Consider the following 57,671-nt stretch of genomic DNA (forward strand, 5'->3'; position numbering starts at 1 on the left):
CGGTAGGTCGCGTCGCACTGCACGCAGGCCGGCTTGCTGTAGACCGTGATGCTCATGTCCGTCTCTCCCCTTCTCCGCGCCCCCGCGGAGGCGTCGTCCGATCCGTGCGCCGCTCCTGACCGACCCCGTCCGGCGCCCTTGTCAGGGCCCCGACCTGGGGTGACATCGGTGGAACTACGCCGGTGTGCTTTGTTCGAGGGCCTGGGCGCCTCGCGTGCTCCAAACACTACACCTAGTGGTCGATGCGCGCTGGGAACCGACATGTTGTGGTTGACACCCGTGTCATTCGCCTCGCTTCGGGGCCTTGACAGCACCTCTCGGCGTGTCGTCCAGCGTCCCACGAGCCTCTGACAGCGGCCTCGCACGAGGGGTTCTCCACCGCTCGGTGCACCCTCGTGGCCGGGCGCCGGCGAGCGTTCCCCGCGCACCACCGTGCGGCTCGCAGCGGGTGGCCGGACCGACCGTCCACAGGCTGCGGACGGCCACCGTCCACAAGGTGTGGGCAAGGCCGCCGTCGGCGTGTCGCACCCCCGCCAGAGGGGTGCGACCGGCGGGCACAGGAGGCGCACCACACACCTGCTCGACGCCCGGCACGGGGCAGATCGGCCGTCCTGGTCCCCAAAAGTGAGTCGCGCCGCACGGCGTGTCGCACCGGCGGGCGTGTCGCACCCAGCCCGCCCGGCACAGCCCGGTACCCGCCGGGTGGAGACCGGCAAGGACCGGCACCGCCCGGTCGAGAGGCCTGCCAGGACGCGCCGCGACCGATCAGCGGGCCCAGGGACGCCAGCCCGCCGGGTCGAGGCCGCCCGGGACCTCCGTCGACGGGTCGTACGGGGCCCGCGTGAGGTGGAACGTCCCGACGTCCAGGGCGACGGGGGACGCCCCTTCGCCGGAGGGGACGGCCGCCGCGACCGGGCGCAGCCGCTCGCCGAGCCAGTAGCCGCCGTCGACGCCGACCCACGCGCCGGCGGCGTCCGGGTCGGGCTCGAAGGCGGTGCCCCGCCCGACGTCCCCCGCGGCCCGGAGCGCGAGCGTGCCGTCGGCCTGCAGGCTCACGGTGTGCGGCACCGGCCCCCAGTACCAGGTGCCGGTGAGCGCGAGCTCAGGCACGGTGCGCCCAGGACCTTGCCGGGGAGCGGGTGCAGAGGAGGGCGCCCGGCCCAGGAGGTCGCGGAACGCGGACTCGTCGCCGAACCCGGCGGTCGAGCTGCCGCACACGGCGACGACGTCACCGGTGGCGGCGTCTGCGCGCACGGACGCCGTGAACCCCGGCACGGAGCCGCCGTGCCCGACCGTCCGCGCAACGCTGCCGGGGCGTGGCTGCCGCACGGAGAGCCCGAGCGTCCACGCGGACATCGACGCCGCGCCCGGCTCGTCGACAGCCACGCGGGCGATCCGCATGCGGCGGCGCCACTCGGGCGACAGCACCCGTCCGTCGTCGGCCCACCCCCCGGCGCCGACCAGCCACGACGCGAAGAGTGCGAGGTCGCCGGGCGTCGACCAGACCTCCCCCGCCGGCCCCATCGCGCCGTACGCGGCCACGGGCTCCGGCAGGACGGCGTCCGCGTGGGGGTGCACCGCGTAACCGGTCGCGGCCGGCCCGAGCGGGACCCGGCCGGTGCTCGACATGCCCAGCGGCGCCCACACCTCCTCGTGCAGCACGTCGTCCCACGCGCGCCCGTGCGCCTGGGACAGCAGGTGCCCGAGGACCGCATAACCGAGGTTCGAGTAGTGGTGCCGCTCGCCGGGTGCCCACAGCGGCCTCGCCCCCGACGCGACGAGCTCCTCCCACGTGCCCGCGCCGTGGCGCTCCCACCACGGGCCGGGCGGTTCGGCGGGCAGCCCCGCCGTGTGGGTCAGGTGCTGCGCGACGGTGGCCGTGGGCGCCGGGGCGTCCGGCACGTGCCGGCCCACCGGGTCGTCCAGCCCGAGCCGGCCGGACGCGACGAGCCGGAGCACGGCCACCGCCGTCATCGGCTTGGTGATCGACCCGACGCGGAACGCGGTGTCCGTGGTGACGGGCTCGTCGCGACCGTCGGCGCCCAGCCGTGCCGCGCCGACCGCGTCCGCCCACACGGTCTCGCCTCCCCGCGCGACGGCGGCCGACAGCGCGGGCACCCGCCGGTCCCGTCGCACGTGGTGCAGCGTCTCGGCGAGCGCCGCCCCGGTCCCGGCGGGCAGCGAGGCGGTCGGGGCGGACGCGCCCGTCGGGGTGATCGGGGCAGGCGAGGCGATCATGCAGCGCACGCTACCGACCTGCCGGCCCCCGACGTCGAGCAGGGCCCGCTCGGGTCGGTGCTAGCCACGTCGAGCGGTCACTGCTCGACGGCCCCGAGGCGCCCGACGCGCCGAGATCGCGCACCGGCTGGTCCCGTCGCCGGGCGCTCCCCGCCCGACCGTGGGCGTCACCGCCCGGAACCGTGAGGAGAAGCTAGGGTCCGTCCCGAGTCGAAACGCTGTGCCTGTCGAGATGAGACGGGCCGTGGCCGAGCGCGAGGGGCGACACCGGTGAGAGATATCACGATCGAGTCCCCGCTGATGGGGTCCGAGAGCGACCGCTGGGAGACGCTCGACGGCGGGGTGTATCTGGACCTCGCGGACCCCGACACCACCCGCTACCGGGTCGTGCTCTCCTTCGTGTCGGAGCAGGGCGAGGGCCAACACCCCCTGGAGGACGTCCTGGACAGGTACTCCCTCGATGTCCATCGCTTCGTGACTCCCCCGCCCTCGCACAGCGAGCCCGGTGCTCGTGTGGTGCTCGAACTCGGAGGGGACCTCGAGGACGTTCGTCGGGCCGCCGAGCTCGTGGGCAAGCGCGTCCGCAACGAGCCCTACACACACGACGGCAGGGACCTTGTCCGGCTCGTGATCGAGTAGCCGGATGGCTGGCGGTGGAAATTTGCGGCCGGCCCGGTTGCTCGCTGAACCATGTCAGGACCGACCGATTCCGAGGCGGCCGGAAGCGGGATCGGAGCCGGACGATCACGTACGCCGCTGAACGGCTACGTGCTACCGGGCTCGCAGCCGCGTTCCGGCCGGGTACATCTAGGCCGGTTCTCCGGGGATCGAGCCCGGCGGCGGGCCTGGGCTCTTGGGCTCGTCGAGGACGTCGTCCGAGGGGGACGTCCCTCTATGAGGCGGCGGGCCGGGGCTCTTGGGCTCGTCGAGGAGATCGTCCGACGGGGTCGACGGCGCTCCATGAGGCGGCGGGCCGGGGCTCTTGGGCTCGTCGAGAAGATCGTCCGACGGGGTCGACGTCGCTCCATGAGGCGGCGGGCCCGGGCTCTTGGGCTCCTCGAGGACGTCGTCGGAGCGACGTGCGCCCGGACGGGCAGGAGTGCCGGGACTCGTCGGTTCGGTGGGATCGGAGTGCTCTTGGTCGCTCACGACACGTCTCCTTCGGTGGTGGAGTGCGAGCTGCGCGTTCAACTCGATCATCGCCCGGGGGAGCCGTGGGCGCACAAGGTGGGCGCCCTCCTCCAGCCTCAGCGACCGTCGATTCTGAGGACGCCAGGATCGGGTGACGGAGGCTTCAACGCCTCTGTGTGATGCGAGTGCCGGTCCAGCGGGCCGCTTCGCTCGGGCACCGCGATGACACGGCGGACAGCGACTCATTCTGGTGCTGCCGGCAGTCGGATCTGTTCGAGGAACGCCTGTGCTGCCGGCGCAGGGTTGAAGCCGCTCCAGGCGAGATACTCGATGCGGACGGGGCCGTCGGCGACATCGATGGTGCGGAGTCGTCCGTCTGCTGGGACGACGTCGGGGGCCAGGAGCGCGACGGCGAGGTCGTGCCTGACAAGGTCGAGGATGAGTTCGGTGTTCGTGGCTTCGAACGCGACCTCGCGGGACAGGCCCAGTGCCTGGAAGGCGTGGTCGGAGGGCGCGCGGCCGGGGGTGCCGACGGGGAAGTCCACGAAGGTTTCCTGCGTCAGGTCCACCAGCTGCACCCGTCGACGGTGAGCGAGCCGGTGGGTCGCGGAGACGACGGCAACAAGGTTCTGGCGGGCGAGCGTTCGTGTCTGCATGCCTTGGACCGACGTGGACTCGGGGAGCCCGAGGACCGCGACGTCCAGACCGCCGTCGGCGATGGCGGCGATGAACTCGTGGCTGCCTCCGGTGCGCAGCATGATCCGCACCTCGGGGTGGGAACGGTGGAACTCGCCGATCGAGGCGGGAAGGTCGATCGCGGTGACGGTGGGGATCACTCCGATCGTCAAGGTGCCGCGAAGCCGTCCGGTCGACGCCGCGGCGTCGTTGACGGCACGTTCGGCGGCTTCGAGGCATGCCCGTGCCGACGGGAGGAACGCCTCCCCAGCGGGCGTGAGCTCGACCCGACGGCTGGTGCGGGCGAAGAGGACGAGACCTAGCTCCTGCTCGAGTGCCTTGATCTGGTGACTGAGCGCTGACTGCACGACGAAACAGCGCTGTGCGGCGCGGGTGAAGTTGCGTTCCTCGGCCACGGCCAGGACGTACCGCATCTGTTGAAGCTCCACCCGATCAATCATCTCCGATCATCGTTGGCATGAAAACCATGTGTTGGACTCATATCCGGTGGGGGATGACGATGAACCGGTGAGCACCACCACTACCTCGGTCGCACCCGTCCCGCCGCCGACAGCGGCTCCCCCAGGGGTCGGCTGGACACTGATGACGGCGATCGCGCCGGCGGTCTGGGGAACCACCTACATCGTGACCACCCAGCTGCTCCCCGCCGGGCACCCGGTGTTCGCCGCCCTCATACGGTCGTTGCCCGCTGGCCTGATCGCCCTGATGCTCACACGCCGGCTGCCGCACGGATCGTGGTGGTGGAAGAGCGTGATCCTGGGCGTGCTGAACGTCGGGGCGTTCTTCCCCCTGCTGTTCCTCGCCGCGCAGCACCTGCCCGGCGGCGTCGCGGCAACCCTGGGAGCGGGCCAGCCGATAGTGGTCGCCTTCCTGGCCGTCGCGATCCTCCACGAACGACTCTCTACCTGGCGCGTCGCCTGGGGCGTGGTCGGCATTGTCGGCGTCGCCCTCGTCGTCCTCGGCCCCGAAGCGGACCTGGACCCGATCGGCATCCTCGCCGGCCTCGCCGGCGCGGCATCCATGGGCACCGGCGTCGTCCTGACCAAGCGATGGGGGCGCCCCGCGGGCGTGACCCCGATGGGATACGCCGGCTGGCAGCTCACCGCGGCCGGGTTCACCCTGCTGCTCCCCGCCCTGCTGCTCGACGGCGTCCCGACCGGCGTCGACGGCCCCGCCGTCGCCGGCTACCTCTGGCTAGGACTCATCGGTGGCCTGCTCACCTACACGCTCTGGTTCGCCGGCATCCGTCGACTTCCCGTCACGGCGACCGCACTCCTCGGCCTGCTCTCGCCGCTCGTCGCCGCCGTCCTCGGCGCCGTCATCGCCGGTGAGTCCCTCAACGCGATCCAGCTTGCCGGATTCGCCCTCGCCCTCAGCAGCCTGGTCGCAGGCCAGCTCACCGCACCGAAGATGAAGGACCGCCAACGGCCGTGCCACTCGAACACCGAAACCCGATGAAGATCGCCGTCCTCGGAGCCACCGGCATGGCCGGCAGCGCCATCGTCACCGAAGCCCTCACCCGCGGCCACCACGTGGTCGCGCTCGCCCGTCGCATGCCCGACAGACCAGGGCACCCCAGGCTCACCGCATGCACCATCGATGTCGTCCGCACCTGCGAGCTCGCCTCGGCCCTGGCCGCGACCGACGCCGCGGTCCTGACGATCCGCCTCGCCCCGGGCGAGGAGCACCGGCTCGCTCCACTGACCCGCAGGGTCCTCGATACCGCAGAACGCACCGCCACCCGAGTCCTGATCGTCGGCGGCTCGGCCCCGCTGCGCTCCCCGACCGACCCCGACCTGCGACTGATCGAGGATCCTCGCCACGTGCCACCGACCTGGCGAACCATCGCGCAGGCAAGCCTCGACCAGCTTCACGCCTGCCAAGAACACCCTTACACCCGCTGGACCTACCTCAGCCCACCAGCGGTCTTCGAGCCCGGCACCGGCACGGGCCGTTACCGACGAGGCACCACCACCCTGCTCACCGACCGCGACGGACGCTCACGGATCACCGCACCCGACCTCGCTCTCGCCGCACTCGACGAGCTCGAAGACCCGAGCAACGAGCACCACTTCACCGTCGCCGAACCCAGCACGTCGTCCACCGCCGAGGGGGAGGTCCGAGAAACGGTCACGACCGACCGATGCTGAGGCGCGCCACGATCGGGCCGTCACCGTCGATGCGATGTGTCACCACGGAGAGGATCGGACCGTTCGGCCGCCGATGAACGGCTGCTCGATCAACGGCACGATGAACAGGCGCGCCGTGTCCGGTGCGAACGGGCCGACCCATGTCGGCCTGGGGACCCATGTCGCCTCTGACCTGCGGCACCGGTGCGTCTGGACGCACCTGGCCGCTCCCCGCAGGCCCAGGAGGTTGCGCCCGGCATGACGTCGATCTCGGCGTCCATCCCGGCAGCAACCTCCTGGGGCCGCGGGTGAGGGCGGCGTCAGCGCGGGTCGACGGCAGTCACCGGGGGCAGCTCGCCGCTCGCGGTGAGGTGGGCGTACCAGTACGCCGAGTCCTTCCACGTGCGCTCGCCCGTCGGGTAGTCGACGTGCAGGATGCCGAACCGCTTGGAGTAGCCGTAGCCCCACTCGAAGTTGTCCATGAGCGACCACGCGAAGTAGCCACGGACGTCGGCACCGGCGTCGCGCGCCACGCCGAGCGCCTCGACGTGATCGTGCAGGTAGGCCACGCGGCGCTCGTCGTGCACGCGACGCGCGCCGTCCTCGACGACCAGCTCGTCGTCGAACGCCGCTCCGTTCTCCGTGACCGCGAGCGGCAGCCCCGGGTAGGCGCGGTGCAGGTCCAGCAGCAGGTCCGTCAGGCCCGAGGGCTCGATGTTCCAGCCCATCGCGGTGTACGGGCCGGCCTGCTGCACGAACTCGACGTCCGTGACCCCGATCCACGGGCTGTGGCTCGAGGCACCGTGCCCGTCGTTCTCCGCGCGCTCACCCGAGCCGTCGAAGTGGCGGACGGTGACCGTCGAGTAGTAGTTGACCCCCAGCACGTCGAGCGGCTGGCGGATCTGCTCCAGGTCGCCCTCCAGCACGAACGGCCAGTCGGACACGTGCGCGGTGTCCAGCAGCAGGTCGGCCGGGTACGCGCCGTCGAGGATCGGGCCGAGGAACGCGCGGTTGGCCAGCGCCTCGATCTTGCGCACGGCGTCCGCGTCGGTGGGCGACGCGGGGTCGTTCGCCCGGACGGCGTGGAGGTTGAGGGTGATCGACGCCTGCGCGCCGGGCAGCACCTCCCGGATCGCCTGCACCGCGAGCCCGTGGGCGAGGTTGAGGTGGTGCACGGCCGCGAGCGCCGTCTCGGGCTCGGTGCGGCCGGGCGCGTGGACGCCGGAGCCGTACCCCAGGTACGCGGAGCACCACGGCTCGTTGAGCGTGGTCCAGGCCTCGACGCGCTCGCCGAGCTCGGTGGCCATGTGCCGCGCGTACTGCGCGAACGCGTAGGCCGTCTCGCGGTTGCCCCACCCGCCGGCGTCCTCGAGCTCCTGCGGCAGGTCCCAGTGGTACAGGGTGACGAACGGCCGGATGCCGCGCTCGCGCAGGGCGTCGAGCAGGTTCCGGTAGAAGGCGACGCCCTCGGCGTTCAGGGGTCCGCGTCCGCCCGGCTGGACCCGGGACCACGAGATGGAGAGCCGGTACGCGCGGACGCCGAGGCGCGCCAGGTGGTCGACGTCCTCCTCCCAGCGGTGGTAGTGGTCGCAGGCGACGTCGCCGGTGTCGCCGCCCTGGGTCCGGCCGGGCGTGTGGGAGTACGTGTCCCAGATGGACGGGCCGCGGCCGCCCTCTGCGGCGGCCCCCTCGATCTGGTAGGCGGCCGTGGCCGTGCCCCACAGGAAGTCCGCGGGGAAGGTCCTGCGGCCGGTCGCCGCCGGCGATGCCGAGGTGTCGGTGGTGCTGTCGCTCACGACGGCGTTCGTGGTCGTGCTCGCTGGTGTGGACACGATGACTGGTCCTCCGGGTCGGTGTGCGGTCGACGTCGTCCGCACGGGATGGTCACGAGAGCGTGGGAGCGTTCCCACGAATCGATTCGAGTGTAGCGGGAGGACCCGCCCCGCGCAGGCGCAGGGCGGGTCCGGGCCTCACAGGTCCAGGGTCACCACCTCGGCGCCCCGGCCGGACGCCGTCCGGTCCCCGGTCCGGACGGACCAGGCTCCGGGTGCGTCGTCGGTGGACACCGTCACGCGGTCACCGTCGCGACGGACGCGGAAGCGCGCCGGCGCCTGCCCTGGTCCCCCCGTCGGGACGGCGGTCACGGCGTCGTACCCGTCCGGCAGCTCGAACAGGCGTAGCTCGACGCCGTCGGCCCACGCGTAGTCCGGTCGGTCGGACCGGGCACCGACGGGCAGCACCGTGCCCGGGCGCACCAGGACGGGCAGCGAGTCGAACCCGTGCGTCTCGGTGACCCACCGCGGCCCGGTGACCGTCGCCGCGTGCGCGCCGTCGGCACCGTCCACCAGCCGGGTCCACGTGCCCTCGGGCACGTAGTACTCGACCTCGCCGTCGGCCGTGAACACGGGCGCCACGAGCAGCGCGTCGCCGAGCATGTACTGCGTGTCGACCCCGAACGTCCCGCGGTCACCAGGGAACTCCAGCGCCATCGCCCGCATGATCGGGGTGCCCTCGCCGGTCGCCTGCTCGGCGGCGCCGGCCAGGTACGGCATGAGGGACAGCTTGAGCCGCGTGAACCGGCGCGTGACGTCCACGGCCTCCTCGTCGAACGCCCACGGCACCCGGTACGAGTGCGAGCCGTGCAGCCGCGAGTGGCTCGAGAGCAGACCGAACGCGGCCCAGCGCTTGAACACCCCCGCGTCGGGCGTGCCCTCGAAGCCGCCGATGTCGTGGCTCCAGTACCCGAAGCCGGACAGGCCAAGGGAGAGCCCGCCCCGCAACGACTCCGCCATCGAGGCGTACGTGGAGTCGCAGTCGCCACCCCAGTGCACCGGGAGCTGCTGACCGCCGGCCGTGGCCGAGCGGGCGAACAGCACCGCCTCACCCTTGCCGCGCCGCCGCTCCAGCAGCTCGAAGACCGTCTGGTTGTAGAGCTGCGCGTAGTAGTTGTGCATCCGCTGCGGGTCCGAGCCGTCGTGCCACACCACGCCGTCGGCCGGGATGCGCTCGCCGAAGTCGGTCTTGAAGCAGTCCACCCCCTGGTCCAGGAGTCGCTCGAGGTGGCCGACGTACCAGGCCTTCGCCTCCGGGTTCGTGAAGTCCACGAGGCCCATGCCCGCCTGCCACTTGTCCCACTGCCACACGCCGCCGTCGGACGTGCGCAGCAGGTAGCCCTTCTCGACCGCCTCGCCGAACAGCGCGGCCCGCTGGGCGATGTACGGGTTGATCCATGCGCTGACCTGCAGTCCGCGCTCGTGCAGCCGGGCGAGCATGCCCTCCGGGTCGGGGAAGACCCGCGGGTCCCACTCGAAGTCGCACCACTGGTACTCGCGCATCCAGAAGCAGTCGAAGTGGAAGACGCTCAGCGGCAGGCCGCGCTCCGCCATGCCGTCGACAAAGCTCGTCACCGTCGCCTCGTCGTAGTCCGTCGTGAACGACGTCGACAGCCACAGCCCGTAGGACCACGCGGGCACCTCGGCGGGCCGGCCCGTGAGCCCGGAGTAGCGGCGCAGCACGTCCTTCGGCGTCGGGCCCCCCACGAGGTAGTACTCGAGCGCCTGCCCCGCCACCGAGAACTGCACCCGGGTGTTGACCTCCGAGGCGACCTCGAACGACACCCGCTCCGGGTGCGCGACGAAGACGCCGTAGCCCTTGCTCGTGACGTAGAACGGGACGTTCTTGTACGCCTGCTCGCTCGACGTGCCCCCGTCCTCGTTCCAGATGTCGACGGACTGGCCGTTCTTGACGAACGGGCCGAACCGCTCGCCCAGCCCGTAGACGTGCTCGCCCGGGTCGATCGTCAGCTGCTCGTGGACCCAGGACCCGGGCGGCGTGACGCCGTGCGCGGTCGTCATGACGCCCACGGACTTCGGCAGGCTCGAGGTGAGCACGCGCCCGTCCTGCTCGAAGTCCACGTGCCACCGGCCGCCGCGGTGCGCCCGCACCGTGAGCCCGCCCGTCTCCAGCACGCCGGAGGTCTCGTCGACCTTCACCACCGGCCGGTAGCCGTCGGCGGAGGACACCGCGAAGTCCGGGCCGCGCCGGGCCGCGCCGGCGAAGTGCTCCACGCGGACCTTCACGACACCCGGCGCGGGCGAGGAGTAGGTGACCGTGATCATGGGCCGGTTGAGGGTGTCGCCGCGGGTGTGGATCACGGCGGTCGGCGCGTACACCGTCATCGTGCCCGCCGCCTCGTCGACGCGGACGTCGTCGACCTCGACCGCGTACAGGGGGTCGATGCCGGGACGGGTCTGCCAGTAGCCGTCGGTGAACTTCATCAATACCTCGTCAGGGTTGAGGGTGCCGGGAGCGGGCTCGGGCCGGGCGGTGCCGGCCGGTGCGTCACTTCACGGCGCCGGCGGTGACGCCTCGGGTCAGGGTGCGCTGGAAGATCAGGAAGAAGATCAGGGCGGGCAGCAGGGAGACCAGTGCGCCGGCGTTCGTCGTCGGTGCATCCATCATCCGGTCCCCCTGCAGAGACGCCAACGCGATCGGGATCGTCTGGGTGTCGTTGGTGGTCAGCATCACCAGCGGGATGAAGAACTCGTTCCAGGTCCAGATGAAGAAGAAGATCATGAGCACCATGAGCGTCGGCCGCACGATCGGGAAGACGACCTGCCACAGCGTCCGCCACCGGCCCGCGCCGTCCAGCGCCGCCGCCTCGAGCAGCGCGGGCGGGAACGTGCCCAGCACCGAGGCCAGCAGGTAGGTGCCGAAGGCCGACTGGATCGCGGTGAAGATGATGATCACGGACCACTGGGAGTTCGACAGCCCCACCTGGCGCGCCATGTCGAACAGCGGGTAGATCAAGGCCTCCTGCGGCAGCATGTTCGCCAGCAGGAACAGCAGCACCACCCACATGCGGCCCTTGATGCGGCCGACGCCGATCGCGTAGGCGTTGAGCAGGGACAGCAGGCACGCGACGACCGAGACGACCGCGGAGATGAAGAACGAGTTCCACAGCTTCACGGGGAAGTCGACGCGGGTCCAGAAGTTCACCAGCCCGTCGAGGTAGAGCTCGGTCGGGAGGCTCAGCGGCCCGTTCTGCGAGTACTCGGCCGGGGACTTCACCGCGTTGAGCAGCATGATCACCATCGGCGACAGCACCGCGAGGGCCACCAGCACGACGGCGGCGAGCACCAGCCACCGCCCTGGCCCGCGGCGGTGCCGGGCGCCCGCGACGGTGGCCCGCACCGCCCGCCGGGTGGTGGACGGCGGCGTCGCCACCGGGGGGTTCTCGAGGGTCGTGGACATCAGCGACCTGCCTCCTCACGGCGCTCGGCGCGCGACTGCAGCGCCAGGACGACGGCCGCCACCGCGACGATGACGACGGTCAGGACGGTCGCCACGGCAGCGCCGTACCCGACCTGGGACTTGTCGAAGAAGCTGAGGTACGAGTAATAGCTCGGCACCAGCGTCGAGCTCTCCGGGCCGCCCCGCGTCAGGACGTAGATGGGACCGAAGACCTTGAGGGCCGCGACCGTGCAGGTCAGCGTGACGACGAACGTCTCCGGACGGATCTGCGGGATCGTGATGGCCCGGAACCGTCGCCACCAGCCGGCGCCGTCGAGCTCGGCCGCCTCGTAGAGCTCGGGGTCCACGCGCTGCAGCGCCGCCATGAAGATGACCACGGGGTACCCGATCTGCACCCACACCAGCACGAGCATCACGCTCGGCATCGCGAACGCGGGGTCGCCGAGCCAGTTCGGCGGGCTCTGGACGCCCAGCGAACGCAGGATCTCGTTGAGCGCGCCGGTCTGCGCGTTGAGGATCCAGTTCCACAGCACGCCCGCGACCGCGACCGGGAGGATCTGCGGCAGGTAGAACGTGGCGCGCAGGACCGACGCGACGCGGCCCCCGAAGCGCCGGCCGAGATAGTCGAAGAGCACCGCCGCCAGGACGAGCCCGATCACCGTCGGGACGACGACCATCGCCACGATCATCGCGACCGAGTTCTGGAACGACGTCCAGAACGCGGCGTCGTGCCAGAGCTCCGCGTAGTTGTCGAGCCCCACCCAGCGGAGCGGCGCGAGGCCGCCCCGCCAGGAGAAGAGGCTGATGTAGACGTTCGTGACCAGGGGGTACCCGATGACGACGGCGAACAGGACGGCGCCGGGAAGCAGGTAGGGCAGGTACGCGAGCCAGGCCGGTCGTCGGCGGGCGCGGACCGTCGTCGGAGCGCTCATTCGCCGAGCAGGTCCGACCTGCCGTCGACGTAGGCGGACTCCATGCCGTCGAGCACCTCGGCCGGCGACTTCGACTGGTTGATCAGCGACTGCAGCTGGCTCACGAGCACGTCGTAGTAGCCGGGCACGGGCCAGTCCGGGTAGAACGCGAGGCCGTCCGCGTCCAGGATCGCCTGGAAGTTCTCGGTGAGCTCCCGGGTTCGGGGGTCCTCGATGGTCGTCGCGTCACCGGCCACGGGCAGGCCGCCGGTCCGCGCGAGGACGTCCTGCACCTCGGGGCGCAGCGTCGTGTCGATGAACTCCGTCGCGAGCGAGGTCGAGTCGGCGTTGGCCGGGACGACCCAGAGGTTGCCGGACGAGCCCACGTGCAGGTCGTTGCCGGGGAAGTTGAACTGACCCCAGTCCGCCTCCATCTCGGCGGCGACGCGGCCGAACCACCACGATCCGGAGACCATCATCGGGTAGTCGCCCTTCATGAACGACACGCCCATGTCCTCGGCCGTCAGGCCGGCCGAGTCGGACGCGACGTAGCCCGCCTCGACCCACTCGTCGAGCTGTTCGGTCGCGGCCGTCAGCTCCGGTCCGTGGAAGTCCACGTCGCCGTCGAAGAGCTGGTAGGAGTCCACGAGCGCGCGGTCGGAGTGCGCGAGCACGAGCTCGTACCAGAGCTGGCCCATCGGGTACTCCGCGCCCGCCTCGGCGAGGGGCGTGACGCCCTCGTCCTTGAAGGCCTGCATGACTTCTTCGAGCTCGGCGAGCGTGGTCGGGACCTCGAGGCCCTGCTCGGCGAACATCTCCTTGTTGTAGTAGACGCCGACGAACTCGCCGTAGTTGGGCACCCCGTACCAGTCGCCGGACCCCATCAGGCCGTTCTCGTCGTAGGTCGCGGTGGTGGCGAGCGACCCGGCGAGCTTGTCCGACCAGCCGTGCTGCTCCGCGGCGTCGGTCAGGGGCGCCAGCAGGCCCTGTGCCGCGAGCTGGCCCGCGGTCGCGTTGCCCTTGTTGTACTCCATGACGTCCGGCACGTCGTCGCCCGTGAGCACGATCTTGGCGTTCTTCTGGATCTGCTCGAACGTCTGCTTCTCCACCTCGACGGTGACGTCCGGGTGCTCGGCCTCGAAGATCTCGATGGCCTTCGCCCAGGCCTGGCCCATGGCCGAGTCGTCGTTCTCGTAGTGCCAGATGGTCAGGGTCGTGTCGTCGGTGTCACCGCCGGCAGCGGTACCGGCGCCGTCGGCGCCTCCGCCGACACAGCCGGTGAGCGCCAGGGGCAGGACCGCCAGTGCGGCGATCATCGGAGCCTTGCGAATCCGGGCCTTCATGGATCCTCCTCGTCGAGTCCGTACGGTGCGGCGGAGGGGACAGCTCATCAAGACCATCTCATCTCCGTCGAAGCGTTTCGACGTTGATTATGCGTAAGGATGCTGGCGTCGTCAATCAGGTACGGCGAACTGCTCTCGAAGCGCTTCGAAACGCGCGCTCCTGCGGATCAGTCCGCCGGGGCGAGGACCGCCGCATCTCCGGCGGCCACGTGCAGCGCGGTGGTGAGCCGCGCGCCGGTCAGCAGGTCGACGAACGGCGAGGTCAACGGCACCCGGGCGGCGTGGCCGGAGTGGTTGAGCACGAAGAGCGCACCCCCGCGGCGCACCGCCTCCAGACCCGGGTGCCCCGCCAGGTCCGGCAGCACGCCCGTCACGCCGGCCTCCGCGAGCACGTCGTACAGGACGCGGCCGAGCAGGGGCGCCGGCAGGACGGTGCCGACGTACCAGCCGGCCCCCTCCCCCGCGGCCCGCCGCGCGACGGCGGGCGCTCCCGCGAGGTGCCCCGAGGCGTACGTCACGAGGATCTCGGCGCCTTCCCCGCGCACGAGCTCGCCCAGGACGCTCGCCCGCGGGGCACCGCCCGGGGCCCCTGCACCGTCGGGACCGGGCCCGACGCCGCCCCCGTCGAGCGTGCCCCCGGCGCCGTCGAGCGAGAGGGCGTCCCCGAGCGCCAGCGGGACGCCGTCGTCGGGCAACGGCACCCACTCCTCGCCGCTGAGGCCGAGCACACCCGTCAGCAGCACCGGGAAGCGGCCCGTGCGCACGTGCGCGTTCTCGTCGGCGACGCCGCTGAACGGCCCGACGACGACGCTCGCCCCGCGCCGCGCGGCGGCCTCGAGGCCACGGCCCGCCACCTCGGTCAGCACGTACGACTGCGGCACGAGCACGACGTCGTACGCCGTCAGGTCGGCGCCGGGCCGGACGACGTCGACCGCGACACCGGCCTCCCACAGCGGCCGGTACCAGGCCCGGAGCTGATCGAGCACGCGCAGCCGCTCCGTGGGGCGGGCCTGCTCCTCGGCGGCCCACCACGACTCCCAGTCGAAGAGCATGGCGACACGGGCGTGGACCCGGCCGCCGGCGACGGACCCGATCCGGCGCAGGTCGGCGCCCAGCCGCCGGACACCCTCGTGGACGCGGGTGTCGGGGCCGGCGTGCGGCAGCATCGCGGAGTGGAACCGCTCCGCGCCGGCGCGCGACGCACGCCACTGGAAGAAGCACACGCCGTCGGCACCGCGGGCCACGGCCTGCAGCGACTCGAGGCGGGAGCGCTCGGGCGACTTCGGCACGTTGTGGGGTCGCCAGCTCACCGCGCCGGCCGCCTGCTCCATGAGCACCCACGGCCGCCCCGCCCCGAGGGAGCGCATGAGGTCCTGGGTGAGGGCCGTGTCGGCGGGCGCGTGCGGGTCCGTGGGGTCGGGGTACGCGTCGTCTGCCACGACGTCGAGGTCGTCCGCCCAGGACCAGTAGTCCACCAGCGGGAAGAAGCCCATGAAGTTCGTCGTGACCGGCCGCTCGGCGTCCACCTCGCGGATCGCGTCGCGCTGCTCGCGGTACAGCTCGCGGAGCTGGTCGGACGCGTAGCGACGGAAGTCCAGCGCCTGGGTCGGGTTGACGTGGTACGGCATGCGCCGCGGCGTGAGCACCTCCTCGAACGAGCTGTAGTGCTGCGACCAGAACGTCGTGGCCCACGCCGTGTTGAGCCCGTCCACCGTGCCGTAGCGGCGCCGCAGCCAGTCCCGGAACGCCCGCGTGGACTCCTCGCCGTGGCAGACCTGCCCGAACTCGTTCCCGACGTGCCACATGCGCACCGCCGGGTGGCCCGCGTATCGGGCGACGAGGTCGCGGGTGATGGCCAGCGCGTGCTCCCGGTAGACCCGCGACGCGGGGCTGAACTGGTTGCGCGACCCGGGCACGAGCCGGACGCCGTCGGCGTCGACGGGAAGGGTGTCGGGATGACGATGTCCCAGCCACGGGGGCGGCGACGCGGTGGGGGTGGCGAGGTCGACGGCGACGCCGGCCGCGTGGAGCAGGTCCAGGACCTCGTCGAGCCAGGCGAAGTCACGCACGCCCGGCCGCGGCTCGTACCGCGCCCAGCTGAACACGCCGACCGTCACGAGGTTCACGCCGGCCGCGGCCATGAGGCGCGCGTCCTCGCGCCAGACGTCGGGCGTCCACTGCTCCGGGTTGTAGTCGCCCCCGTACAGGAGGCCGAGATCGTCGACCAGTGCCGCGAACAGGTCGCCGCGCACGCCGTCCGTCATGGTCGAGCTCCCCGGCACCGTCGCCTCCAGATCCATGGGCTCACCCCGTCGGAGCCGCACCGCTCGCTCGACCCGGACGTCCGGTTCTGTCGAAGCGCTTCGCCACGGTAGCCTGGCGCGATGCCAGGTGTCCAGAGCCGTCGCCCCTGCGCCGGCACCCGGCCCAGCCTCCGGCAGTCCGCCATTCCTGGCTCATGCGGAGGCCGCGATCTCGCGGTTCTTCAGGCTCGGCGAGCCATGCGTCGCGCCGTCGTCGGGCCCGCCCCGTCCTGCGCGGCCCCTCTCACGGAGCCGGCATCGAAGCGCGTCGAAACACTTTCGAGCGGGGCGGGCCGGTGCCTGCCCGCCTCCGTCGACCGACCTGTGAGGAGCTGAGCCCGTGGCCACGATCGAGGACGTCGCCCGCGCGGCCGGAGTGTCCGCGTCGACCGTGTCGTACGTGCTGTCGGGAAAACGGTCGATCTCCGGCCCCACGCGCAAGCGCGTCGAGCAGGCGATCGCCGAGCTCAACTACCGCCCCCACGCGGGGGCCAGGGCGCTCGCGTCGAGCCGCACCAACGTCATCGGCCTGATGGCGCCGCTTCGCTCCGGGGTCGACGTCGCCGTGATCATGCAGTTCGTCACGGGCGTGGTGACCCGCGCACGCGCCGCGGACCACGACGTGCTGCTGCTCACCCAGGACGACGCCGGCGGCCTGGAGCGCGTGGCGGCAGGGTCGATGGTGGACGCGATCATCGTCATGGACGTCGAGGCGGACGACCCGCGCATCCCCGTGCTGCGCGGCCTGCGCCAGCCCACGGTACTCATCGGCCTGCCCCGCGACCCCGCCGGCCTGAGCTGCGTCGACCTCGACTTCGAGGCCGCCGGACGGCTCGGGGCGTCGCACCTGGCCGACGCCGGCCACCGGGAGGTGGCGCTCGTCGGCCCGCCGCCGGAGGTCATGGCGCGCCACACGAGCTACGCCGACCGCGTGCTGCGCGGCTTCCGCCACACGTGCGCCCACCGGTCCCTGGCCGGGGACGTCGAGCCCTGCGAGGCGACCCCCGAGGGAGCCCGGGCCGCGGTGGACGCCATCCTCGACCGGGCTCCGGGGACGACCGGCTTCATGGTGCACAACGAGCGAGCACTGCCCCACGTCCTGGCCCGGCTCGAGCAGCACGGCCGGTCGGTGCCCGGCGCCGCCTCCGTCGTCGCCCTGTGCCCCACCGACGTGGCGACCGCGCAGGCCGTGCCCCTGACGAGCATCGACATCCCCGGCGAGGTCATCGGCGGGGTCGCCGTCGACATGGTGCTGGCGCGGCTCGGCGGCGAGCAGCCCGCCGAGTCCCGGCTGCTGACCCCGGAGCTCACGCAGCGCGCGAGCACGGGCCCCCGCGCCTCCGCCGCCTAGCCTCTCACCACCCACTCCTCCCCCGCCCCACGCGCGGCGCCGCGTGCCGCAGGCCCACGTCGTGGCACGACGACGCCGTCGTGCGCCGTCGTGCGCCGGCGACGCGGCGGCCGACCGTCCATCGAATCGCATCGATCGCCGCCGCCCCGGGACGGTCGGCGAACTTCGACCGCGGACAAGCATTGCGGAGCCACCGGTCCGGATGGTTCAATTCGAAGCGCTTCGACGCTGCGGCGGTCGCGGAGCGTCCCACGACCCATCACGAAGGAGTGACAGGTGAGCATGACCCAGGGAGCGCCGTTGCTGGAACGCGGCGCCGCCACCCAGGCGGTGGCCGAGCAGCGCCGGCAGAGCAAGCGACGTGACGGCCGGCCCGGGCGCCCGGGGCGCGACGCCGGCCGAGGCCGCGGCAAGGGCTCGTCCAAGACGATGTTCCTGCTCATTGCACCGTTCCTGGTGCTCATGTTCCTGTTCTCGTACCTGCCGCTCGCGGGGTGGGCCACGGCGTTCTTCGACTACAAGCCGGCCCTCGGGCTGGGCGGCAGCGAGTTCGTCGGGTGGCAGTGGTTCAGCATGCTCGTCTCCTCCCCGACGCAGGTGCAGCAGATCGGGCAGGTCATGGCGAACACCCTCGCCATGAGCTTCCTGGGGATCGCGACGTCGCTGCTCCCCGTCTTCTTCGCCATGCTGCTGAACGAGATCCGGGCACCCTGGTTCCGCAACGCCGTCCAGACGCTGACGACGCTCCCGAACTTCATCTCCTGGGTGCTCGTCTACATGATCGCGTTCTCCCTCTTCTCCACCTCCGGCCTGGTCAACTCCGTGCTGCACGACTGGGGCCTGATCACCGTGCCCCTGAAGTTCCTCGACACGGACCAGAACGTGTGGCTCACCATGCTGCTCTGGAGCCTGTGGAAGGGGCTCGGGTGGGGCGCGATCATGTACCTCGCCGCCATCACGTCGATCGACCCGGCGCTCTACGAGTCCGCGCGGATCGACGGGGCGGGCCGCTTCCAGATCATGCGGTACATCACCTTCCCCCAGCTGATGCCCACCTATGTGGTCCTGCTCGTGCTGTCCATCGCCAACATGCTCAACAACGGGATGGAGCAGTTCTACGTGTTCCAGAACGCGTTCAACAAGGAGTACATCCAGGTGCTCGACCTGTACGTCTACAACATCGGCATCACGGGCAACAGCCTGTCGATGGCGACGGCGCTGGGCATGCTCAAGAGCGTCATCTCCGTCCTCCTGCTCATCACGGCCAACGCGATCGCCAAGCGCGCCCGCGGCACGTCGATCATCTGACCGGGGGACGCACCGTGCCGACCACCAGCCTCGCCACGCGGCGCACCCGGGGAGACATCCCCTTCGGTGTCGTGAACTACGCCGGGTTCCTGCTCTTCGCGATCCTGTGCGCCTACCCGTTCTACTACCTGATCATCAACTCGGTCAGCGCCAACGACCTGAGCGCCCTCGGCCGGGTCCGGCTGTGGCCCGAGGGCGCGCACCTGTCGAACTACGGGCAGATCCTCCAGCTCAACGGGCTCTCGGAGGCCGCGGTCGTCTCCGTCGCGCGCACCGTCATCGGCACGGCCTGCACGGTGCTGGCGTCGGCCTTCCTGGGCTTCATGTTCACCCAGGAGCGGATGTGGAAGCGCTCCCTGTGGTACCGGCTCACGATCTTCACCATGTACTTCAGCGCGGGCATCATCCCGCTGTACATCACGATGAAGTCCCTGGGGCTGACGAACTCGTTCTGGGTCTACATCCTCCCGGCGATCGTGCAGCCCTTCAACATCATCCTGGTCAAGACCTACGTGGAGTCCATGCCCCGGTCGCTCCAGGAGGCCGCGGAGATCGACGGCGCCGGCACGATCCGCATCTTCTTCCGCATCATCCTGCCGAACATGACGCCGATCCTCGCCACGATCGCGATCTTCACCGCGGTGGCGCAGTGGAACTCGTTCCAGGACACGCTCCTGTACATCACCGACCAGAAGCTCTACTCGCTGCAGTACCTGCTCTACACGTACACCAACCAGGCGAGCAGCCTGGCGCAGGCGGCGCAGAACGCCCAGGGCAACCTCGGGTCGATCGTCTCGGCGGCCACGAGCCAGACACCGACGTCGATCCGGATGACGGTCGCGGTGATCGTCGTCCTTCCCATCATCTTCATCTACCCGCTGTTCCAGCGGTATTTCGTCAAGGGCATCATGCTCGGCGCGGTCAAGGGCTGACCGCGTTGCCATCACGAACACGAAGGGGTGTCATGAATTTCAGGAGATCGGTCGCCGTCATGGTGGCTCCGCTGCTCGGGGTCTTGACCCTGACAGCCTGCACCACCGCCGCCGGCGAGGACGACAAGACGCCGGTGAGCCTCGACCAGGACTGGTCCGCCGCCGAGCCGATCACGATCGACGTGTACGACGGCCTGGCGAACTACATGGGCATCCAGGGCGGCTGGTTCGGCAAGATCGTCAAGGACAAGTTCAACATGGAGCTCAACGTCCTGGCCCCGAACGTCGCGGGCGGCGGCGACACCCTCTACAACACCCGCGTCGCGGGCGGCGACCTGGGCGACCTGATCGTGGTCGACAAGGGCGAGCAGATGGACGAGCTCATCGAGGGCGGCCTGCTGCTCGACTCGTCCAGGTACTACGACTCGATGAAGAACGTCGCCCCGTACGACGCAGCCGTCGACCACCTCAACGAGGGCAAGGACGGCGTCTACGGGTTCCCCACCTCGGTCTCGTCCCTCAAGCCGACGGAGCCGTCCGAGGGCATCGACCCCACGTTCGGGCCCTACCTGCGATGGGACCTCTACGCCGACGCCGGCTACCCGGAGATCGGCACGCTCGAGGACCTCCTCCCCGTGCTCAAGACCATGCAGGACGCCCACCCGAAGGCCGAGAACGGCCAGCCCGCCTACGCCATCTCGCTCTTCAAGGACTGGGACGGCAACATGATGGTCACGGCGAAGCAGCCGGCCTGCCTCTACGGCTTCGACGAGATGGGCTTCGTCCTGGCGAAGGCCGACGGTTCCGAGTACCAGAGCATCGTGGACTCCGACTCCGAGTACGTCCGCGCGCTGAAGTTCTACTTCGACGCCAACCAGATGGGCCTTGTCGACCCCGAGTCGACCACGCAGAACTACGACACCATGTTCTCGAAGTACCAGAACGGGCAGGTGCTGCTCTCCTGGTGGCCGTGGCTGGGCCAGTCCGCCTACAACACCGACCAGAACATGGCCGACGGCAAGGGCTTCGAGCTGGTACCGATGCAGGATCAGCAGATCTTCTCCTACGGCGCCGAGGTGTACGGCGGCAAGCAGTTCCTCGGCATCGGCTCGGGCGCCGAGGACCCGGCCCGGATCGCGGCGTTCATCGACTGGCTCTACTCGCCGGAGGGCGTGCTGGCCAACTCGTCGCAGACCATGGGCTCGTCCGGCCCGGAGGGCCTCACCTGGGAGACGGGTGACGACGGCGAGCCCGTGCTCACCGAGTTCGGCACGAAGGCGTTCCTCGAGGGTGGCGCCGACGTGCCCGCCGAGTGGGGCGGCGGCGCGTACCAGGACGGCGTGTCGGCGCTCAACGTCAACACCGTGCTGCCCATCGACGAGAACCCGGCCACCGGCTTCCCGTACAGCTACAAGTACTGGCCCTCCTACCAGGAGGCCACGGCCAACCCCCTGACGGAGGACTGGGCCGCGCACATGGGCGACGCGAAGTCCACGATGGAGTACCTGCAGACCAACGACCAGGTGATCGTGGCACCGGGGTCCAGCTACGCCGCCCCCGCCGACACCTCCGAGATCGAGGCGATCCGCAGCCAGGTCAAGGCCAGCATCATCGAGCACTCGTGGAAGATGGTCTTCGCGAAGGACCAGGCCGAGTTCGACGCCCTGCTCGCGAAGATGCAGGAGACCGTCGAGGGCCTGGGCTACGCCACGGTGCTCGAGTTCGACATGGCCAACGCCAAGGCCCAGAACGAGGCCCGCGTCGAGGTCGCCTCGACGTTCCAGTGATCGACGCCCCCGTCACCGGCCCGCCGGCGAGTGACTGACGGCGAGGGGCCCGGGCTGCACTCGCAGCCCGGGCCCTTCGCCGTGCCCTGTGCGGTCCTGGCCGGCCGCACGCCGACCCGGCGCGGTCATTCTCCGGTGTGCATGTTCACCGGCTCGAGCTCGGACGGGTCGGCCTGCCGACGGCGGAAGACCCCGTGCAGCACGAAGGCGCTGACATACGCCCCGAAGGAGAACCCGATCGTCCCCACCAGGACGAGCGTCTGGGGCAGCACGTAGCACAGGCACGCCACGGCCACGGGGACCAGCACCAGCCCCAGGGTGCGCGCCGGCTCCACCAGCGGCAGCAGCAGAGCGTTGTGCAGGGTCCGGCGCACCGAGGCGTCGAACCAGGCCGACAACGCGAACGCGTACAGCAGCGCGGCCAGCAGGTAGCCCGCTCCCAGCAGGGAGAGCACGCCCGCCACGGCGCTGACGACGCTGCTCATTGATAGCCAGAACACCGCGCTGAACACGAGCATCGCCACCGGGACGCCCAGCGCCACGAAGACCGCCGTGCCCCGCCAGGCGTTCCGGCGCAGCCCGCCGAGGAAGCCGCGCACCAGGTCGCCGCGCTCGTGGTCCGCGTACCGCAGGGTCACCTCGTTCAGCGCCGTGGTGGCGGCGCCGATCGTGACCAGAGGAAGGCAGACCACGAGGTACAGCACGTTGAGCACGACGAAGAGGATGAACGTGGTCAGCCCCTGCACGCTGCGGCTGTCGGGGTCGACCCTCATGACGACGGTTCCTCCACCGTGAGCCGGCATCGCACGGGCAGGTCGGCGCTCGACGCACCGGCGGCCACCGTGTACTCCCCCGGCTGCACGCGCAGCGCCCCGTCGAGCATCCCGCCGTCCGGCACACCGTCCCAGACGCCCAGCCTGGCCACGTCGAACGGGATCTCGACCACGGCCTCGTCGCCCGGCGCCAGGACGACCCTGCGGTAGCCCAGCAGCAGCCGTACGGGCGTGGGCAGGGGCGCCGTCGGGCAGCCCAGGGAGTACACCTGCACGAGCTCCTCCGCGCGGCGGTCGCCGGTGTTCCGCACCGTGACGCGCGCCGTGACGACGTGCGTGGACGAGCTCCCCGCCGGGTGCAGCGGCGGATGGTCCCGGCTCTCCCGCGGTGCGGTGACGACGCCGGCGGTCAGGGCGAGCTCGCCGTAACCGACGGTGCCGTAGGTCAGCCCGTGCCCGAACGCGAACGTGGGGACACCGCCCTCGTCGGCGGGCAGGTGGCGGTAGGTGACCTGCTGACGCCGGGTGTCGTAGTCGAACAGGTCACCGGCCTGCTCGGGACGCGCCGGCCAGGTCTGGGCGAGCCTGCCGGTGGGCTCCACCGCGCCGGTGAGCACGTCGGCCAGGCCGTGGCCCAGCTCCTGCCCGGCGTGGCTGCTCCACACCACGGTCGACGCGTCGGCGACGCCCGGGCCCAGCACGTACGGGTAGCTGGAGACGATCGCGAGGACCGCGCGCGGGTTCGCCTCGACGGCGGCACGCCAGACCTCGACGGCGGCGTCCGGGAGCAGCAGGTGGGGGCGGTCCTGCGTCTCGCGCCCGGCGACGTGGGGGTCGTTGCCCACCGCCACGACGACCGTGTCGCAGCGGGCGGCGACCTCCGCGACGCGTGCCGCGCCGGACTCGAGGAGCCGGGGCACGAAGCGGGCGGCCTCGTCGAGCGTCCGGGCCTCGGCGCAGACCACCCCCGTGCCGCGCTGGACGCGGACCCACCGGCCGGACCCGAGGTGCAGCAGCGACCACGAGCCGTCGGCGTGGACGTGCCGGCGGAAGATCTCCTGCGCCTCCCAGCCCCCGACCCGGTCGGCGTCGGCGCGCACCGGCCAGGCGGCCCCGGTGAGCAGACGGCCGGACGCGGCGGAGCGGAGCGTGAGCACGCCGTCGCCCCAGTCGGTGACGTCGAACCGGGCCAGCTTGCCGGCGTCGACACCGTCGGCGACGACCGTCGCGCCGTCCTCGGACACCGTCACGTACGCCCCGTCGCCAGCGACGCGGAGCGCCACCACGTCGGCGCCGGTCGCGACCTCCACCCGCTCGGTCCCCGGCCGCTCCCGCAGGCCGTCGGCGAGGGAGACCGCGTACGGCGGGGTCCCGGAGTACCAGTCGGTCAGGACGGCGTCGGCGAGCGGCCCGACGACGGCGACGGACCCCGGCGCCCCGAACGGAAGCACCCCGGCGTCGTTGCGGAGCACGACGACGCCCCGCGCGGCGGCCTCGCGCGCCAGCTCCCGGTGGGCGGGCAGGTCGATCGTGCCGGTGCCCGCGTACGGGTCGGCGTCGCCGTCCATCTCCCCCGTCCGCAACCGCAGCTCGAGGAGCCGCAGCACCGACCGGTCGACGTCCTCGGCGGTGAGCAGGCCGCGATCGAGCGCCTCCTCGATCCGTTCGATCGTGGGGCGGGCGTCGGCGTCGTCGTCGGTGAACGAGTCGACGCCGGCGCGCACCATGGCGGCGTTGCCGCTCGCCCGGTCGGGGCAGGCCCGCTGCAGCGAGACGAGGAAGGTGGGCGCGGCGGCGTCCGAGACGAGGGCGACCGAGTGCTCGGACCAGGAGCGCAGCTCGTCGAACAGCTCGGCCTGCAGGTGGGCGGGGACCCCGTTCACCTGGTTGTACGCCGGCATCACGGCGCCCGCGACACCCGCCTCGACGGGCTCGCGGAAGGCCGGCAGCTCCTCCTCGTGCAGCGTGTGCGGCGGGATGTCCGAGCTCGTCGAGGAACGGTCGGTCTCGTTGTTGTAGGCGAGGAAGTGCTTGAGCGTCGGCACGGTCTTCCACACGCGGTCGTGGTCCCCGCGCAGCCCACGGCAGTACGCCGTCGCGAGGTGGGCGGTCAGGTGCGGGTCCTCGGAGTACCCCTCCTCGTTCCGGCCCCACGCGGGGTGCCGCAGGGTGTTGACCACCGGCGCCCAGACGTTGAGGCTGACCGACGGGTCCGCCTCGTGCTTGGCGCGGACCTCGGTGGCGACGGCGTCGCCGACGCGCCGGACCAGCTCCGCGTCCCAGGTCGCCGCGAGCCCCACGGGCTGCGGGAACACGGTGGCCCGGCCCAGCCACGCCACGCCGTGCAGCGCCTCGCACCCGGTGTGGAACGGCGCCAGCCCGAGCCGCGTCACCGCGGGCGCGTGCTGGTGGAGCATTGCGACCCGTTCCGACGGCGTCAGCCGGGACAGCAGGTCACGCGCGCGCTCGGCGGTGGGCAGGCGGTGGTCTCGGAAGGGGGGCACGTCCACGGGTACTCCTTCGGCCGCGGCGGTGCGGCACTGGCAGGCTGACGCTCGTTGTCGAAGCGCTTCAACAACGCACGGTAGCGAGCACACGCCCCTCGGAGCAACGCGAGGTCGCGCGGCGAGACGCCGCGCTCAGCCGACCTCGACGCCCGCGCGCACCACCTGCCGGACCCGCAGGTCGGCGTCCGTCACCACGAGGTCGGCCCGGCGCCCCACGACGAGGCCGCCGACGTCGTCCAGGCCGAGCACCTGCGCCGGCACCCAGGACGCCGAGCGCACGGCGTCCGCGAGCGGCACGCCCGCGGCGACGGTGCGACGCACGACGTCGACCAGGTGAGCGGTGCCGCCCGCGATGGCGCCGCCGTCCGGGTGCTCGGCGTCGGTGAGCCGCGCGACGCCCCCGCGCACCGTCACCGCCATCGGGCCCAGCTCGTAGGAGCCGTCGGCCATGCCCGCGGCCGCCATCGCGTCCGTCACGAGGAGCACGTTGTCGGCGCCGACCGTCTCGATGACGGTCCGTACGGTGGCCGGGTCCAGGTGCACGTCGTCTGCCACGAGCTCCACCGCCACGTCGCCGCGCGCCGCGGCGGCCAGGCACGCCGCGACCGGGCCTGGCGCGCGGTGGTGGAGGGGCCGCATGCCGTTGAAGAGGTGCGTGGCCGTCATCCGGCGCGCGGGTGCCCCCGCCGCTGCGGCTGCGGCGAGGTCCGCCGTCACCTGGGCGATCAGCGCCTCCGCCTGCTCGGTGGTGGCGTCGGTGTGGCCGAGCGAGGGCACGACGCCTGCCCCCACCAGGGCGGTAGCGGCGCCGTCCGCGCCGACCACGCCCGCGATCTCCGGGGCGACCGTCATCGTGCGCAAGGAGCCTCGAGCGGCCTCCCCGAGCTCGCGTGCCAGAGCCGCGTCCCCGGGGAGCAGGTCGTCGGGGCTCTGCGCGCCCCGGCGCTCGCGCGAGAGGAACGGCCCTTCGGCGTGGATGCCAGCGATCTCGCCCGCCTCGACGAGGTCCGCGAGCATCGCGGCCCGCGCCAGCAGCGTCTCGCGGTCCGCCGTGACCAGGGAGGCGAGCATCGTGGTGGTCCCGTGGCGACGGTGCTCGCGCACCGCGACCATCGCCTCGGCCGCGTCCCTCGCGTCCGGAAAGCTCGCTCCCCCGCCGCCGTGGTTGTGCAGGTCGACCAGGCCGGGCAGCACCGTGGCGCCTGCCTCGGGGTCGGCGGACGCCTCGACGGCGGCGCGGACGGCCGGGTCGGCGTGCAGCGCGGCGGACACGGGGCCCACCCACAGGATCGTGCCGTCCGAGACGACGACGGCGCCGTCGTCGATCACATCGTGCGGGGTCACGACGCGGCCACGCCAGGCCACCGCGCGCGGGGTGCCGTGAGGGTCCGTGGTACCGGGGGCCGGGAGGGGCTCAGCGCTCATGCCGCCATCCTGCCGCACGGCCGAGCAGTATCGAAACCTTGCTCACAAACTCCGTCTGGGCTCGCCGGTGCGGCGCGCCCGACGACGGTCAGAACAGCCGGGAGTCGACGTCGTCGACGCCGCGCATCGCGTCGTAGTCGAGCACGAGGCACCCGATCCCCCGGTCCGTGGCCAGGACCCTCGCCTGCGGCTTGATCTCCTGGGCCGCGAAGACGCCGCGCACCGGCGTCAGCAACGGGTCACGGTTGAGCAGGTCGAGATAGCGCGTGAGCTGCTCCACGCCGTCGATGTCGCCGCGGCGCTTGATCTCGACGGCGACCGTGCCGCCGGCGCCGTCACGCGCCAGGATGTCGACCGGCCCGATCGCGGTCATGTACTCCCGCCGCACCAGGGTGTGCCCGGCGCCGAGCAGCTCGATCTGCGCCGCGAGGAGCTCCTGCAGGTGCGCCTCGACGCCGTCCTTGATCAGGCCCGGATCCACGCCGAGGTCGTGGGCGGAGTCGTGCGCGACCTCGTGGAGCTCGATCTCCAGGCGGTCGTCGGACTTCTGGTGCTGAACCGTCCACACCTCGGTGACACCGCGCTCGACGGCCTCGGCGTCCGGAGCCCGCACCGCCGTCGCGCACGGCGGGCTCATCCAGTTCAAGGGCTTGTACGAGCCGCCGTCGGAGTGCAGCAGCACGCTGCCGTCCGCCTTGACGACCAGCAGCCGCGTGGCGAGCGGCAGGTGTGCGGTGAGCCGGCCCGTGTACCGGGCCGAGCAGCGGGCGACGACGAGTCGCACGGTCCCCCTCGGGATGAAGTCGGGTGTTCGGTCAGCGCATTCTTGTCGTCAGAGGCTGCCTCAGACGCTGCACCCTCTGTCGTCCGAGGCTGCGGTTCCGCTCGGCGCGAGTGCCTCGTTCCTCGGCCCTCACCCTCCGCCGCCCCCTTCGCCTCAGACGACGAGGTCGCGGCGCCCCGGCGGCGACGACTCGAGCCATGACGCGAGCCCTGCGTACGCGCCGGACGACACGAGGAGCTCGAAGTCGGTGTCGTCGTACCGGCAGCGCACCAGGACCGCGTCGGCCTGGCCTGCCTGGTCGAGCGGCACCCGTCCCGTGAGGATCAGACGCTCCCGCTGCCACACCCGTGCGGGGCGCGGGGCCAGCGACCAGCCGCGCCACCAGTCGATACGACCGACGGCATAGTGCGCGATGCCGACGACCCACGGTGCCCGGGGGTCGTCGGCCGGTCGGGCCTGGCACGGGAACGACCCGACGCGGCGCGAGAGCGTCCGCAGCCTGGAGGCCCCGGCGGCGAGCACCAGTGCCAGCACGACGACGACCGCGACCGCGGCCCAGACGACGTATGACACCAGCGCCTCGCTCAGCGCAGCGCCGGCTCGCGGCCGGTCAGCTCGCTGATCTCGTCCACCACGATCGTGACGAGGTTGCTGTCGACGGAGACGAACCCGCCGGTGACCTCCGCCTCGACGGCCGTCCCCTGCGCCGTCGACACCTTGACGGTGCCCGGTCGCAGCACCGCGAGGAGCGGCGTGTGGCCGGGGAGGATGCCCACCTGGCCGTCGACCGACGGGGCGCTCACCTGGCGCGCCGCACCCGACCAGACCTTGCGGTCGGCCGCGACGAGGTCGACGTTCAGCTCTGCCATCTGATGCTCCTCTTTCGGGTCGTGCTCGAGTTGGTGCTACCACGTCGTCCCGCCGAGGCGGCCGGAGGACCGACCGCTCGGCGGGACGACGTCGCGCCTGGTGGCAAGGACGAAGCCGTCAGGCCCCGTACTCCTTCTGGATGCGAGCCCAGTTCGCCTCGAGCATCTCGAGGCCACCGATGTTGTAGAACGCCTGCTCGGCGATGTGGTCGAACTCGCCCGCGGCGATCTTCTTGAACGCCTCGATGGTCTCGCTCAGCGGGACGGTCGAACCCTCGACGCCCGTGAACTTCTTCGCCATGTAGGTGTTCTGGGAGAGGAACTGCTGGATTCGGCGCGCACGCGCGACGACCGTCTTGTCCTCCTCCGAGAGCTCGTCGACACCGAGGATCGCGATGATGTCCTGCAGCTCCTTGTTGCGCTGCAGGATCGACTTCACCTGCGTCGCCACGTCGTAGTGCTCCTGGCCCACGTACCGCGGGTCGAGGATGCGCGACGTCGACGTGAGCGGGTCGATCGCCGGGTACAGACCCTTGGACGCGATCTCGCGGGAGAGCTCCGTGGTCGCGTCGAGGTGGGCGAACGTCGTCGCCGGCGCCGGGTCGGTGTAGTCGTCCGCGGGCACGTAGATGGCCTGCAGCGACGTGATCGAGTGACCGCGGGTCGAGGTGATGCGCTCCTGCAGGAGGCCCATCTCGTCGGCCAGGTTCGGCTGGTAGCCCACCGCGGACGGCATGCGGCCCAGCAGCGTCGACACCTCGGAGCCCGCCTGGGTGAACCGGAAGATGTTGTCGATGAACAGCAGCACGTCCTGCTTGCGCACGTCGCGGAAGTACTCCGCCATCGTCAGCGCGGACAGGGCGACGCGCAGGCGCGTGCCCGGCGGCTCGTCCATCTGGCCGAAGACCAGGGCCGTCTTGTCGAAGACGCCGGCCTCCTCCATCTCGGCGATGAGGTCGTTGCCCTCACGGGTGCGCTCGCCGACGCCGGCGAACACGGAGACACCGCCGTGGTCCTGGGCGACGCGCTGGATCATCTCCTGGATGAGGACGGTCTTGCCGACGCCCGCACCACCGAAGAGGCCGATCTTGCCACCCTGCACGTAGGGCGTGAGCAGGTCGATCGACTTGATGCCCGTCTCGAACATCTCGGTCTTGGACTCGAGCTGGTCGAACGCCGGCGGCTTGCGGTGGATCGGCCAGCGCTCGGTGATCTCGAGCTTCTCGCCCTCGGCGAGGTTGAGCACGTCACCCGTGACGTTGAAGACCTTGCCCTTGGTGACGTCGCCGACGGGCACGCTGATGGGCGCACCGGTGTCGGTGACGGCGGCACCGCGGACCAGGCCGTCGGTGGGCTTGAGCGCGATCGCACGCACGAGCGAGTCGCCCAGGTGCTGCGCGACCTCGAGCATGAGGGTGAACGAGTTCTCGTCCTCGCCCTGGCCCGACAGGTCGATGTCGACCTTGAGGGCGTTGTAGATCTCGGGGATCGCGTCCTCGGGGAACTCGATGTCGACGACGGGGCCGATCACGCGCGCGACCCGGCCCACGCCGGGTCCGCTCTGGTGCTCGACCGGGGCTTCCACGGTGGTGGCGGTCATTGCTTGCCTCGCTTCGAAAGGTTCGTTCCGGGGGTCAGTACGTTCGTCCGCGGCGTCATCACTGGCGTCATGAGGCCGCGAGGGCGTCGGCACCCGAGACGATCTCGCTGATCTCCTGGGTGATGTCCGCCTGCCGTGCCTGGTTCGCCAGGCGCGTGTAGTTGCGGATCAGGTCCTCGGCGTTGTCGGTCGCCGTGTGCATCGCGCGCTGGCGCGCGGCCAGCTCGGACGCCGCCGCGTCCAGCATGAAGCTGAAGATGCGGCTACGCACGTAGCGCGGGAGCAGGGTGTCGAGCACGACCTCGGGCGTCGGCTCGAAGTCGTACAGCGGCTGCGCCTGGTTCTCGCCCGGCGCCGCCACGCCCTCCACGACCTCGAGCGGGAGCATGCGCACCACGCGCGGACGCTGGGTGACCATGTTGACGAACTGCGTGTACACGACGTGCAGCTCGGCGACGCCACCCTCGTCCACCGGCGCGAGGAACGCGCCGAGCAGCGTGTCGGCGATCTCCTTCGCGACGTCCGACTGGGGGTTGTCCGACCCGTACGACCACTCCGCGGCCAGCGTGCGCCCGCGGTAGCGGTAGTACGACGTCGCACGGCGGCCGGCCGCGTACAGCTCGACCTCCTTGCCCTCGGCCGTGAGCTGGGCGACGAGCCGCTCCGTCTCACGGATGATCGACGCCGAGTAGGCGCCGGCCATGCCGCGGTCGGAGGAGATGACGAGCACGGCGACACGCTTCGTGTCGGTCCGCTCGCTCGTCAGCGGGTGCTTCGTGCTCGTGTGCACCGCCACGCCCGACACCGCCCGGGTGATGGCCCGCTCGTAGGGCGCCGCCGCAGCCGTGCGTGCCCGCGCCTTGCCGATGCGGGACGCCGCGATCAGCTCCTGCGCGCGGAACATCTTCTTCAGCGACTGCGTCGACTTGATCCGCTGCTTGTAGACGCGCTGGGATCCGCCCGCCATGCTCAGGCCTTCTTCTGCACGACGAGCTGCTCCTGCTCGACGTCGGCCGCCTCGGTCTCGGCGTCCCCGCCGACGAGCGGCGTGCCGTCCGCCTTGAGGAACCCGTTGCGCACGTCCTCGACGCCCTTGGCCAGCGCGTCCTCGGTGTCCTGCTCGAGCTTGCCCGTGGAGGCGATCGTGCTCAGCACCTCGGTGTTGCGGCGCAGGTGGTCGAGCATCTCGGACTCGAACCGCTTGACGTCCTCGACCGGGACGTCGTCGAGCTTGCCCTTGGTGCCGGCCCAGACGGAGGCGACCTGCTCCTCCACCGGGTACGGGGTGTACTGCGGCTGCTTGAGCAGCTCCATCAGCACCGCGCCGCGGGCGAGCTGGCCGCGCGAGGCCGCGTCGAGGTCGGACGCGAACATCGCGAAGGCCTCGAGTGAGCGGAACTGCGCCAGCTCGAGCTTCAGCGTGCCCGACACCTTCTTCATCGCCTTGACCTGCGCGTCACCGCCGACGCGGGACACCGAGATGCCCACGTCGACCGCGGGGCGCTGGTCCGCGTTGAAGAGGTCCGACTGCAGGAAGATCTGGCCGTCGGTGATCGAGATGACGTTGGTCGGGATGTAGGCCGACACGTCGTTCGCCTTGGTCTCGATGATCGGCAGGCCGGTCATCGAGCCCGCGCCCAGCTCGTCCGAGAGCTTGGCGCAACGCTCGAGCAGACGGGAGTGCAGGTAGAAGACGTCACCGGGGTAGGCCTCGCGGCCCGGCGGGCGCCGCAGCAGCAGGGACACGGCGCGGTAGGCCTCGGCCTGCTTCGACAGGTCGTCGAAGATGATCAGGACGTGCTTGCCCTGGTACATCCAGTGCTGGCCGATGGCCGAACCGGTGTAGGGGGCGAGGTACTTGAAGCCCGCGGGGTCGGACGCGGGAGCCGCGACGATCGTCGTGTACTCGAGAGCGCCGGCCTCCTCGAGGGCGCCGCGCACCGAGGCGATCGTCGAGCCCTTCTGGCCGATGGCGACGTAGATGCAGCGCACCTGCTTCGTCGGGTCGCCCGACTCCCAGTTGGCCTTCTGGTTGATGATCGTGTCGATCGCGATCGCCGTCTTGCCGGTCTGGCGGTCACCGATGATCAGCTGGCGCTGGCCGCGCCCGATCGGGATCATCGAGTCGATCGCCTTGATGCCGGTCTGCATCGGCTCGTGCACCGACTTGCGCTGCATGACGCCGGGCGCCTGCAGCTCGAGCGCGCGGCGCCCGTCGGTCTCGACCTCGCCCAGCCCGTCGATCGGGTTGCCCAGCGGGTCGACGACGCGGCCGAGGTAGCCCTCGCCCACGGGGACCGAGAGGACCTCGCCGGTACGGCGGACCTCCTGGCCCTCCTCGATGCCGGTGAACTCACCGAGGACGACGACGCCGATCTCACGGACGTCCAGGTTCAGCGCGAGGCCGAGCGTGCCGTCCTCGAAGCGCAGCAGCTCGTTCGCCATCGCGCCGGGGAGGCCCTCGACGTTCGCGATGCCGTCGGCGGCAAGGGTGACGCGACCGACCTCCTCGGTGACCGCGCCTTCGGGCTCGTAGGACTTCACGAAGCTGTCCAGTGCGGCCCGGATCTCCTCCGGCCGGATCGTCAGCTCAGCCATTGCTCTCTCCTGTCGTGGCCGCGCCTTGCGCGACCTCACGTTCTGCGGGTGCCGGCCGAAGCCGGCGCTGGGCCTGGGGAAGGGTTCAGCCGGCCAGCCGGCGACGGGCGTCGGCCAGGCGGGACAGCACGGTGGAGTCGACGACGTCGGCGCCGACCTGGATGCGCAGCCCGCCGACCACGGTCGGGTCGACCGTGACGTTCAGCTGCACGGCACGGCCGTAGGCGTTCTCGAGGAGCGCGCTGAGCCGGGCCTGCTGCGCCTCGGTGAGCACCGAGCCGGAGGTGACCGATGCGACCAGACGCTTGCGACGCTCCGCAGCCACCTCGCCGAACCAGATCAGGGTGGCGACGAACCGACGTCCGCGCAGCGACGACGTCGCCCGGCGCGCGAGCGCCTGGGTCGTGTCGTCCACCTTGCCCGAGAGCAGGGTGTCCACGAGGGCGCCACGGCGCTCCGCTGCCGTCGACGAGTCCGAGAGGACCTGCCGCGCCTCGCGCTCGCCGACGAGGACCCGCGTGAGGCGGAACAGCTCGTCCTCGACCGTCTCGAGCGCACCGCGCGCCTCGGCGCCGGCCAGCACGGCGTCCACGCCGAGGCGCTCGAGAGCGTCGACGAGGTCGGCGTCGCTGGACCAGCGCGACCGGGCCACCCCGGCGACGAGGTCCACGACACGCTCGTCGAAGCCGCCGGAGAGGATGCTGGTGGCCAGGGCCACCTTGTCCCCGGCCGCCCGCGACGGGTCGGCCAACGAACGGCGCAGCGCCGTGGAGCCGTCGAGCGCGTCCACGACCGCGAACAGCTGCTCGCCGAGCGCGTGCGCGCCGGCCCCGGCCGTCCGCAGCACGGGCTCGAACCGCTCCTGCGCCGCGGTGAGGGATGCTCCGCTCGTTCCCCGCATCAGCCCTCCTTGCCGGCCGAGGTGGTGGCAGACGCGGTCTGCGACGCCTCGAGCTCGTCGAGGAAGCGGTCGACGACGCGCGACTGGCGTGCCGAGTCCTCGAGCGACTCACCGACGATCTTGGAGGCGAGCTCCGTGGCCAGCGCGCCGACCTCGGCCCGCAGCGAGACCGCGGCGGTCTGACGCTCGGCCTCGATCTGGCGGTGCGCCGTCTCGACGATGCGACCGGCCTCCTCCTGCGCCTTCGACCGCAGCTCCGCGACGATGGCGGTGCCCTCGGCACGCGCCTCCTCGCGGGTCTTCGCGGCGTCCGCGCGGGCCTCGGCGAGCTGCTGGTGGTACTCCTCCAGCGCTGCGGCCGCTTCCTCCTGCGCCTGCTCTGCCTTGGCCAGGCCGCCCTCGATCTTCGCGGTCCGCTCGTCCAGCACGGCCTGGAACTTCGGCAGCGCGTACTTGTAGAAGACGAGCCCGATGATCACGACGATCACCAGCGACCAGATGATGTCCGGCGGGTGCGGCAGCAGGATGTTCTGCTGTGTCTCCTCGGCGGCCATCACCGCCGCGGAGGAGTCCAGGGGGGAGCTCATCAGGCCGGGACGATGAAGCCGGCAACCAGGCCGAGGAGCGCGAGCACCTCGACGAAGGCGATACCGATGAACATCGTGGTACGGAGCTGGCTCGAGACCTCGGGCTGACGGGCCATGCCCTCGATCGTCTTGCCGATGAGGATGCCGAGGCCGATGCCCGGGCCGACCGCCGCGAGGCCGTAACCGACGGTGCCGATGTTTCCGGTGACCTCGGCGAGAGTGGTGACGTCCACTGGGTTTCCTTCCGTTGGGCGCCGGACCTCGGTGGCCCGGGCGTCGCGTTGATGGTGCTGGGAGTAAGGCTGGTGGTTCCGGCTGCGCCGGGAGCCGCTAGACGGTCAGTGCTCGGCCTCGATGGACATGTTGAGGTAGACCGCAGTGAGGATCGCGAAGACGTACGCCTGCAGCGCCGCCACGAAGACCTCGAAGAGGAAGAACGCAAACCCTGCCACGAGAGTGCCCGCGCCGAAGAGCTTCATCGCTCCGGCGGAGTCGAACAGGAAGAACGACGTGGCCGTGAAGCAGATCGCGAGCATGAGGTGGCCGGCGACCATGTTGGCGAGGAGCCGGATGACCAGCGTCGCCGGGCGCAGCACGAAGACCTGCAGGAACTCGATCGGCGTCAGCAGGAGGTAGAGCACCTTCGGCACGCCCGGGGGGAACAGGGAGCTCTTGAGGAAGCCGCCGAACCCCTGGGCCTTGACGCCGGCGCCGAGGTACATCACGTACGTCCAGGCCGCGAGCACGATAGGCAGGCCGATCACCGACGTGCCCGCCAGGTTCAGGAACGGCACCACGCTGGTGATGTTCATGACCAGCACGGTGCAGAAGATCGTGGCCAGCAGGAAGAAGTACTTGCGGCCGTTCTTCTCGCCGAGCACCTCGATCGCGATCGCGTTGCGCACGAAGTCGAGGATCATCTCGACCACGTTCTGGAACCGGCCAGGCACCAGCTTCGCGCGGCGCGCGGCGATGACGAAGACGGTCAGGAGGACGACGGCCGCGATGACACGGATCAGCATGACCCGGTTGAACTCGAAGACCGTGCCCTCGAAGAAGATCGCCGGCGGGAAGAAGTCCGCGACCGTCGGCGCATGGAAGCCACCCTCGCCCTCGGAGGCGGCGAGAAGCATGGGGGACGCTGGCGTGAACAGGGGGGTCTCCCGGAGGTCGTCGGACCGGGGGCGCTCCACGGAGAGGTGGGCACGCCATCGGACCAGGCCGTCATGGATTCGCGCACAGCCTACCGGATGATCACCCGTGCTACGACACCCTGGCCTGCCCAGTTCCGGCCAGATCTTGCGGCTTGTGAACATTCGCACGACGCCGGTCCCGCGCGGCCGGTGCCACGCGGGGGCCGACGTCGCCGGTCAGGCGGCCGTGGCGGACGCGGTCAGGGCTGCACGTACGGGACGCGGCCCGTGCTCACCGCGCGGTAGTCGAGCAGCGCCGACCCGATCGCTCCCAGGCCGAGCACCACGAGCAGCACCCACGGGTCGTAGAACGTGGCGTCCTGGATCAGGGCCAGCACGACGACGAGCACGACGACCTTGACGATCCAGGCCCCCATGACGAACGCCGCCATCCGCGCCGGGCTCGAGCCGACGGTGGCCTGCATCGACCAGATCGTGGTCGCGCAGAAGAACGCGGCCAGGCCCACCCCCACGAGCGCGCCCCACATCCCCGCGCTCCCGGCGACGAGGAGTCCCACCCCGACGCCGAGCACGAGCAGTGCGCCGAGGAGCAGGAGGGTGTCGCGCATCGCCGTGCGCAGGACGCGGCGCTCCGCCGACGTCGACGCGTCGTCCGGCGTGGCGCCCGCGGTAGCCGGCACGGCGGGCTCGACGGCGGCGGGCTCGACGGCGGGATCCGTCGCCGGCTCCCGGGGCCGGTCGGGCTGCGGTGTCTCGGGCGTCGTCATCGGGTCCGTCCTTCGTGGGTGGAGGTGTGGCCGGAGGCGGGGACCGCGGGGGCCGGGGCGTCGACGGCGGGCTGGGCACCCGTCGCGACGTCGTCGTCGAGGAACCGCCCGCGCGTCCGCAGCGGGCCGAGCGTGAGCACCAGGGCGACGACGATCGCGATGCCGAGGCCGACGAGCACCACCCGCCACTCCCAGCGTACGAGCGCGGCCGCGCCGAACGAGAACACCGCCGCCCACACGTAGAGGATGAGCACGGCACGGCGGTGCGAGTGGCCGAGCGCCAGCATCCGGTGGTGCAGGTGCATCCGGTCGGGATGGAACGGCGACTTTCCGGCGGCGAGGCGCCGCACCACCGCCATCCCCATGTCCAGCAGCGGGAGCAGCACGACGGCGACCGGCAGCAGCAGCGGGATGAACAGCGGCACCCGCTGCGCGCCGGAGAGCGCGTCCCGGGTGGCCGCCGGGTCGATGTTGCCGGTCACCGTGATGGCGGCGCCGGCGAAGACCAGCCCCAGCACCATGGAGCCGGAGTCGCCCATGAAGATGTGCGACGGGAAGAAGTTGTGCGGCAGGAATCCGATGCAGACCCCCACCAGGACCGCCATCATGAGCGTCGCGAGGCTGGAGTAGTCCTGTGGGCTGGCCTGCTGCGTCAGGCTGTAGGTGTACAGCAGGAACGCCGACCCGCCGATGGCGATGACGCCGGCGGCGAGCCCGTCCAGCCCGTCGACGAAGTTCACGGCGTTCATGGCCACGACGACGACGAACACGGTGGCGATGAGCGACTGGTTGGAGTCGCCGATCGTCAGCCCGCCCGGCGTCGGCAGCCACGTGAGCTGCACCTGCATCAGAGCCATGAACCCCGCGGCGAGCACCTGGCCCGCGAGCTTCGTGACCCAGTCCAGGTCCCACACGTCGTCGGCCCAGCCGAGCAGGCACACGATGGTGGCACCGCCCACGATCCCCCACGCCTGCGGCGTCTCGAAGACGCCCGACAGGAACGGCATCTGCGAGGCGAGCAGCACGGAGACCACGATGCCGAGCAGCATCGCCAGGCCGCCCAGGCGCGGGCGGGGGGTGGCGTGGACGTCGCGCGCGCGCACCGCGGTGATCGCGTTCGTGCGGCGGGCGATCCACCGGGCGGCGGGGGTGCTGAGGTAGGTCACCGCCGCCGCGACGAGCATGAGGAGCAGATAGGCCCTCACCCGGCCGCACCGCCCTGCGGCACGTCGCTCGTGGCGTCGGTCGCGGCGTCGGTGTCCTCGGCCGGCACGGCCGCCTGGGCCGGGTCAGCCGTCTCCCCGGGCGTCTCGGGCGTCTCGGGCGTCGCGTCGTCGGGCCCGAGCACCGGTGCGACGTCGCGCAGGGCCTCGAGCGGGACGGCGCCGGTGCGCACCACGCGCAGCTCGGGGCCCGTGGCGTCCACGATCGTGGACGCCACGCCGCCGGGAGCGGTGCCGCCGTCCAGGTAGGTGTCGACGGCGCCGCCGAGCTGGTCGACGGCGTCGGCGGCGTCGAGGGCCGCGGGGCTCCCGGTCCGGTTCGCGCTCGACACGGCCAGCGGGCCGGTGCGGCGCAGCAGGGCGAGGGCGGCGGGGTGATCCGGCATCCGCAGCGCGACGGTGCCGCGGGTCTCCCCCAGGTCCCACTGCAACGACGGCTGGGCCCGCAGGATGATCGTGAAGCCGCCGGGCCAGAAGGCCTCGACGAGGCGGCGGGCGTCGTCCGGCACCTCGGTGGCCAGGCCGTCGAGCGTGCGGACGTCGGGGACCAGCACCGGCGGCGGCATCTGGCGCCCCCGGCCCTTCGCGGCGAGGAGTGCCGCGACGGCGTCCGCGTCGAACGCGTCCGCGCCGATGCCGTAGACGGTGTCGGTGGGGAGGACGACGAGCCCGCCGCGCGAGACGGTGTTCACCGCCTCGTCGATCGAGGGACCCCACGTGTTCGGGTCGCTGACGTCGTGCACGCTGCTCACCTGCCCAAGTTTGGCACGGTTCATCAGGCCACCGGCGCGCGGACCGTCCCGGCCCGGCGCGCCACCACCATCCGTGGGCGGCCCGTCAGGTCCGTCGCGGTGCGGGCGGGGCCGAAGGCGGCCAGCCGACGGGCCACGCCGGCCCCTGCCGCCTCTGCCGCCCCTGCCTTCTCTGCCCCTGCGGCCTCTGCGGCCTCTGCGGCCTCTGCGGCCTCTGCGGCCTCTGCGGCCTCTGCGGCCTCTGCGGCCTCGACCATGGCGCGCGCCGCCGACGCCTGCACCTCCGCGTGCTCCATGACGTACAGGCCGCCAGGGCGCAGCAGGCGCGCGGCCGCGGCGGTGACGCCGCGGGGCACCTCCAGGCCGTCGGCCCCGAGGCCGTAGAGCGCCACCGCGGGGTCGTGGTCCGCGACCTCGGGATCGCGCGGGACGGCGTCCGGCGGGACGTACGGCGGGTTGGAGACCACGACGTCGACCACGCCGTCGAGGTCGCGCAGCGCCGTCCTCGCGTCCCCGCGCACCAGCCGCACCGTGGCCCCGGGGTGCGCGGCGACCACCGCGGCCACGTTGCGGGCCGCCCAGGCGTGCGCCGCGGCGTCGAGCTCGACGGCGTGCACCCGCGCGCCGGGCACCTCGGTGGCCACCGCGAGGGCGATCGCCGCCGACCCGGTGCACAGGTCGACCACGACCACCTCGCCCCGCGCCTCCACGACCCGGAGCGCCTCGTCGATCGCGACCTGCGCGACCTGCTCCGTCTCCGGCCGGGGGACGAAGACCCCCGGCCCCACACTGAGCTCCAGGTGCCTGAAGGCCGCCGAGCCCGTCAGGTGCTGCAGCGGCTCCCGGCCGGCGCGGCGTCCGACGAGGTCGGCGTACCGCGCCGCGTCGTCAGGCGTCAACGGAGCGTCCAGGACCGCCAGTCGGCTCACCTCGCCCCTCGCGAGACCCAGGACGTGCGCGAGCAGCGTCTCCGCGTCCGCGCGCGGGCTCGGCACCGCGGCGGACGACAGCCGTGCGCTCGCCCAGCGCACCGCGCGCCCCGCGCCCGCCGGCGCCGTGGGCTCAGGCATGCGAGCCCGCCGCGGCGAGCCGCGCGGCCTCGTCGGCGTCGATCGCCGAGCGGACCACCGGGTCCAGGTCCCCGGCGAGCACGTGGTCGAGGTTGTACGCCTTGTAGCCGGTGCGGTGGTCCGCGATCCGGTTCTCCGGGAAGTTGTAGGTCCGGATGCGCTCCGACCGGTCGACGGTGCGCACCTGCGAGCGGCGCATGTCCGCGGCCTGGGCGGCGGCAGCCTCTGCCTGCGCGGCGAGCAGCCGGGCGCGGAGCACGCGCATGGCCTGCTCCTTGTTCTGCAGCTGCGACTTCTCGTTCTGCATCGACACCACGATCCCGGTGGGCACGTGCGTGATCCGCACGGCCGAGTCCGTCGTGTTCACCGACTGCCCGCCCGGCCCGGACGACCGGTAGACGTCGATGCGCAGGTCGTTCTGGTCGATCTCGACCTCGCCCGGGTCGTCGACCTCCGGCATGACGAGGACGCCCGCGGCCGACGTGTGGATGCGACCCTGCGACTCGGTCACCGGGACCCGCTGCACGCGGTGCACGCCGCCCTCGTACTTGAGGCTGGCCCACACGCCCTCGGCCGGGTCGCCGACGCTGCGCGCCTTGACGGCGACCTGCACGTCCTTGTAACCGCCGAGCTCGGTCTCCGTCGCGCTGAGCAGCTGGGTGGACCAGCCTCGCCGCTCGGCATAGCGCAGGTACATCCGCAGCAGGTCGCCGGCGAACAGCGCCGACTCGTCGCCGCCCTCCCCCGCCTTGATCTCCAGGATCACGTCGCGGCCGTCGTCCGGGTCGCGCGGCACGAGGACCCGGCGCAGCCGGTCGGCGGCCTCGTCGGCAGCCGCCCGCAGCGCCGGCAGCTCGGCGGCGAACGACTCGTCCTCCGCGGCCAGCTCGGCCGCGGCCTCGGCGTCGTCGTGCGCCTGCTCCCAGGAGCGGAACGCGCCCGCCACCTGGTTCAGCTCGGCGTAGCGCCGGCCGAGCGACCGCGCCCGGCCCGCGTCGGCGTGGACCCCGGGGTCGGCGAGCGCGCGCTCGATCTCGGCGTGCTCGACCAGCAACGGCCGTGCGGCGGCGAACGGGTCCGTCATGTCATCTCCGGTGGCTGAGGCGTCGTGGCTGAACCCGGCCGACGTCGCCCGCCACCGGGTAAGACAACAGCGCCGGCGGTCCGACGTCCGACTGCCCCTGGAGAGGTTGTCGGGCGGACCACCGGCGCTGCGAGGTCGCTAGTTGGCGGCCTTCTTGCCGTAACGCGCCTGGAACCGGGCCACGCGGCCACCGGTGTCCAGGATCTTCTGCTTGCCCGTGTAGAACGGGTGGCAGGCGCTGCAGACCTCGACGTTGATCTTGCCGGACGTCGCGGTGCTGTGGGTGACGAACGTGTTCCCGCAGGTGCAGGACACCTCGGTCGCGACGTACTCGGGGTGGATTCCAGACTTCATGATGCTCCTTGGTGAGATGCCGCCGGGTCGCTCCGCAGGACAGCAGGGCGTGAACCGGCAGGCCGACGAACCATTGTGCCAGAACGCTTGACGAGCCAGGAAATTCCCGGCCGGTCGAGGATCAGATCGTCTCGCCCGGGTTCTCGTCCGAGAGCCCGGCCGGCGTCGTCTTCTGCACGTGCAGCAGGAACTCGACGTTGGTCTTGGTCTTGCGCAGCTGGCCCAGCAGGAGCTCGATGGCCTGCTGCTGGTCGAGCGCGCCGAGCACGCGCCGCAGCTTGTAGACGATCGAGAGCTCGTCCTTCGCCATGAGGATCTCCTCGCGGCGCGTGCCGGACGCGTTGACGTCCACGGCCGGGAAGATCCGCTTGTCCGCGAGGTTGCGGGACAGGCGCAGCTCCATGTTGCCCGTGCCCTTGAACTCCTCGAAGATCACCTCGTCCATCTTCGAGCCCGTCTCGACGAGGGCCGATCCGAGGATGGTCAGCGAGCCGCCGTTCTCGATGTTGCGCGCGGCACCGAAGAACTTCTTCGGCGGGTAGAGCGCCGCGGCGTCCACACCACCGGACAGGATGCGGCCCGACGCCGGCGCGGCCAGGTTGTAGGCACGCGACAGGCGGGTGATCGAGTCGAGCAGCACGACGACGTCCTGACCCAGCTCCACGAGGCGCTTGGCACGCTCGATGGCGAGCTCGGCGACGATGGTGTGGTCGGAGGCCGGGCGGTCGAACGTCGAGGCGATGACCTCGCCCTTGACCGTCCGCTCCATGTCGGTGACCTCTTCGGGCCGCTCGTCCACGAGCACCACCATGAGGTGGACCTCGGGGTTGTTCGCGGTGATCGCGTTGGCGATCTGCTGCATGATGATCGTCTTGCCGGCCTTGGGCGGCGCGACGATGAGGCCGCGCTGGCCCTTGCCGATCGGGGCGACGATGTCGATCACGCGCGGGGTGAGGCGCGTGGCCTCCGGGTTCTCCAGGCGCAGGCGCTCCTGCGGGTACAGCGGCGTGAGCTTGGTGAACTCGGACCGCTGGCGCGACTCCTCGGCCGTCATGCCGTTCACGGAGTCCAGGCGGACCAGGGCGTTGTACTTGCCCCGGACGTTCTTGCCGCCGACCGACGGCAGCTCCTCGCCCTCGCGCGGCTGGCGGACGGCACCGACGATCGCGTCACCGCGGCGCAGGCCCGCCTTCTTGACCTGGTTCAGCGAGACGTACACGTCGTTCGGCCCGGGCAGGTAGCCGCTGGTGCGCACGAACGCGTAGTTGTCGAGGATGTCGAGCACGCCGGCGACGGGCAGCAGCACGTCGTCCTCGCGCACCTCGACGTCCTCGAGCCCGGCCACGTCGGGGCCGGTGCCACGGGTGCGACCGCGCTTGCGGTCGCGGCCCCGGTCGCGCCCCCGACGGCGGCGCGATCCCGAGCCGTCGTCGTCGCGGCGCTGCCCACGCTCGTCGCGCTGGCCCCCCTGGTTGCCGCCCTGGTTGCCCTGCGAGCCCGGGGCGTTCTGGCTGCCCTGCTGGTTGCTCTGCGAACCCTGCGAACCCTGCGAGCCCTGCGAACCCTGGTTGCCGTCGCCCGACCGTCCCTGGTTCTGGTTCTGGGTGCGCTCGCCACGCTGGTCGCCGTCGTTCTGGGCGCGCTCGCCACCGCGACGCTGATTGCGCTCGCGGGGGGCGGCCACGGCCTCGGCGAGCTGCGCCAGGCGCACCTCACGGTCCGCCTCGGACGCCGGAGCCTGGCCGCGCGACGCGTCGTCCCGCGGGGCGGCGTCCTGCGCGGACGTCGCCTGCGCGGTCCCCTCGGCGGAGCCCGTGCCCCGGGTTGCGCGGCGGGGGCGGCGACCGCCCTCGGCACGGTCGCCACCGGTCGCGCGCGGCGCGTCGTCGGCGGGCTGCGCCGGCGCGGCGGGCGCGTCGCTGCGCACCGCCGTGGCGACGGCGTTCGCCGCTGCCACAGGGGCGCTCGCGGCACGCGCGCCGGAACCGGCGGACTTCTGGGAGCGGATCGCGTCCTGCAGGTCGCTCTTGCGCATCCTGGACGTACCCTTCACGCCCATCTGCGAAGCGAGCGCCTGGAGCTCGGCGAGACGCATCGAGCTCAGGTTCCCGGATGCGGCAGAGCCGCTCGGGCTGTCGGTGGTGTTCGTCACGAAGGACCCTTCCCCCTCGTATGCGGCCCTGGGGATGTCACGGGCCGGGGTGGCGGGCGGCCAGGCGCGGGGGGCGCCGGGACGCGTGGAACCTCGCATCAGTGGTACGACGACGTCGGCTGGCGGGGTTGTATCGACCTTCGCGCGGGACGACCGCGGCGGGTCTCCCCCCGCGGCAGACGACCAGGGGGCACGGGCTCTGCCAAGCACGCACGGAGTGTCACGTGGTGAGAGAGGGGGGTGCCGTCGTGATCGATCCCGAAGGCTTACCGCATGCTACCACCCCGGGGGCCTGGAACGGCAGCGTCCCCGGGCGAGCCCGGGCCGCCGATCCGCCGCGCGACGGCGCCCTGGGTATCGATGTCGAGCCGGCTCGCGCGCCAGCCCGCCACGTCGTCGACCAGCCCGGACAGCAGCTCGTCCAGCCGTGCGGTGCCGTCGCCCGAGGTCAGGGCCAGCACCGTGGGCCCGGCACCGGAGATCGTGGCGGCGAAGCCCTCGGACCGCAGCGCCCGCAGCAGCTCGGCGGACCCGGCCATGACGCTCGCCCGGTAGTCCTGGTGGAGGCGGTCCTCGGTCGCGTCGAACAGGAGCTCCGGCCGCCGGGCGAGCGCCTCCACCAGCAGCCCGGCACGTCCCGCGGTGAACGCCGCGTCGACGTGCGGCACCTGGGCGGGCAGCACGCCCCGTGCCCGGCTCGTGGCGAGCCTGGCGTCGGGGACCAGCACGGTCGCCTCGATCCGCCGGTCGACCTCGAGGTCGACGGCTCGCACGCCTCCGCTGCCCTGCCAGGCCAGCGTCGCGCCGCCGCGGATCGCAGGGGCGGCGTTGTCCGGATGACCCTCGAACTCGGTCGCGATCCGCAGCACGGTGGTGGCGTCGAGCACGTGGGGGTCGGCGAGCAGCGCCCGCGCCGCGACCACGCCCGCCACGACGGCGGCCGCCGACGACCCGAGCCCGCGGCCGTGCGGGATCCGGTTGGCGCACTGCAGCCGCAGCCCCGTCAGCGGCGCGCCCGCCAGCTCCAGGGTGTGGCGCAGCGCGCGCACGACCAGGTGGTCCTCTCCCGTGGGGACCTCCCCCGCGCCCTCGCCGGCGACCTCGACCACCACCTCGTCGACCGCCCGGAGCTCGACCTCGAGCTCGTCGTACAGGGCCAGGGCGAGTCCCATGGCATCGAATCCCGGCCCGAGGTTCGCGCTGGTGGCCGGGACCCGGACCACCACGTGGTCGGCGCCGAGCTGCATGGTGACTCCGCTCCTAGGCCCGCAGGCCTCTCAGAAGTGTCCGTTGTGTCGACCGGGTGCGGTTCCGCTGCGGGTGGGCGCCTCGTTCCGCGACCCCCACCCTGCGCGGCACCGTCGTCTCAGTCGAGCCCGAGGGCGTCCGCGATCGACACGACGTCCGCGCTGACACGCGTGGGGACGACGTCCCCGCCGTCGGGCAGGCGCAGCGCCCACTGCGGGTCCTTCAGGCCGTGCCCGGTGACCGTCACGACCACGCGCGCCCCGGCGGGCACCAGTCCTTGCTCCGCTCGTGCGAGCAGGCCGGCGACGCCCGCGGCGGACGCCGGCTCGACGAACACCCCGACCTCGGCGGACAGGATCCGGTGGGCAGCGAGGATCTGCTCGTCGCTCACGGACTCGATGACGCCGCCGGAGGCGTCGCGGGCGTCGAGGGCCTGCTGCCACGACGCCGGGTTGCCGATCCGGATGGCGGTGGCGATCGTCTCCGGCTCGTCCACCGGGTGGCCCTTGACGATCGGCGCCGCCCCGGCCGCCTGGAACCCCCACATCTGCGGGGTCCGGGTCGCCGCGGCGGGCAGACCGGCGCCGCCGCCCAGGCCCGCGTACTCGCGGAAGCCCTTCCAGTAGGCCGTGATGTTGCCCGCGTTGCCCACCGGCAGGCAGTGGATGTCGGGGGCGTCGCCCAGCACGTCGACGATCTCGAACGCGGCCGTCTTCTGCCCCTCGATCCGGTCGGGGTTGACCGAGTTCACCAGCTCGACCGGGTACGCCTCGGCGAGCTTGCGCGCGGCGACCAGGCAGTCGTCGAAGTTGCCGTCGACCTGGAGCAGGCGGGCGCCGTGCGCGACCGCCTGGCTGAGCTTGCCCATCGCGATCTTGCCGTCGGGCACGAGCACCGCGCAGGTCATGCCGGCGCGCGTCGCGTACGCGGCGGCCGACGCGGAGGTGTTGCCCGTCGACGCGCACACCACGGCGCGCGCACCCCGCCCCGCGGCGGCGGAGATCGCAGCCGTCATCCCGCGGTCCTTGAACGAGCCGGTCGGGTTCATGCCCTCGACCTTGACGTGGACGTCGGCCCCCGTGCGCCGGGACAGCTCGGGCGCGGGCACGAGCGGGGTACCGCCCTCGCCCAGCGTGACCACACGCTCGCGCAGGTGATCCGGCAGGCGGTCGGCGTACTCGGTGATGACGCCCCGCCACTGGTGTGCCGGCATTCTCAGACTCCCTCGACTCGCAGGACGGACGTGATCTCGTGGACGGACCCGAGCCCGTCCACCGCGGCCACCGTGGCCGCCAGCGACGCCTCGCGGGCCGCATGGGTCGTGATGAGCAGGCTCGCGGTGCCGTCCGCGGACTCCTCGCCGGTGGTCTGGCGCACGGCGTCGATCGACACCCCGTGGTCGGCCAGCACGCCCGCCACCTGCGCCAGCACGCCCGGCCGGTCCGCGACGACCAGCCGCACCTGGTAGCGCGTCACGGCGGCGTCCGCGGGAAGCACCGGCAGCGACGCGTAGGCGGACTCGTACGACCCCTTGCCGCCCGAGAGCCGGTCGCGCGCGGCGGACACGAGGTCACCGAGGACGGCGGAGGCCGTGGGCCGGCCGCCCGCGCCCTGCCCGTAGAACATCAGCGGGCCCGCGCCGTCGGCCTCGACGAAGACGGCGTTGAACGCGCCGTGCACCGCCGCCAGCGGGTGCGCGGCCGGGACGAGCGCCGGGTGTACCCGCACCGAGACGCCCTCCGCCGTGCGCTCGGCGATGGCCAGCAGCTTGACGACGTGCCCGGTGGTCGCCGCGGCCACGACGTCCGCCGCCGTGACGCCCGTGATGCCCTCGCGCGCGACCTGGTCGATCGAGACACGCGTGTGGAAGGCGAGGGACGCCAGGATGGCGGCCTTGGCCGCGGCGTCGTAGCCCTCGACGTCCGCGGTGGGGTCCGCCTCGGCGAAGCCGAGCGCCTGCGCCTCGGCCAGGGCGTCGGACAGGTCGAGCCCGAGCGTGGTCATCTGGTCGAGCACGTAGTTCGTGGTGCCGTTGACGATGCCCAGCACGCGCCGTACCTGGTCCCCCGCGAGGGACTCGCGCACCGGGCGCACGATCGGGATCGCGCCCGCCACAGCGGCCTCGAACGCGAGGTCGACCCGCGCGGCGTCGGCCGCCTCGAACAGCTCGGGCCCCTGCGCGGCCAGCAGGGCCTTGTTCGCCGTCACCACGCTCGCACCGGCGGCGATGGCCCGGCGGATGAGGCTGCGGGCCGGCTCCAGGCCGCCCATCACCTCGATGACGAGGTCCGCGCGGTCGACGAGCGCCTCGGCGTCCTCGGTGAGGAGGCTCGCGGGCACGACGGTGCCGACGCCGTCGCGCGGGCGGGAGGCGTCGCGCACCGCGACGCCCACCAGCTCGAGCCGGGCGCCGGAGCGGGCCGCGAGGTCGTCCGCGTTCTCGACCAGCGCGCGGGCCACCTGCGAGCCGACCACGCCGTAGCCGAGCAGGGCCACGCGCAGCACGCCGGGGTCTCCCGTGGTCGGGGCCGCCGGCTCCGGTGTCACGACGCGGTCCGGGCTCGCGAGGTCTGCGCTCGCGGGTTCCGGGCTCGTTGCGGGCACGGGTCCACCTTCCGTCGGGTGCCGGGGACGAGGGTCAGGATAGCCGCGCACCGTGGCCCGTGGACGGGCCGTCCACGGGCGCGCACGTCGTCCTGATGGGCGTCAGCCGAGGTCGAGCGCCAGCAGGTCGGCGACCGTCTCCCGGCGCACGAGCACGCGCGAGGCGCCGTCCGCCACGGCCACCACCGGCGGTCGCGGCAGCAGGTTGTAATTGGACGCCATCGAGCGCCCGTACGCGCCGGTGGCGGCCACCGCGAGGAGGTCCCCCGCCCGGACGTCGCCCGGAATCTGCACCTGGTGCACGACGATGTCGCCGCTCTCGCAGTGCTTGCCCACGACACGGGCCAGCACCGGCGCGGCGGTCGACGTCCGCCCCACGATCTCGGCGTGGTAGTCCGCGCCGTACAGCGCGGGGCGGATGTTGTCACTCATCCCGCCGTCGACCGACACGTACAGACGTGTGAACGTGCCGCCGTCGTCGCCCGTGACGAGCACCGGCTTGACCGTGCCCACGGTGTACAGCGTGAGCCCCGCCGGTCCGACGATCGCGCGCCCGGGCTCGATGGAGAACCGCGGCAGCGGCGTGCGCAGGTCGGCGGCGATGGCCGCGACGGCGTGCGCCACGTCCTTGGCGACCCGGTCCGGGTCGAGGGGCACCTCGCCGGGCAGGTAGGCGATCCCGTACCCGCCGCCGAGGTCGACCTCGTCGACGAGCACGCCCGTGCGGGCCGCGAGGTCGGCACGCAGCCGGAGCACGACGCGGGCCGCCGCCTCGAACCCGCTGGGGTCGAGGATCTGGGAGCCGATGTGCGAGTGGATGCCGAGCAGGTGCAGCTCCGGGCGCGCGACGACGGCCAGCAGCCCCTGCATCGCCGGCCCGTCGCCACCGTCCGGGCCGGGGTTCACCGACAGGCCGAACTTCTGGTCCTCGTGCGCCGTGGAGATGTACTCGTGCCCGCCCGCGTGGACGCCGGTCGTGACGCGCACCATCACGGGCGCGACGACGCCCCGCTCGGCGGCCAGCGTCGCGACACGGTCCACCTCGGCGAGCGAGTCGACGATGACGCGGCCCACGCCCGCAGCCAGCGCGGCGTCGATCTCGGCGTCGGACTTGTTGTTGCCGTGCAGGCCGAGCTCCGGCCCCGGCACTCCCGCCCGCAGCGCGACGGCGAGCTCCCCGCCCGAGGCGGTGTCGACCCGCAGACCCTCCGCGCGCGCCCACCGGGCCACGGCGACGGTGAGCAGCGCCTTGCCCGCGTAGTAGACGTCGACGCCGGCGCCGACCTCCGCGAACGCCGTCTCGAACGCCGTCCGGAAGCCCCGCGCACGGGCCCGGAAGTCCGCCTCGTCCAGCACGTAGGCCGGGGTGCCGTGCTCGCCCGCGAGCGCCCGCACGTCGACCCCGCCGACCTCGACGGCGCCGTCGGCGCGGCGGACGGCGCCGCTGGACCACGGCACGCCCAGGATCCCGGCGGCGTGGCCTGCGTCCGTCCCGGTCACATCCGCTCCGGGGCGCCGACGCCCAGCAGGTCCAGGCCGTTGGCGAGCACCTGGCGGACGGCGTCGTTGAGCCACAGGCGCGTGCGGTGGGTGTCCGTGACCTCCTCGTCCGGGTAGGGCGTCACACGGCACTCGGAGTACCACTTGTGGTAATCGGCGGCGAGCGACTCGAGGTAGCGGGCGATCCGGTGCGGCTCGCGCAGCTCGGCCGACTGGCCCACGATCCGGGGGAACTCGGTCAGGCGGCCGATGAGGGCGGCCTCCGTCTCGTGCGTGAGCAGCGCCGGGTCGAAGGCGTCCGTGCCGTCCTCGGCCACCCGGGCCACCGCACGGTCCGCCGCGTTGCGGTCGACGGCGCAGGTGCGCGAGTGCGCGTACTGCACGTAGAAGACCGGGTTGTCGTTGCTCTGCTTGAGCATCTCCTCGCCCGACAGCGACAGCGGCGTGTCCGCCGGGAACCGCGCGAGCGAGTACCGCAGCGCGTCAGAGCCGAGCCACTCGATGAGCTCGTCCATGAACAGGGCGTTGCCGCGGCGCTTGCCCATGCGCTCGCCGCCGATGTTGACGAGCTGGCCGATGAGCACCTCGATGTTCGCCTCCGGGTCGTCGCCCGCGCACGCGGCGATCGCCTTCAGGCGGTTGATGTACCCGTGGTGGTCGGCGCCGAGCAGGTAGATCTTGCCCGGGAACCCGCGGTCCTTCTTCGACAGGTAGTACGCGGCGTCGGCGGCGAAGTACGTGGGCTCGCCGTTCGCGCGGATCATCACGCGGTCCTTGTCGTCGCCGAAGTCGGTGGTGCGCAGCCACACGGCGCCGTCGACGTCGAACACGTGACCCTGCTCGCGCAGGCGGGCGACCGCCTGCTCCACCGCGCCCGACTCGTGCAGCGTCCGCTCGGAGAACCACACGTCGAAGTGCACGCCGAACGCGTCGAGCGTGCGGCGGATCGCCTCGAGCTGGGCCCGGTAGCCGAGCTCGCGCGCGACCACTGCGGCCTCGTCGTCGGGCAGGTCGAGCAGGTCGGGGCGCTGCGCGACCACCTCGGTGGCACGCTCGGCGACGTACTCGCCCGGGTAGCCCCCCTCGGGGACGTCCTCGCCCTTGGCGCGGGCGAGCACCGAGCGGCCGAACTTGTCCATCTGCGCGCCGGCGTCGTTGATGTAGTACTCCGCCGTCACGTCGGCACCCGCGGCCCGCATGATCCGCGCCAGGGCGTCGCCCAGCGCGGCCCAGCGCGTGTGGCCGATGTGCAGGGGGCCGGTCGGGTTGGCCGAGATGAACTCCAGGTTGTGCACCTGCCCGGCCAGCGTGTCGGTGCGCCCGTAGCCGGGACCGGCCACGACGACGGTGCGAGCCAGCTCGCCCGCCGCCGCCGCGTCGAGCGTGATGTTGAGGAAGCCCGGGCCCGCGACGTCGGCCGCCTTGACCCCCGGCGTGGCGGCGAGCCGGGCCGCGAGGTCCTCCGCGAGCGCCCGCGGCGTCGTGCCCGCCTTCTTGGCGAGCTGCAGCGCGACGTTGGTGGCCCAGTCGCCGTGCTCGCGCTGCCGCGGTCGCTCCACGTGCACCGACGCCGGGACGGCGTCGGCGGGCAGGGCGAGGGTGCCGTCGGCCACGGCCGAGGCGAGTGCAGCGCTGAGTGCTCGAGAGAGCTCGTCGGGGGTCACCGGGCGATTCTACAAAGCCCGTACGACGGCGGGGTCCTCCCCTTCCTGGACGAGACGCGCGTACCGCGCACGGCCGGCCGGTGCCGGCCGGGGCCCAGGAACTGGTAGTCTCGTGCACCGTGCCGAGGGCTCAGCCCTGCTGACGTCTCGGTGCCCGCGCCTGTAGCTCAGTGGATAGAGCGTCTGCCTCCGGAGCAGAAGGTCGGGGGTTCGAATCCCTTCAGGCGCACCACCCGAGAACGGCCCCTGATCATGCGATCAGGGGCCGTTCTCGTCTCTTCGCCGGTCGAGCTCGTCGACGCCGTCGTGGGTCGCGACTGCCCCGGGCACCCTGAGGTAACGAATTCTTCGCTTGCCGGCGCCAGATACGAAGAGATCGCTACGTCGTCGGGCACCGGGTGCGCGTGGACGGACACCCCGGCGGGCGATACGTTCCTGGGACACCCCGGGCCGGACACAGACGACGGCGCCCGGAAGCACAGTCACCCCGGAGGACTCCCCCGCATGATCGACCACGACGTCCGCGTCTACCGTTCCGACGAACAGCTCGCCCGCGAGGACCAGCTGGCCTGGAAGATCGCGGAGGTGGCGGCCGAGCAGCTCGACCCCACGCCCGAGGTCACCGACATGGTGATCAACCGCGTCATCGACAACGCGGCGGTCGCGACGGCGTCCCTCGGCCGCGCGCCGATCCTCGCGGCGCGTTCCCAGGCGGAGGCGCACCCGGTCTCTCGCGGCGGTGCCGGCGCCACGGTGTTCGGGTCCCCCGAGCGCACGAGCCCCGAGTGGGCGGCGTGGGCGAACGGCGTGGCCGTGCGCGAGCTGGACTACCACGACACCTTCCTCGCGGCGGAGTACTCCCACCCGGGCGACAACGTCCCGCCGGTGCTCGCCGTCGCGCAGCACCTGGGCCGCAGCGGCGCCGAGCTGCTCCGCGGCCTCGTCACCGGCTACGAGATCCAGGTGAACCTGGTCAAGGGCATCAGCCTGCACAAGCACAAGATCGACCACGTCGCGCACCTCGGGCCGTCGGCCGCCGCCGGCATCGGCACGCTGCTGGGCCTGCCCGCCGCCACGATCTACCAGGCCGTCGGCCAGGCGCTGCACACCACCACCGCCACGCGCCAGTCGCGCAAGGGCGAGATCTCCACGTGGAAGGCGCACGCCCCCGCGTTCGCCGGGAAGATGGCGGTCGAGGCCGTGGACCGCGCCATGCGGGGACAGACCGCCCCCAGCCCGATCTACGAGGGCGAGGACGGCGTCATCGCCTGGCTGCTCGACGGCCCGGACGCGCGCTACACGGTGCCGCTGCCCGCCGCGGGCGAGGTCCGTCGCGCCATCCTCGACACGTACACCAAGGAGCACTCGGCGGAGTACCAGGCCCAGGCGTGGATCGACCTCGCCCGCCGCCTCGGCACCGAGCGCCCCGAGCTGCGCGACCCGTCGAACGTCACCGCCGTCGTCCTGCACTCGAGCCACCACACGCACTACGTCATCGGCTCCGGCTCCGGCGACCCGCAGAAGTACGACCCCACCGCCAGCCGCGAGACGCTCGACCACTCGATCCCGTACATCTTCACGGTCGCCCTGCAGGACGGCGCCTGGGACCACGTCGCCAGCTACGCGCCCGAACGGGCGGGCCGCCCGGACACCGTCGAGCTGTGGCGCAAGGTCACCACCGCGGAGGACGCCGAGTGGACCCGCCGGTACCACTCGACCGACCCGGCCGAGAAGGCGTTCGGCGGGCGCGTGGAGATCGAGCTCGCGGACGGAACCCGCGTCGTCGAGGAGATCGCCGTCGCGGACGCGCACCCGCTGGGCGCCCGGCCGTTCGCCCGCGAGCAGTACGTCGCGAAGTTCCGGACGCTGGCCGCCGGCGTGCTCGCGGACTCCGAGACCGAGCGGTTCCTCGACGTCGCGCAGCGGCTGCCGGAGCTCACGGCCGCCGAGCTCGACGGCCTCACCGTCACCCCGCTGGACGACGCCCTGGCCGCCAGGCCCGTCGCCGCCGGCATCTTCTAGGAGCACGCGATGCTGTACTCCACCGTCACTCCCGCCGCCAAGCGCGCGGCGTTCCGCGAACGGTTGCGCTCCGGCGAGCTGCTCCAGCTCCCGGGCGCGTTCAACCCGCTGTCCGCGCGGCTCATCGCCGACAAGGGCTTCGACGGCGTCTACGTCTCGGGCGCGGTCGTCTCGGCCGACCTGGGGCTGCCCGACGTCGGCCTCACGACGCTCACCGAGGTCGCGACCCGCGCGGGGCAGATCGCCCGCATGACGGACCTGCCCACCCTCGTCGACGCCGACACCGGCTTCGGCGAGGCGATGAACGTGGCGCGCACCGTCCAGGCCATGGAGGACGCCGGCGTCGCCGGGCTGCACATCGAGGACCAGGTCAACCCGAAGCGGTGCGGCCACCTCGACGGCAAGCAGGTGGTCGACGACGCGACGGCGCTGCAGCGGGTCCGCGCTGCCGCGACCGCGCGCCGCGACGAGAACCTGCTGATCATGGCCCGCACGGACATCCGGGCGGTCGCCGGGCTGGACGCGGCGATCGACCGAGCGAGGGCGCTGGTCGACGCCGGGGCCGACGCGATCTTCCCCGAGGCGATGCGCGACCTGGGCGAGTTCGAGGCGGTCGCGTCCGCGCTGGAGGTGCCCGTGCTCGCGAACATGACCGAGTTCGGCAAGAGCGAGCTGTTCGACGCGCGCAGGCTCGCCGACGCGGGCGTCGCGCTCGTGATCTATCCGGTCTCCCTGCTGCGCCTCGCGATGGGCGCGGCGGAACGAGGTCTGGACGCGCTGGCGGCGCAGGGGTCGCTGCGCTCCCAGGTGGAGCAGATGCAGACCAGGTCCAGGCTGTACGAGCTCCTGGACTACGGCCGGTACACGACGTTCGACGCGGGCGTGTTCGACTTCTCCCTCGACGACCACCACCGGCCGGGCAGGCCCGACCCAGACATCCACCGCAACGACGCGAAGGAGCACCCATGACCGCCAGCACGATCCCGTCCCCGGATTCCGGCGACCAGCCCGAGGTCCGCAAGGGGCTCGCCGGCGTCGTCGCGGACGTCACCGCCATCTCCAAGGTCGACCCCGAGACCAACTCGCTGCTCTACCGCGGCTACCCCGTGCAGGACCTCGCCGCGACGCAGCCGTTCGAGGCCGTCGCCTGGCTCCTGTGGCACGGCGACCTGCCGACGGCCGACGAGCTGGCCGGCCTGCGCGCGGTCGAGCGCGAGCACCGGGCCCTGACCGACGACGTCCGTGCCGCGATCGACCTGCTGCCCACGTCCGCGCACCCCATGGACGAGCTCCGCACGGCGGTGAGCGTCATCGGCGCCCGGGAGGTCGCGGGGCTGTCCGCCCTGGAGGCCGCCGCCGACCCGGACGAGACGGTCGCCCGCAGCGCCCGGCTGTTCGGGGCGCTGCCCGCCGTCGTCGCGTACGGCCAGCGCCGGCGGCGCGGCCTGGAGCTGGTCGAGCCTCGCGACGACCTGGACTTCTCCGCGAACTTCCTGTGGATGACGTTCGGCACCGAGCCGGCACCCGTGGTGGTCGATGCGTTCAACCGCTCGATGATTCTGTACGCCGAGCACTCGTTCAACGCCTCGACGTTCACCGCGCGCGTGGTCACGTCCACGCTGTCGGACGTGCACTCCGCCGTCGTCGCGGCGATCGGCGCGCTCAAGGGCCCGCTGCACGGCGGCGCGAACGAGGCCGTCATGGACACGTTCGCCGAGATCGGTTCCGCCGACGCGGTGCCGGGCTGGTTGGACGACGCCCTCGCCTCGAAGCGCAAGATCATGGGCTTCGGGCACCGTGTGTACAAGCGGGGCGACTCCCGCGTGCCGACCATGAAGGCCGCGCTCGACACGCTGGTGGAGCACTACGGGCGGGCCGACCTGGCCGCCCTGTACGACGCGCTGGAGGCCGAGTTCGTCGAGCGCAAGGGCATCTACCCCAACCTCGACTACCCGTCCGGCCCGGCTTACCACCTCATGGACTTCGACACGCCGACGTTCACGCCCCTCTTCGTCGCGGCCCGCGTGACGGGATGGACGGCGCACGTGGCGGAGCAGCAGGCGGCCAACGCGCTCATCCGGCCGCTGTCCCGGTACGTGGGGCCGGAGCGCCGCGAGGTGCCGACGGCGGCGGAGTCCTGACCTCGCGTGCGCGGGACGCCGGTGCGGGCCGGCGTCCCGCGCACCCCGCGGATCGTTAGGCTCTTCCCATGACCGACCCTGCCGACACCCCCGACTCCGCCGACGCCACCGGTGCCTCCGACGGCGACGAGTCGTCCTACGCCGACTTCGAGTTCGAGCGGCGGTTCCTGGTCCGTGAGCTGCCGGACTCCCTGCGCGACGCCCCGGCGCTCATCGTGCAGTCGTACTTCCTGTCCGACGGCGGGTACGCCCTGCGGGTGCGGGTCCAGGCCAACGGCGTCGAGGCGCGCCTCGGCCCCGACAGCGACGCGCGCGACGTGCTCGAGCTGTACCGCTCGCAGGTCGACTTCGCGGCGGTCACGGTCAAGGGCCCGTCCGCGGGCGGCACGCGCTACGAGGCGGAGCGGCAGATCGACCCGCTGGTCGGCGTCGAGCTGGTCCGGCGCGGCGGGGCCCAGGTGCTCAAGACGCGCTACGCCGTCTGGCTCGGCAAGGACGGCTGGTCCGTGGACGTGTTCGGTGCCACCAACCACCCGCTGATCGTGGCGGAGTGCGAGCGGTCCGGCCCGGTCACCGACCTGCAGATCCCCGACTTCTGCGTCACCGAGCTCACCGACGACCGCCGGTTCTCGAACGAGTCGCTCGCCGTCGACCCGTACCGCGGCTGGGCCGCCTCGTACGCCCAGGAGCTGACGGCCCAGGGGCCGCGGTTCCGTGACGACTTCGGCGGGAACACGATCCTGTCGACCTGACCTCCGGCACGCGCGCGGGCCTCTGGACGACGCTGGACGCGGAGGGGGTGAGCAGGGGGCACGTCAGTGCCAGTGGGAGACCTCTTCGACGCCGGGACGGTACTCGAAGTGCCACGGCTCGTAGTTGCCCGTCCCGCCGCGCTGCGCCCACGGCGGGTTCTCCCACCCGTAGGCGGGCCCGTTCTCCCACAGCCAGCCGTAGACGTCGCTGGAGCGGTACTCCTTGCCGCAGAGGTCGATCGCCAGGCCCCACCCGTGCATCGACGTGCCCGGCGTCGCCGCCAGGAACCCGCGGCTGGCCTTGACGGCGTACTGCGAGGAGATCGAGCGGTAGCTGTCGACCAGGCACAGGTTGCGGCCGAACCGCGCCCGGAACGCCTCGTTGAGCGCGCTGAGCGCCACCGCGGCGTCCGCCCGCAGCTTCTCGCCGTCCTGCCAGATGTCGCACAGCGAGTGGTCGGCCAGGGCGCCGTTGGTGCCGTCGATGGACGCTCCGGCGTCACATTCCGGGAGCGCGCTGCGCTCCGCGGAGCGGCTCGCCGCCGCGACCACCCGGACGTCCCGGGGGGCCGCGGCGATCGCGGCGGAGGTCGCGGGCGTGTCGGAGCCGGAGGTGAGGAGCGCGAGGGTGGACGGCCCGGAGGGCGGGGTGTCGAGGTCGAACGGTGACTTGTCGCCGCTGTGCGCGTCGGTGGCCAGCGGGACGGCGATGGTGGCCGCGGCCAGCGACCCGAGGACCGCGATGCGCGTCACCCAGGTGTGGCCCGCCGGGGCGGAGTGCCGGCCCGAGGACGCCTGGGCGGGCCGTCGGCGAGGAGGCTTCTTGCCCGCCTTCTCCAGCTCGGCCTCGCGCATCTCCCGTCGGGAACGGAGGGGTGCGTCACCCTGCGACGTCGCCTCCACAACACCTCCGTGTTCACGTCCCTGGACCGCCCTGCCCACGGATCTCCCCGACAGTTCTCGATGCTTGTCGCTCACATCGCGAGACAGCCGGGAGGCGCCGTGCACCGTCCCGACATGTCTCGTCAATCACGGCACCATAACGGTGACGAGCGCCACGGCCAAGCCCGTGTCACCGGCCGCGGACCGGCGTCCGGCACACGAACGCCTCACCTGCGGCGTTGCATGGCGTCGCGGACCTCGCCCACGAGCTCCTCGAGGATGTCCTCGAGGAAGACGACGCCGAGCACGCCGTCGGGCCCCTCGACCCTCGCCAGGTGCGCACCGGACCTCTGCATCGCCCGCAGCGCGTCCTCCACCTCGTCCTGCGGGGCCACCGACGCCAGCGCCCGGACGCGCCACGAGGGCACGGGGTCGAACCGGTCGCCGTTCGAGGCGTACAGGACGTCCTTCAGGTGCAGGTAGCCCGCGAACGCGCCGTCGCCCGCGCGCACGGGGAACCGGCTGTAGCCGGTGCGTGCCACCAGGTGCTCGACGTCGTCGGGGCTGGAGGACGGCGTGATCGCCACGAGGTCCTCGGCGGCGACCATGACGTCGCCGGCGGTGCGCGACGAGAACTCGATGGCCCCGGAGAGCAGCCCCTGCTCGTCACGCAGCACGCCCTCGGCCTGGGAGTGCTGGACGATCGACTGCACCTCGCGGGCCGTGAAGGCGGACGCGACCTCGTCCTTGGGCTCGACGCCGGCCAGCCGCACGGCGTGGTTGGCCACCCAGTTGAGCGCGCTGATCACGGGGCGGACCACCCGCGCGACGAGCACGAGCGGCGGTGCGAACCACAGGGCGGCCGTGTCGGGGCCCGACACGGCGAGGTTCTTGGGGACCATCTCGCCGAGCACGACGTGCAGGTACACGACGATCGCGAGCGCGAGCACCAGCGCCACCGGGTGCAGCAGCTGCTCGGGCACCCCGAGCGCCGCGAACGGGACCTCGAGCAGGTGCGCGAGGGCAGGCTCCGCCACGATGCCCAGGCCCGTGGAGCAGACCGTCACGCCGAGCTGGGCGCACGCCAGCATGAGCGAGACGTGCTCCATCGCCCACAGCACCGTCTGCGCGCGGCGCTCCCCGGCGTGCGCCCGTGGCTCGATCGACGAGCGGCGGGCGGAGATGACGGCGAACTCGGCGCCGACGAAGAACGCGTTGCCGGCCAGCAGCAGCAGGCCGACGAGGAGGGCGGTCCCGGTGCTCATCGGGCGGGCACCTCCCCGGTGCCGGCGCCGTCGGTCGCGATGCTGACCCGCACCCGCTCGACCCGGCGCTCGTTCATCGCCTCCACGCGCAGCCGCACGCCGTCGACCTCCACCTCGTCGGCCACGGCCGGTACCCGGCCGAGCGCCGCCATCACGAGCCCGCCGAGGGTCTCGTACGCCGGGTCCTCCGGCACCTCGATCCCGGTGCGCTCGGAGAGCTCGTCGGGGCGCATCACCCCGGGCACGACCCAGGTGCCGTCGGCGCCGCGCACGGCGCCCGCCCGGCGGGGGTCGTGCTCGTCCGCGACGTCGCCCACGAGCTCCTCGACGACGTCCTCGAGGGTGACGATGCCCGAGGTGCCGCCGTACTCGTCGACGACGACCGCCATCTGGAGCCCCAGGCCGCGCAGCTCCACGAGCAGCGGGCCGAGGCGCACGGTCTCGGGCACGCGCGGTGCGTCGACCATGAGGGCGGCGGCCGGCACCTCGTCCCGGCGGTCGTGCGGGACGCCGACGGCGCGCCGCAGGTGCACGAGGCCGACGACGTCGTCGCGGTCCTCGCCGATGACGGGGAACCGCGAGTGGCCGGTGCGCCGGGCGAGCGCGACGACGTCGGCCGCCGTCGTCTCCCGGTCGACGACGGCCATCCGCATCCGGTCCGTCATGACGTCGCGGGCCGAGAGCTCGTCGAGCTCGAGCGAGTTCGCCAGGAGCGTCGCGACGGACTGCTCGAGGGTGCCCTCCTGGGCCGAGCGGCGCACCAGCGAGACGAGCTCGGAGGCGGACCGCGCGCCGGACAGCTCCTCGCGCGGCTCCACCCCCACGCGGCGCAGCAGCGCGTTGGCCGACCCGTTGAGGACGGAGATCAGGGGGCGGAACACGATGGTGAACACCCGCTGGACCGGCACGGCGAGGCGCGCCGTGGCGTGCGGCGCGGACAGCGCGAAGTTCTTCGGGATGAGCTCGCCGAACAGCATGGAGAACACGTTGACGACCACCAGCGCGAGCACGCCCGCCAGGACCGCGGCCACCCCCTGGCCGAGCGCGGTGCCCGCGAACGCGGACGAGAACAGCGACAGCAGCGCGGGCTGCGCCGTGTAGCCCAGCAGAATGGTCGTCAGGGTGATGCCGACCTGCGCGGAGCTCAGCTCCGTGGACAGGTGCTTGAGCCCGGTCCGTACGGCGCGGTCACGTCGGTCGGACGCGCGCCGGTGGCCGGGCCGTGGACTGTCGCCCTCCTCGTCGTCCCCGCCGACGACGGCGGGGTCGAGGGTCACGAGGGAGAACTCGCTCGCGACGAAGACGGCGGTCCCGGCGGTGAGCAGCACGCCGAGCGAGATCATGAGCAGGTCGTTCACCACGGATGACCTCGCAGCACCACGGACGGGTTCGGACTGGTATTTCGGCTGTCGTCCATCGTGCACCGATGCTATCCGGCGAGGCCCGACGTCGGCACTGGCAGGCCGCGGAACCGGCCCGGCCTGGCCCGGGACAGCGACGCGTGCGACGACGTCGGCAGGGCCACGACCGGCTGCCCGGACGGCGCCCGGGCCTGCGCCGCGGACAGCGTGTACACAGCGTGCTCGCAGGTTGGCGGTGCAAGATGGGGCC

At 72.4% G+C, this 57,671-nt stretch carries 48 protein-coding genes and 1 tRNA gene (1 of these 49 cut by a window edge); 12 read left to right on the forward strand and 37 right to left on the reverse strand.

Annotated features, from left to right (window positions below):
- Positions 1-56: the beginning of a glutaredoxin-like protein NrdH gene (gene nrdH / locus LEP48_RS10625; protein ID WP_166849614.1), read on the reverse strand. The gene continues 187 nt to the left of window position 1, outside the view; only the first 56 of its 243 coding nucleotides appear in the window; it begins with the start codon at positions 54-56; the stop codon falls past the left edge of the window.
- A 709-nt stretch (positions 57-765) separates the two neighbouring features.
- Entirely contained in the window at positions 766-2,238 is a 1,473-nt protein-coding gene (locus LEP48_RS10630) for a serine hydrolase domain-containing protein (protein ID WP_225565566.1), read from the reverse strand.
- A 300-nt stretch (positions 2,239-2,538) separates the two neighbouring features.
- Between LEP48_RS10630 and LEP48_RS10635 the strand changes: the two genes are divergently transcribed.
- The gene (locus LEP48_RS10635) at positions 2,539-2,877 is read left to right on the forward strand and encodes a hypothetical protein (protein WP_225565567.1); all 339 of its coding nucleotides are present in this window, start codon (positions 2,539-2,541) and stop codon (positions 2,875-2,877) included.
- Between the two features lie 734 nt (positions 2,878-3,611).
- Here the strand turns inward: LEP48_RS10635 and LEP48_RS10640 are convergent.
- Positions 3,612-4,460, reverse strand: a complete 849-nt coding sequence (locus LEP48_RS10640) for a LysR substrate-binding domain-containing protein (protein WP_308010011.1) — start codon at positions 4,458-4,460, stop codon at positions 3,612-3,614.
- Positions 4,461-4,572: 112 nt separating this feature from the next.
- Here LEP48_RS10640 and LEP48_RS10645 point away from each other — a divergent pair, with 112 nt between their 5' ends.
- Complete coding sequence (locus LEP48_RS10645; protein WP_225565569.1) at positions 4,573-5,523, forward strand: EamA family transporter; 951 nt, start codon at positions 4,573-4,575, stop codon at positions 5,521-5,523.
- 26 nt (positions 5,524-5,549) lie between these two features.
- A complete protein-coding gene (locus LEP48_RS10650) occupies positions 5,550-6,215 on the forward strand; it encodes an NAD(P)-dependent oxidoreductase (RefSeq protein WP_422723830.1) in 666 nt (221 codons plus the stop codon).
- Positions 6,216-6,514: 299 nt separating this feature from the next.
- Here the strand turns inward: LEP48_RS10650 and LEP48_RS10655 are convergent, their stop codons facing one another.
- The 6 genes from LEP48_RS10655 to LEP48_RS10680 form a co-directional block, all read right to left on the reverse strand.
- Positions 6,515-7,990 carry a GH1 family beta-glucosidase gene (locus LEP48_RS10655; RefSeq protein ID WP_225565571.1) on the reverse strand — a complete coding sequence of 492 codons (1,476 nt, stop codon included), beginning with the start codon at positions 7,988-7,990 and terminating at the stop codon, positions 6,515-6,517.
- A 174-nt stretch (positions 7,991-8,164) separates the two neighbouring features.
- Positions 8,165-10,471: an alpha-xylosidase gene (gene yicI / locus LEP48_RS10660; RefSeq protein ID WP_225565572.1), complete on the reverse strand. Its 2,307-nt coding sequence runs from the start codon at positions 10,469-10,471 to the stop codon at positions 8,165-8,167.
- Between the two features lie 64 nt (positions 10,472-10,535).
- Positions 10,536-11,447 carry a carbohydrate ABC transporter permease gene (locus LEP48_RS10665; RefSeq protein WP_225565573.1) on the reverse strand — a complete coding sequence of 304 codons (912 nt, stop codon included), beginning with the start codon at positions 11,445-11,447 and terminating at the stop codon, positions 10,536-10,538.
- The gene (locus tag LEP48_RS10670; protein WP_225565574.1) at positions 11,447-12,379 is read right to left on the reverse strand and encodes a carbohydrate ABC transporter permease; all 933 of its coding nucleotides are present in this window, start codon (positions 12,377-12,379) and stop codon (positions 11,447-11,449) included. Before LEP48_RS10670 ends, LEP48_RS10665 begins: the two co-directional genes overlap by 1 nt.
- Entirely contained in the window at positions 12,376-13,701 is a 1,326-nt protein-coding gene (locus tag LEP48_RS10675) for an ABC transporter substrate-binding protein (protein WP_225565575.1), read from the reverse strand. The genes LEP48_RS10670 and LEP48_RS10675 overlap by 4 nt, the downstream gene beginning before the upstream one ends.
- Before the next feature lie 167 nt (positions 13,702-13,868).
- The gene (locus tag LEP48_RS10680) at positions 13,869-16,001 is read right to left on the reverse strand and encodes a beta-galactosidase (protein ID WP_308010012.1); all 2,133 of its coding nucleotides are present in this window, start codon (positions 15,999-16,001) and stop codon (positions 13,869-13,871) included.
- Positions 16,002-16,344: 343 nt separating this feature from the next.
- Between LEP48_RS10680 and LEP48_RS10685 the strand changes: the two genes are divergently transcribed.
- From LEP48_RS10685 to LEP48_RS10700, 4 genes are all read left to right on the forward strand, one after another.
- Positions 16,345-17,355 (forward strand): LacI family DNA-binding transcriptional regulator, encoded by a 1,011-nt coding sequence (locus tag LEP48_RS10685; RefSeq protein ID WP_225565576.1) that lies wholly within the window; start codon positions 16,345-16,347, stop codon positions 17,353-17,355.
- Positions 17,356-17,637: 282 nt separating this feature from the next.
- Positions 17,638-18,663, forward strand: a complete 1,026-nt coding sequence (locus LEP48_RS10690; RefSeq protein WP_225565621.1) for an ABC transporter permease — start codon at positions 17,638-17,640, stop codon at positions 18,661-18,663.
- 14 nt (positions 18,664-18,677) lie between these two features.
- Positions 18,678-19,595, forward strand: a complete 918-nt coding sequence (locus tag LEP48_RS10695) for a carbohydrate ABC transporter permease (protein WP_225565577.1) — start codon at positions 18,678-18,680, stop codon at positions 19,593-19,595.
- Between the two features lie 32 nt (positions 19,596-19,627).
- A complete protein-coding gene (locus tag LEP48_RS10700; RefSeq protein WP_225565578.1) occupies positions 19,628-21,382 on the forward strand; it encodes a type 2 periplasmic-binding domain-containing protein in 1,755 nt (584 codons plus the stop codon).
- A gap of 125 nt (positions 21,383-21,507) precedes the next feature.
- Here the strand turns inward: LEP48_RS10700 and LEP48_RS10705 are convergent, their stop codons facing one another.
- The 25 genes from LEP48_RS10705 to LEP48_RS10825 all read right to left on the reverse strand — a co-directional run bounded on the left by LEP48_RS10705 (position 21,508) and on the right by LEP48_RS10825 (position 48,998).
- Positions 21,508-22,155 (reverse strand): DUF624 domain-containing protein, encoded by a 648-nt coding sequence (locus LEP48_RS10705; RefSeq protein ID WP_225565579.1) that lies wholly within the window; start codon positions 22,153-22,155, stop codon positions 21,508-21,510.
- Positions 22,152-24,665, reverse strand: a complete 2,514-nt coding sequence (locus LEP48_RS10710; protein ID WP_225565580.1) for a beta-glucosidase family protein — start codon at positions 24,663-24,665, stop codon at positions 22,152-22,154. The genes LEP48_RS10705 and LEP48_RS10710 overlap by 4 nt, the downstream gene beginning before the upstream one ends.
- A gap of 129 nt (positions 24,666-24,794) precedes the next feature.
- Positions 24,795-26,087 (reverse strand): N-acetylglucosamine-6-phosphate deacetylase, encoded by a 1,293-nt coding sequence (locus LEP48_RS10715; RefSeq protein ID WP_225565581.1) that lies wholly within the window; start codon positions 26,085-26,087, stop codon positions 24,795-24,797.
- A gap of 88 nt (positions 26,088-26,175) precedes the next feature.
- Positions 26,176-26,871, reverse strand: a complete 696-nt coding sequence (gene nucS, locus LEP48_RS10720; protein WP_225565582.1) for an endonuclease NucS — start codon at positions 26,869-26,871, stop codon at positions 26,176-26,178.
- 153 nt (positions 26,872-27,024) lie between these two features.
- Positions 27,025-27,444 (reverse strand): DUF2550 domain-containing protein, encoded by a 420-nt coding sequence (locus LEP48_RS10725; RefSeq protein ID WP_225565583.1) that lies wholly within the window; start codon positions 27,442-27,444, stop codon positions 27,025-27,027.
- 11 nt (positions 27,445-27,455) lie between these two features.
- The gene (locus LEP48_RS10730; protein WP_225565584.1) at positions 27,456-27,740 is read right to left on the reverse strand and encodes a F0F1 ATP synthase subunit epsilon; all 285 of its coding nucleotides are present in this window, start codon (positions 27,738-27,740) and stop codon (positions 27,456-27,458) included.
- Positions 27,741-27,858: 118 nt separating this feature from the next.
- On the reverse strand, positions 27,859-29,340 hold the full coding sequence (gene atpD / locus LEP48_RS10735; protein ID WP_225565585.1) for a F0F1 ATP synthase subunit beta: 1,482 nt from the start codon (positions 29,338-29,340) through the stop codon (positions 27,859-27,861).
- Between the two features lie 67 nt (positions 29,341-29,407).
- On the reverse strand, positions 29,408-30,307 hold the full coding sequence (locus LEP48_RS10740) for a F0F1 ATP synthase subunit gamma (RefSeq protein WP_225565586.1): 900 nt from the start codon (positions 30,305-30,307) through the stop codon (positions 29,408-29,410).
- A 2-nt stretch (positions 30,308-30,309) separates the two neighbouring features.
- Positions 30,310-31,938 carry a F0F1 ATP synthase subunit alpha gene (gene atpA, locus LEP48_RS10745; protein WP_225565587.1) on the reverse strand — a complete coding sequence of 543 codons (1,629 nt, stop codon included), beginning with the start codon at positions 31,936-31,938 and terminating at the stop codon, positions 30,310-30,312.
- A gap of 85 nt (positions 31,939-32,023) precedes the next feature.
- Positions 32,024-32,839, reverse strand: coding sequence for a F0F1 ATP synthase subunit delta (locus LEP48_RS10750; protein WP_225565588.1), 816 nt, complete (start codon positions 32,837-32,839; stop codon positions 32,024-32,026).
- Positions 32,839-33,426, reverse strand: coding sequence for a F0F1 ATP synthase subunit B (locus tag LEP48_RS10755; RefSeq protein WP_225565589.1), 588 nt, complete (start codon positions 33,424-33,426; stop codon positions 32,839-32,841). The genes LEP48_RS10750 and LEP48_RS10755 overlap by 1 nt, the downstream gene beginning before the upstream one ends.
- On the reverse strand, positions 33,426-33,659 hold the full coding sequence (locus tag LEP48_RS10760; protein ID WP_225565590.1) for an ATP synthase F0 subunit C: 234 nt from the start codon (positions 33,657-33,659) through the stop codon (positions 33,426-33,428). The genes LEP48_RS10755 and LEP48_RS10760 overlap by 1 nt, the downstream gene beginning before the upstream one ends.
- A gap of 105 nt (positions 33,660-33,764) precedes the next feature.
- A complete protein-coding gene (gene atpB / locus LEP48_RS10765) occupies positions 33,765-34,559 on the reverse strand; it encodes a F0F1 ATP synthase subunit A (RefSeq protein ID WP_225565591.1) in 795 nt (264 codons plus the stop codon).
- 260 nt (positions 34,560-34,819) lie between these two features.
- Positions 34,820-35,347, reverse strand: coding sequence for a Cg1360 family ATP-synthase-associated protein (locus tag LEP48_RS10770; RefSeq protein WP_225565592.1), 528 nt, complete (start codon positions 35,345-35,347; stop codon positions 34,820-34,822).
- Entirely contained in the window at positions 35,344-36,552 is a 1,209-nt protein-coding gene (locus LEP48_RS10775) for a glycosyltransferase family 4 protein (RefSeq protein WP_225565593.1), read from the reverse strand. The genes LEP48_RS10770 and LEP48_RS10775 overlap by 4 nt, the downstream gene beginning before the upstream one ends.
- Positions 36,549-37,322, reverse strand: coding sequence for an L-threonylcarbamoyladenylate synthase (locus tag LEP48_RS10780; RefSeq protein ID WP_225565594.1), 774 nt, complete (start codon positions 37,320-37,322; stop codon positions 36,549-36,551). Before LEP48_RS10780 ends, LEP48_RS10775 begins: the two co-directional genes overlap by 4 nt.
- 23 nt (positions 37,323-37,345) lie before the next feature.
- Positions 37,346-38,392, reverse strand: coding sequence for a peptide chain release factor N(5)-glutamine methyltransferase (gene prmC, locus LEP48_RS10785; protein WP_225565595.1), 1,047 nt, complete (start codon positions 38,390-38,392; stop codon positions 37,346-37,348).
- Positions 38,385-39,476 (reverse strand): peptide chain release factor 1, encoded by a 1,092-nt coding sequence (gene prfA / locus LEP48_RS10790; RefSeq protein WP_225565596.1) that lies wholly within the window; start codon positions 39,474-39,476, stop codon positions 38,385-38,387. Before prfA ends, prmC begins: the two co-directional genes overlap by 8 nt.
- A 138-nt stretch (positions 39,477-39,614) precedes the next feature.
- A complete protein-coding gene (gene rpmE, locus LEP48_RS10795; RefSeq protein WP_225565597.1) occupies positions 39,615-39,830 on the reverse strand; it encodes a 50S ribosomal protein L31 in 216 nt (71 codons plus the stop codon).
- A gap of 121 nt (positions 39,831-39,951) precedes the next feature.
- The gene (rho, locus tag LEP48_RS10800) at positions 39,952-41,982 is read right to left on the reverse strand and encodes a transcription termination factor Rho (RefSeq protein WP_225565598.1); all 2,031 of its coding nucleotides are present in this window, start codon (positions 41,980-41,982) and stop codon (positions 39,952-39,954) included.
- Positions 41,983-42,248: 266 nt separating this feature from the next.
- The gene (gene thrB / locus LEP48_RS10805) at positions 42,249-43,229 is read right to left on the reverse strand and encodes a homoserine kinase (RefSeq protein WP_225565599.1); all 981 of its coding nucleotides are present in this window, start codon (positions 43,227-43,229) and stop codon (positions 42,249-42,251) included.
- Between the two features lie 119 nt (positions 43,230-43,348).
- The gene (thrC, locus tag LEP48_RS10810; protein WP_225565600.1) at positions 43,349-44,443 is read right to left on the reverse strand and encodes a threonine synthase; all 1,095 of its coding nucleotides are present in this window, start codon (positions 44,441-44,443) and stop codon (positions 43,349-43,351) included.
- A 2-nt stretch (positions 44,444-44,445) separates the two neighbouring features.
- Positions 44,446-45,777, reverse strand: a complete 1,332-nt coding sequence (locus LEP48_RS10815) for a homoserine dehydrogenase (RefSeq protein ID WP_225565622.1) — start codon at positions 45,775-45,777, stop codon at positions 44,446-44,448.
- Between the two features lie 159 nt (positions 45,778-45,936).
- On the reverse strand, positions 45,937-47,334 hold the full coding sequence (gene lysA / locus LEP48_RS10820; protein WP_225565601.1) for a diaminopimelate decarboxylase: 1,398 nt from the start codon (positions 47,332-47,334) through the stop codon (positions 45,937-45,939).
- Complete coding sequence (locus LEP48_RS10825; RefSeq protein ID WP_225565602.1) at positions 47,331-48,998, reverse strand: arginine--tRNA ligase; 1,668 nt, start codon at positions 48,996-48,998, stop codon at positions 47,331-47,333. The genes lysA and LEP48_RS10825 overlap by 4 nt, the downstream gene beginning before the upstream one ends.
- Before the next feature lie 156 nt (positions 48,999-49,154).
- Here LEP48_RS10825 and LEP48_RS10830 point away from each other — a divergent pair.
- The 5 genes from LEP48_RS10830 (at position 49,155) to LEP48_RS10850 (ending at position 53,913) form a co-directional block, all read left to right on the forward strand.
- A tRNA-Arg gene (locus tag LEP48_RS10830) sits at positions 49,155-49,230 on the forward strand.
- A 272-nt stretch (positions 49,231-49,502) separates the two neighbouring features.
- Positions 49,503-51,020, forward strand: a complete 1,518-nt coding sequence (locus LEP48_RS10835; RefSeq protein ID WP_225565603.1) for an MmgE/PrpD family protein — start codon at positions 49,503-49,505, stop codon at positions 51,018-51,020.
- Positions 51,021-51,029: 9 nt separating this feature from the next.
- The gene (gene prpB / locus LEP48_RS10840; RefSeq protein ID WP_225565604.1) at positions 51,030-51,989 is read left to right on the forward strand and encodes a methylisocitrate lyase; all 960 of its coding nucleotides are present in this window, start codon (positions 51,030-51,032) and stop codon (positions 51,987-51,989) included.
- Positions 51,986-53,161, forward strand: coding sequence for a bifunctional 2-methylcitrate synthase/citrate synthase (locus LEP48_RS10845; RefSeq protein WP_225565605.1), 1,176 nt, complete (start codon positions 51,986-51,988; stop codon positions 53,159-53,161). The genes prpB and LEP48_RS10845 overlap by 4 nt, the downstream gene beginning before the upstream one ends.
- Positions 53,162-53,229: 68 nt before the next feature.
- Positions 53,230-53,913, forward strand: a complete 684-nt coding sequence (locus LEP48_RS10850) for a CYTH domain-containing protein (RefSeq protein ID WP_225565606.1) — start codon at positions 53,230-53,232, stop codon at positions 53,911-53,913.
- A gap of 63 nt (positions 53,914-53,976) precedes the next feature.
- Here LEP48_RS10850 and LEP48_RS10855 read toward each other — a convergent pair whose 3' ends face one another.
- The 3 genes from LEP48_RS10855 to LEP48_RS10865 form a co-directional block, all read right to left on the reverse strand.
- Positions 53,977-54,768 (reverse strand): M15 family metallopeptidase, encoded by a 792-nt coding sequence (locus tag LEP48_RS10855; protein ID WP_225565607.1) that lies wholly within the window; start codon positions 54,766-54,768, stop codon positions 53,977-53,979.
- A gap of 254 nt (positions 54,769-55,022) precedes the next feature.
- A complete protein-coding gene (locus tag LEP48_RS10860; protein ID WP_225565608.1) occupies positions 55,023-56,060 on the reverse strand; it encodes a hemolysin family protein in 1,038 nt (345 codons plus the stop codon).
- Positions 56,057-57,421: a hemolysin family protein gene (locus LEP48_RS10865; protein WP_225565609.1), complete on the reverse strand. Its 1,365-nt coding sequence runs from the start codon at positions 57,419-57,421 to the stop codon at positions 56,057-56,059. Before LEP48_RS10865 ends, LEP48_RS10860 begins: the two co-directional genes overlap by 4 nt.
- Positions 57,422-57,671: the final 250 nt, after the last annotated feature.

The organism is Isoptericola luteus, assembly GCF_020297055.1.
Lineage (GTDB): Bacteria > Actinomycetota > Actinomycetes > Actinomycetales > Cellulomonadaceae > Isoptericola > Isoptericola luteus.

Coding starts and splice junctions, on each gene's coding strand:
- LEP48_RS10630 (WP_225565566.1), bottom strand. CDS start 2,238: ATGATCGCCTCGCCTGCCCCGATCACCCCGACGGGCGCGTCCGCCCCG.
- LEP48_RS10635 (WP_225565567.1), top strand. CDS start 2,539: ATGGGGTCCGAGAGCGACCGCTGGGAGACGCTCGACGGCGGGGTGTAT.
- LEP48_RS10650 (WP_422723830.1), top strand. CDS start 5,550: ATGGCCGGCAGCGCCATCGTCACCGAAGCCCTCACCCGCGGCCACCAC.
- yicI (WP_225565572.1), bottom strand. CDS start 10,471: ATGAAGTTCACCGACGGCTACTGGCAGACCCGTCCCGGCATCGACCCC.
- LEP48_RS10665 (WP_225565573.1), bottom strand. CDS start 11,447: ATGTCCACGACCCTCGAGAACCCCCCGGTGGCGACGCCGCCGTCCACC.
- LEP48_RS10670 (WP_225565574.1), bottom strand. CDS start 12,379: ATGAGCGCTCCGACGACGGTCCGCGCCCGCCGACGACCGGCCTGGCTC.
- LEP48_RS10675 (WP_225565575.1), bottom strand. CDS start 13,701: ATGAAGGCCCGGATTCGCAAGGCTCCGATGATCGCCGCACTGGCGGTC.
- LEP48_RS10680 (WP_308010012.1), bottom strand. CDS start 16,001: ATGGATCTGGAGGCGACGGTGCCGGGGAGCTCGACCATGACGGACGGC.
- LEP48_RS10690 (WP_225565621.1), top strand. CDS start 17,638: ATGACCCAGGGAGCGCCGTTGCTGGAACGCGGCGCCGCCACCCAGGCG.
- LEP48_RS10700 (WP_225565578.1), top strand. CDS start 19,628: ATGAATTTCAGGAGATCGGTCGCCGTCATGGTGGCTCCGCTGCTCGGG.
- LEP48_RS10705 (WP_225565579.1), bottom strand. CDS start 22,155: ATGAGGGTCGACCCCGACAGCCGCAGCGTGCAGGGGCTGACCACGTTC.
- LEP48_RS10715 (WP_225565581.1), bottom strand. CDS start 26,087: ATGAGCGCTGAGCCCCTCCCGGCCCCCGGTACCACGGACCCTCACGGC.
- LEP48_RS10730 (WP_225565584.1), bottom strand. CDS start 27,740: ATGGCAGAGCTGAACGTCGACCTCGTCGCGGCCGACCGCAAGGTCTGG.
- atpD (WP_225565585.1), bottom strand. CDS start 29,340: ATGACCGCCACCACCGTGGAAGCCCCGGTCGAGCACCAGAGCGGACCC.
- LEP48_RS10740 (WP_225565586.1), bottom strand. CDS start 30,307: ATGGCGGGCGGATCCCAGCGCGTCTACAAGCAGCGGATCAAGTCGACG.
- atpA (WP_225565587.1), bottom strand. CDS start 31,938: ATGGCTGAGCTGACGATCCGGCCGGAGGAGATCCGGGCCGCACTGGAC.
- LEP48_RS10750 (WP_225565588.1), bottom strand. CDS start 32,839: ATGCGGGGAACGAGCGGAGCATCCCTCACCGCGGCGCAGGAGCGGTTC.
- LEP48_RS10755 (WP_225565589.1), bottom strand. CDS start 33,426: ATGAGCTCCCCCCTGGACTCCTCCGCGGCGGTGATGGCCGCCGAGGAG.
- atpB (WP_225565591.1), bottom strand. CDS start 34,559: ATGCTTCTCGCCGCCTCCGAGGGCGAGGGTGGCTTCCATGCGCCGACG.
- LEP48_RS10770 (WP_225565592.1), bottom strand. CDS start 35,347: ATGACGACGCCCGAGACACCGCAGCCCGACCGGCCCCGGGAGCCGGCG.
- prmC (WP_225565595.1), bottom strand. CDS start 38,392: ATGCCTGAGCCCACGGCGCCGGCGGGCGCGGGGCGCGCGGTGCGCTGG.
- prfA (WP_225565596.1), bottom strand. CDS start 39,476: ATGACGGACCCGTTCGCCGCCGCACGGCCGTTGCTGGTCGAGCACGCC.
- rpmE (WP_225565597.1), bottom strand. CDS start 39,830: ATGAAGTCTGGAATCCACCCCGAGTACGTCGCGACCGAGGTGTCCTGC.
- thrB (WP_225565599.1), bottom strand. CDS start 43,229: ATGCAGCTCGGCGCCGACCACGTGGTGGTCCGGGTCCCGGCCACCAGC.
- thrC (WP_225565600.1), bottom strand. CDS start 44,443: ATGCCGGCACACCAGTGGCGGGGCGTCATCACCGAGTACGCCGACCGC.
- LEP48_RS10835 (WP_225565603.1), top strand. CDS start 49,503: ATGATCGACCACGACGTCCGCGTCTACCGTTCCGACGAACAGCTCGCC.
- prpB (WP_225565604.1), top strand. CDS start 51,030: ATGCTGTACTCCACCGTCACTCCCGCCGCCAAGCGCGCGGCGTTCCGC.
- LEP48_RS10845 (WP_225565605.1), top strand. CDS start 51,986: ATGACCGCCAGCACGATCCCGTCCCCGGATTCCGGCGACCAGCCCGAG.
- LEP48_RS10850 (WP_225565606.1), top strand. CDS start 53,230: ATGACCGACCCTGCCGACACCCCCGACTCCGCCGACGCCACCGGTGCC.
- LEP48_RS10855 (WP_225565607.1), bottom strand. CDS start 54,768: ATGCGCGAGGCCGAGCTGGAGAAGGCGGGCAAGAAGCCTCCTCGCCGA.
- LEP48_RS10860 (WP_225565608.1), bottom strand. CDS start 56,060: ATGAGCACCGGGACCGCCCTCCTCGTCGGCCTGCTGCTGCTGGCCGGC.